The sequence below is a fragment of the Nitrospira sp. genome, assembly GCA_037045225.1.
Lineage (GTDB): Bacteria > Nitrospirota > Nitrospiria > Nitrospirales > Nitrospiraceae > Nitrospira_A.
Genome location: JBAOHZ010000009.1, coordinates 3957454 through 3998333, shown reverse-complemented (window position 1 = coordinate 3998333; position 40880 = coordinate 3957454). Strand labels below are relative to the sequence as shown.

At 56.6% G+C, this 40880-nt stretch carries 35 protein-coding genes and 1 pseudogene; 12 read left to right on the top strand and 24 right to left on the bottom strand.

Annotation, left to right across the window (positions count from 1 at the left end; translation table 11 throughout):
• Positions 1-26: 26 nt before the first annotated feature.
• The gene (locus V9G17_19670) at positions 27-716 is read right to left on the bottom strand and encodes a response regulator transcription factor (protein MEI2754818.1); all 690 of its coding nucleotides are present in this window, start codon (positions 714-716) and stop codon (positions 27-29) included.
• Between the two features lie 261 nt (positions 717-977).
• Between V9G17_19670 and V9G17_19665 the strand changes: the two genes are divergently transcribed.
• Positions 978-2489, top strand: coding sequence for a porin (locus V9G17_19665; GenBank protein ID MEI2754817.1), 1512 nt, complete (start codon positions 978-980; stop codon positions 2487-2489).
• Positions 2490-2887: 398 nt separating this feature from the next.
• Here the strand turns inward: V9G17_19665 and V9G17_19660 are convergent, their stop codons facing one another.
• The 3 genes from V9G17_19660 to V9G17_19650 form a co-directional block, all read right to left on the bottom strand.
• Positions 2888-3583: a hypothetical protein gene (locus V9G17_19660; GenBank protein MEI2754816.1), complete on the bottom strand. Its 696-nt coding sequence runs from the start codon at positions 3581-3583 to the stop codon at positions 2888-2890.
• A 178-nt stretch (positions 3584-3761) separates the two neighbouring features.
• Positions 3762-4931 carry a PstS family phosphate ABC transporter substrate-binding protein gene (locus V9G17_19655; GenBank protein MEI2754815.1) on the bottom strand — a complete coding sequence of 390 codons (1170 nt, stop codon included), beginning with the start codon at positions 4929-4931 and terminating at the stop codon, positions 3762-3764.
• 126 nt (positions 4932-5057) lie between these two features.
• The gene (locus tag V9G17_19650) at positions 5058-5252 is read right to left on the bottom strand and encodes a hypothetical protein (protein MEI2754814.1); all 195 of its coding nucleotides are present in this window, start codon (positions 5250-5252) and stop codon (positions 5058-5060) included.
• 197 nt (positions 5253-5449) lie between these two features.
• Between V9G17_19650 and V9G17_19645 the strand changes: the two genes are divergently transcribed.
• Positions 5450-5959: a phosphate-starvation-inducible PsiE family protein gene (locus V9G17_19645; GenBank protein ID MEI2754813.1), complete on the top strand. Its 510-nt coding sequence runs from the start codon at positions 5450-5452 to the stop codon at positions 5957-5959.
• Positions 5960-6119: 160 nt separating this feature from the next.
• A complete protein-coding gene (locus tag V9G17_19640) occupies positions 6120-6359 on the top strand; it encodes a hypothetical protein (protein MEI2754812.1) in 240 nt (79 codons plus the stop codon).
• A 109-nt stretch (positions 6360-6468) separates the two neighbouring features.
• Here V9G17_19640 and V9G17_19635 read toward each other — a convergent pair whose 3' ends face one another.
• Positions 6469-7173 carry a response regulator transcription factor gene (locus V9G17_19635; protein MEI2754811.1) on the bottom strand — a complete coding sequence of 235 codons (705 nt, stop codon included), beginning with the start codon at positions 7171-7173 and terminating at the stop codon, positions 6469-6471.
• Positions 7174-7447: 274 nt separating this feature from the next.
• Between V9G17_19635 and V9G17_19630 the strand changes: the two genes are divergently transcribed.
• Positions 7448-8485, top strand: a complete 1038-nt coding sequence (locus V9G17_19630; protein ID MEI2754810.1) for a substrate-binding domain-containing protein — start codon at positions 7448-7450, stop codon at positions 8483-8485.
• Between the two features lie 30 nt (positions 8486-8515).
• Here V9G17_19630 and V9G17_19625 read toward each other — a convergent pair whose 3' ends face one another.
• The 4 genes from V9G17_19625 to V9G17_19610 form a co-directional block, all read right to left on the bottom strand.
• Positions 8516-9463, bottom strand: coding sequence for a hypothetical protein (locus V9G17_19625; GenBank protein MEI2754809.1), 948 nt, complete (start codon positions 9461-9463; stop codon positions 8516-8518).
• A complete protein-coding gene (locus V9G17_19620; GenBank protein MEI2754808.1) occupies positions 9454-9774 on the bottom strand; it encodes a hypothetical protein in 321 nt (106 codons plus the stop codon). Before V9G17_19620 ends, V9G17_19625 begins: the two co-directional genes overlap by 10 nt.
• Before the next feature lie 24 nt (positions 9775-9798).
• A complete protein-coding gene (locus V9G17_19615) occupies positions 9799-10332 on the bottom strand; it encodes a Slp family lipoprotein (GenBank protein MEI2754807.1) in 534 nt (177 codons plus the stop codon).
• A 75-nt stretch (positions 10333-10407) separates the two neighbouring features.
• Positions 10408-11937: a hypothetical protein gene (locus V9G17_19610; protein ID MEI2754806.1), complete on the bottom strand. Its 1530-nt coding sequence runs from the start codon at positions 11935-11937 to the stop codon at positions 10408-10410.
• Between the two features lie 350 nt (positions 11938-12287).
• Here V9G17_19610 and V9G17_19605 point away from each other — a divergent pair, with 350 nt between their 5' ends.
• From V9G17_19605 to V9G17_19580, 6 genes are read left to right on the top strand one after another with little or no spacing between them, the layout of a single operon-like run.
• Entirely contained in the window at positions 12288-13277 is a 990-nt protein-coding gene (locus tag V9G17_19605) for a phosphate ABC transporter substrate-binding protein (protein MEI2754805.1), read from the top strand.
• Entirely contained in the window at positions 13277-15505 is a 2229-nt protein-coding gene (locus V9G17_19600; GenBank protein ID MEI2754804.1) for an ABC transporter permease subunit, read from the top strand. The genes V9G17_19605 and V9G17_19600 overlap by 1 nt, the downstream gene beginning before the upstream one ends.
• On the top strand, positions 15498-17147 hold the full coding sequence (pstA, locus tag V9G17_19595; GenBank protein MEI2754803.1) for a phosphate ABC transporter permease PstA: 1650 nt from the start codon (positions 15498-15500) through the stop codon (positions 17145-17147). The genes V9G17_19600 and pstA overlap by 8 nt, the downstream gene beginning before the upstream one ends.
• 17 nt (positions 17148-17164) lie before the next feature.
• On the top strand, positions 17165-18028 hold the full coding sequence (gene pstB, locus V9G17_19590) for a phosphate ABC transporter ATP-binding protein PstB (GenBank protein MEI2754802.1): 864 nt from the start codon (positions 17165-17167) through the stop codon (positions 18026-18028).
• 14 nt (positions 18029-18042) lie between these two features.
• Entirely contained in the window at positions 18043-18714 is a 672-nt protein-coding gene (phoU, locus tag V9G17_19585; protein MEI2754801.1) for a phosphate signaling complex protein PhoU, read from the top strand.
• The gene (locus tag V9G17_19580) at positions 18715-20268 is read left to right on the top strand and encodes a Ppx/GppA phosphatase family protein (protein ID MEI2754800.1); all 1554 of its coding nucleotides are present in this window, start codon (positions 18715-18717) and stop codon (positions 20266-20268) included. It begins immediately after the preceding gene.
• A gap of 91 nt (positions 20269-20359) precedes the next feature.
• Here V9G17_19580 and V9G17_19575 read toward each other — a convergent pair whose 3' ends face one another.
• A complete protein-coding gene (locus tag V9G17_19575; protein MEI2754799.1) occupies positions 20360-20857 on the bottom strand; it encodes a phosphoglycerate mutase family protein in 498 nt (165 codons plus the stop codon).
• A 230-nt stretch (positions 20858-21087) separates the two neighbouring features.
• On the opposite strand from V9G17_19575, the gene V9G17_19570 reads away from it, so the two are divergent.
• The gene (locus V9G17_19570; GenBank protein ID MEI2754798.1) at positions 21088-21831 is read left to right on the top strand and encodes a CHAD domain-containing protein; all 744 of its coding nucleotides are present in this window, start codon (positions 21088-21090) and stop codon (positions 21829-21831) included.
• Here V9G17_19570 and V9G17_19565 read toward each other — a convergent pair.
• The 11 genes from V9G17_19565 to V9G17_19515 all read right to left on the bottom strand — a co-directional run bounded on the left by V9G17_19565 (position 21808) and on the right by V9G17_19515 (position 35420).
• Positions 21808-22530: a response regulator transcription factor gene (locus tag V9G17_19565; GenBank protein ID MEI2754797.1), complete on the bottom strand. Its 723-nt coding sequence runs from the start codon at positions 22528-22530 to the stop codon at positions 21808-21810. The genes V9G17_19570 and V9G17_19565 overlap by 24 nt on opposite strands.
• Positions 22531-22619: 89 nt before the next feature.
• The gene (locus V9G17_19560) at positions 22620-24047 is read right to left on the bottom strand and encodes an AAA family ATPase (GenBank protein MEI2754796.1); all 1428 of its coding nucleotides are present in this window, start codon (positions 24045-24047) and stop codon (positions 22620-22622) included.
• Positions 24048-24094: 47 nt separating this feature from the next.
• Complete coding sequence (locus V9G17_19555) at positions 24095-24274, bottom strand: hypothetical protein (protein ID MEI2754795.1); 180 nt, start codon at positions 24272-24274, stop codon at positions 24095-24097.
• A gap of 110 nt (positions 24275-24384) precedes the next feature.
• Complete coding sequence (locus V9G17_19550; protein MEI2754794.1) at positions 24385-25209, bottom strand: CpsD/CapB family tyrosine-protein kinase; 825 nt, start codon at positions 25207-25209, stop codon at positions 24385-24387.
• A gap of 72 nt (positions 25210-25281) precedes the next feature.
• Positions 25282-26964: a hypothetical protein gene (locus V9G17_19545; protein MEI2754793.1), complete on the bottom strand. Its 1683-nt coding sequence runs from the start codon at positions 26962-26964 to the stop codon at positions 25282-25284.
• Positions 26965-27079: 115 nt separating this feature from the next.
• Positions 27080-28237, bottom strand: coding sequence for a hypothetical protein (locus V9G17_19540; GenBank protein ID MEI2754792.1), 1158 nt, complete (start codon positions 28235-28237; stop codon positions 27080-27082).
• Between the two features lie 81 nt (positions 28238-28318).
• Positions 28319-28930: a polysaccharide biosynthesis/export family protein gene (locus V9G17_19535; GenBank protein MEI2754791.1), complete on the bottom strand. Its 612-nt coding sequence runs from the start codon at positions 28928-28930 to the stop codon at positions 28319-28321.
• A 12-nt stretch (positions 28931-28942) separates the two neighbouring features.
• The gene (locus V9G17_19530; GenBank protein MEI2754790.1) at positions 28943-31393 is read right to left on the bottom strand and encodes a tetratricopeptide repeat protein; all 2451 of its coding nucleotides are present in this window, start codon (positions 31391-31393) and stop codon (positions 28943-28945) included.
• On the bottom strand, positions 31384-33012 hold the full coding sequence (locus V9G17_19525; GenBank protein MEI2754789.1) for an MraY family glycosyltransferase: 1629 nt from the start codon (positions 33010-33012) through the stop codon (positions 31384-31386). The genes V9G17_19530 and V9G17_19525 overlap by 10 nt, the downstream gene beginning before the upstream one ends.
• 2 nt (positions 33013-33014) lie before the next feature.
• On the bottom strand, positions 33015-34559 hold the full coding sequence (gene xrtD / locus V9G17_19520; protein ID MEI2754788.1) for a VPLPA-CTERM-specific exosortase XrtD: 1545 nt from the start codon (positions 34557-34559) through the stop codon (positions 33015-33017).
• Positions 34560-34730: 171 nt separating this feature from the next.
• The gene (locus tag V9G17_19515; protein ID MEI2754787.1) at positions 34731-35420 is read right to left on the bottom strand and encodes a VPLPA-CTERM sorting domain-containing protein; all 690 of its coding nucleotides are present in this window, start codon (positions 35418-35420) and stop codon (positions 34731-34733) included.
• Positions 35421-35882: 462 nt separating this feature from the next.
• Here V9G17_19515 and V9G17_19510 point away from each other — a divergent pair.
• A pseudogene (locus tag V9G17_19510) lies at positions 35883-36779 on the top strand (integrase core domain-containing protein).
• Positions 36780-36848: 69 nt separating this feature from the next.
• Here V9G17_19510 and V9G17_19505 read toward each other — a convergent pair.
• The 3 genes from V9G17_19505 to V9G17_19495 all read right to left on the bottom strand — a co-directional run bounded on the left by V9G17_19505 (position 36849) and on the right by V9G17_19495 (position 40499).
• Positions 36849-37748: a hypothetical protein gene (locus V9G17_19505; protein MEI2754786.1), complete on the bottom strand. Its 900-nt coding sequence runs from the start codon at positions 37746-37748 to the stop codon at positions 36849-36851.
• A 575-nt stretch (positions 37749-38323) separates the two neighbouring features.
• Positions 38324-39235 (bottom strand): hypothetical protein, encoded by a 912-nt coding sequence (locus tag V9G17_19500; GenBank protein MEI2754785.1) that lies wholly within the window; start codon positions 39233-39235, stop codon positions 38324-38326.
• A gap of 37 nt (positions 39236-39272) precedes the next feature.
• Positions 39273-40499 (bottom strand): glycosyltransferase family 4 protein, encoded by a 1227-nt coding sequence (locus V9G17_19495; protein MEI2754784.1) that lies wholly within the window; start codon positions 40497-40499, stop codon positions 39273-39275.
• Between the last annotated feature and the right edge of the window lie 381 nt (positions 40500-40880).

Here is a 40880-nt window from a genome sequence, read left to right as displayed (position 1 = left end):
GGAAAGAGAGAGCCGAAAGAAAACGGTCAGCAGCTCTGGAGTTTGTATCCTACCCCTCGAATCGTGACGATGAACATCGGCTTGGAAGGATCGGCCTCGATCTTTTGACGCAACGAATGGATGTGTACATCCAGCGCATGTTCTTCGAGCGCGTACTCTTCGCCCCACACCCGATTGAGCAGCCCCTGCCGCGACAACACCACCCCGGGAGACAGGAGAAACTGATGGAGGATTCGAAACTCTTTCGGTGTCAGTTCGACGTGCCTTCCTCCGACCGTGACTTCATGCCGGGCAATATCCATTGCAAGATTATCCGCACGCAATACGGACGGAGGCGCAGATGTCATGTGTTGTCGACGAAGCATGGCTCGGATATGCGCGAGCAGTTCACGATAGTGAGGAGAACAGAACACCATGTCGAATCCGGCATCCAACTCGGCGAGACATTCATCCTGGTCACATGACTTGTCGAACGGCTGAATGACAATGATTGGAATAGCAGGAGGGAACTGGTCTCGGCATGCGGCTTCTTTAAGAATGATCTGTCGATCGAGAAGAATCAGCGCCGGCGGTAGCCGACGGATCGCGCTCAGCGCCGATTCCTGTGTCGCCGCGACGCTGAGGTTGTAGCCGTTCGCCTCAAACAGTTTCGCCAGAGCGCCGGCCGCAACCTTGTCGGCGCTCACGAGAAGAAGAGCCTTCGCTATGTCGGCCATGTTTGTGACCCCCTCATGGATTGATGTCGCAACATAGCGTTGTCTGGTTGTTGACGGGTAATCGGCATGTTACATGCCTGTAAATTCTCTTGCTATTGCTCATCCTCGGATTGTGTTTACAGCGTCTTAATCTATCGGTGACAGCTGTGTCACGAAGCAGATGGATACTCGCCGCGTGCAGATCGTCTGTGTTTAGCATTCGTGCTGCGGGCAAACATTACAGGCTGACGGGTACACGTATCACACAATGAGGAGGGATGAATGAAGTACGGCGGAATGTGTGTTTTGAAATGGTTCGTGGTGACGCTCTGCATCGGTGGGACTCTCTCGATGTTGCCGCTGGAGGTGTCAGCCGGTTCGGAAGAACCTATGCCAAAGCTATTCGCTCAAGCGCCCGTTCAATCGAGCCAGGCACTATCCGCCATGGAGACCGGGCCTCAAGTCATACCCGCCGCGAATAATATCGACCGGGAAACATCTGGTCAGCGCCTCTCGATCGAGAGTACATCGCTCGAGAGCCTCTTGCTGGAGAAGGGTGTGATCACTCAGGAAGACTGGATACGCCTCAAGGCTGAAGAAGAACGCCGCATTTTTGAACAGTCGGCAGAATTGCAGATGGCCGGCAATCCCCGTTGGTACGAGCGGATTCGCGTCACCGGGTACATGCAATTCAAATACAATATGGGCGCGACCGATAGGCGGTTCGATATACCCCTAAACGATAGTTTCGGTGATCAACAGGGCAACGAATTTTACGCCAGACGGCTCCGTCTCGTCTTTCAGGGGCAGGTGTCGGAACGCGTGGCGTTTTTCATGCAGTTCGCATTGGAAGGCGGCCAGCAAGAATTATCGAACAGAGAAATCATCGACGCCTATTCAGACTTCTACCTCACGAAAGATAAAGTGCATCGGATTCGATGGGGTCTCCATCGGGTTCCCAACGCCTTCGATACGTACCGATCGAGCACCAACCGGCAGGAAATGGATCGGCACGAATCGGTCCAGAGTGGAGCGCCGGGAGAACGAGATCTGGGTATCGCCTATTACTGGAGTCCAAAGACTGCGCAGGAGCGGTTTGCGCAACTCGCGGCCTACCATAACGGGCCTGGCGATTACGGTGTCTTCGGCGTCATGGTTTATAATGGACAAACTCGGAATCGATTGGAACTCAATCACGATAAGCATATCGGAGCCAAACTGGCCTATCCGTTTCAGTTTCCGAACGGGCGACTACTGGAAGCCGGCGTCCTCGGTTTTCACGGAGTGTTTGCCGTGCAGGGAGCGAGCCAACCGAATGTCGCGAGTTCGGCGAGATGTATTAGTCCCCTGACGTCAGAAGGAGGCTGCGATATTAAAGATCAACGTGTCACCGCCTACGTCTGGACCCCTCCCCAGCCCTGGGGGCTTTTGGCGGAGTTTACCGTCGGACGCGGCCCTAAGCGAAACGGCCAAACCAACTTTATCGAGGAGAGCAGCATAGTGGGTGGGTACGTCCAAGGTTATTATACGTGGCGCTATTCGGATGTGGGTATGTTGACCCCTTATGTTCGTTACGGTGAGTACTATGGCGGGTTCAAAACATTGAACGGAGCTCCGGACGGCCAGTCCAGGACCTGGAACCTCGGCCTGGTATGGGAGCCTGACACACATTTCCGCATGACGGCAGACTGGGTGTTTAAAGACGGTCTGAACAGCACCTTGGTAGCCAACCGTGCACAGAGCGACTTTGACGCCTCACAATTGCGATTCCAAGCGCAATGGTTCTGGAACTAGACGCCTCGTACCGTGAGGTTGAGGGAGTCCGGAGGCTGACACACTCCGGGCTCCCCCCGTCTCTCACCTGCTTCTTGCCACCACCTTCTTTCTGCTTCCCCTCTCTCTTGGTCGGTTAAACAAGGCTCTTCTCGTCTCTGACGCGCTGGCATACTCAGTGACGGCGACGCTGACCAAGAGGACCGTCGGCAGGCTCACACGCAAGCAACAGAGGCAGGCGATTTGCCCTAGGCCTACCGTTGCTCACGAACCATTCGGTGTGCGCCACAAATTGGGAGGAGGCTACCGTCCAAGCGAGGATCCAGCCAGGCTCCGCGCGAGTGAGGAGGAGACCGGAGTTTCCGGAAGGAGCAGTGTCGTTCAAGACCGAAATCCAGGCCGGTAGAACGAATTGAGGGTCAGGGTTTAGCGGCCGGCGGCGCCGACTTCAGATCGCGGTTCAGTTGCTGCAGGTCGATGGCCAGTATGCGGCCTTGGTCGATATACGGCCAAGACTGGCGCTCATCCCGCGGCACGATGGCTGTCGGCGGGGTAAATTCGACACGAAAACTTGTGCGGGAAATGGGAATCAGTGGACTTTCAATCGGATCAAAATCGGTCACCATGTTCTGGTTCATTCCCTCGGTCGGCAAATTCCGGTTGTTCGCCAGCACCACATACAGAACGTTGTCTTGGAGAAACATGCCTCCGGAGGTGATGGCCAAGCCCACGCTTGCATCGGAGACGCGACGATAGAAGGTGACGACTTCCTGGGGAGTGGCTTCGGCCAATGCCGCGCTGAGGCGCGGCGCCAGCATCTGGATTTCACTGGATGAGAAGGCGGGGTTTGCCTGCGGTTGTCCGGTGACCAATGAGCTGATATATCCTGAGCGCGGCACGACACGGAGGCCGCCGAGCACGCGAGCCATCTGATCGGGGCGGACCTGGCCAGGATGGCTGTGTCCAGTGTCGGCACGTTCATCGATGTAGAGACGTATGGAGGTAATGGGGTCTTGATAGGACGTTCGAGGCGGCGGCAGACTACTGCATCCGAACTGAACGGTCAAGATGATCACAGTAGAACAGAGCAGAGTCCGAACAAGGGTGCGTTTCATCGATTCATCTCCGCTGAATGCCTCATGCTATGAGGAGCGAGAATACGTTGTGACGACGGCGTTCCTCCCGAACGGAGGAACGACATGTTAGCAGACCTGAACTGAAAATGAGGAGCGGCCTTTTATCCAAAGGCCGCTCCTCGGTAGGTCGTGCCAGCGAAGGGCTGTGCAATGATCTTTAGCGTGCCATCTGTTCTGCGACTTGCATCTCCAGCTTTGTTGCGGGCGTGCCGACCATCGCCCCTTTCAAGAGACCCAAATCCTGTAGGTTTTTTGCCACTTGAGTGCGGGTCAGCGGATAGAAACTCGCCCGCGCTACGGTCTCTTGTCCCTGTCGGCTGTTCACGAAGGAAAGGAATTCCGCCACGAAGGGGTCCAGCTTGTCGTTGGGATTCTTTTTCACATAGAGATACAAGGATCGTCCCAAGGGGTAGGTGCCGGAAGTGACGGTGTCCACCGACGGCAAGAGAGCCGTTTGATCAGGTTGTGAAGCGATCGGCACTTGGCGTACGTCAGAAATGTTGAATCCGGCCCCTGCATATCCGATAGCCAGAGGGTCTTGTGCAATGGCAATGATTTCGGAAGCGGAGCCCGGTTGTTCCATCACCGCGTCGATTAGGTCTCCGTCCTTGAGGGCGACATGCTTGAAGAATTCCCTGGTGCCGGACCGCTTGTCACGGCCGTATAGGTGGATGGGCTGTTGCGACACTGATGCCTCCGGGAGTCCGACTTGGCTCCAGTTGGTGATGGCGGCTCCTCCTCGCTTGTGGTCTTTGCCGAAGATGCCATCGATTTGTGCCAGCGTCAAATGTTGAATCGGGTTGGTCTTGTGTACATAGATCGCAACGGCATCCATCGCAATCGGCACTTCAAGCGCGCGATAACCATAGTTGAACTCAAACCCCTTCTGCTCTTCTTCCGTCAACTGACGGGACGAAGCGAGCAATTCAACAGCGTTGGATCCTGCCGTCCCTCGGCTTTGGACTTTATCCCCGCGGCGTTGGTACGAGAGGCCTAACAAGAACTCTCGGATGGCCGCACTCGATCCCGTTCCTTCCACCGCAATCTGCGCCCCGGGGTGGAGGCTCAAGAATTGCGCGGACAACTTCGAAATCAACGGTCTCATCGTGTCCGATCCTGCAATGCTGAGCTTGCCATGTAACCCATTATGGTTGGTATAGGGCTCGATCGCAGGATCGACCGTCGGCACTCCAGCAGCGTTGAGGCCAGCATGTTCTGCCCCGGCATAGCCTCCGGATACAGCCAGCATCGCGACGGCGGCCAGCGCAGTGAACAGCGAACGAGCGCTACGGGGGTGGTTGAAACCTGTCTGCTGCAGTCTTGTCATCTGATGCCTCCGAATGAAGTGATGGATGCTGCTCATTGGATTGTTCGCTTGAGTCGAAACGGCCACATGTTCTCTTTAATCGATGCCAGGATACCCGTGCTGAATTGCCGGTCAATTAGCGAGATGTTAACTCAGTGTTAACTCTTGGGCATGCGTGATCGGGTTTGCACACAGTCGCCCGCTGAGGTTGGGTACGCGACGGTATCCACAGAGACTCCCGAGCCACTTCTTCAGAAGTAACAACGCTGTAACCAAGCAATGACCTTCCTGGAACAGCGCCTCGTTATAGTCGATCAGGTACGACACCTTGATGAGTGACATTCTTCTCTCTAAGCAGGAGGGCTCTTGATGCAGGCTGCCGACCTCATGACATCACAATTCTCAACTGACACCTTCCACCTTGCCATGATCTTGCTGGTCGGCCTCTTTCTAGGGTTGTGGTCCATCATGATCAAGCATGAGTAGTCGAACCGTGCCGTTGAGAGGAAACGTGCCCTCCCAATCAAGGAGTGTGAAACATGATGTTTATGAATTTTGAGCCTCGTGCTCACCGGTTCTCCGATCTGATCGGGCGGGCCATCGACACCGACCTCACCGAACTCTGGATGAAAGGGATCAAGGCGGTCCTCAGTCTGCTCATTCTGACGATCCTCATCGCCCTGACCGGCGGGGTGATCAAGACCTTCCTGGACATCCGGCTGTTGTTTGATCTGCCGGTTGAAATCGGTCTGCGCCAGATTATCGTGGATACATTGATCCTTCTCGCGGTGGTGGAAGTCTTCAAGACCACGTTGACCTATTTCTCCGAAGGCCGCGTCAAAGTTACCTTTATCGTCGATACGATCTTGGTGGTCATGCTGACGGAAATCATTTCTCTCTGGTTCAAGGAGGCCGATCAGGCCAAGCTGCTTTCGCTCGGGGCCATTCTCCTGGCACTCGGAGCTATTCGAGTGGTGGCGGTGCGTTGCTCGCCCGCGCAGGGCGACGGAAGCAGCAAGGAATTCACGGCGAGCCGAGAAGGCTTTTAGCGGCATAGACGTGCGGCATAAATTTACCCAAACTTTATCCGGCGCTGATGCCAAAGACACAGGCAAGGAGGACTGTGGAGGTTATGGAAGCCTGTGTACCCGACCTTCGCGTGAGTGTGCAGTGGCGAAAGACCAGAACTTTCACCCAGGAGGATTTGCTATGGTCTCCCCGTCTACTTCTCAATGCAGCGACGGACTCATTCTCGACTTGTTACACGATCGAAGATCGCTAACGCTGGAGCAGGTCGTGACCCTGCTGCCGGAGCTCAGCTGGAACCAGGTCTTTAAGACCGTCGACGAGCTGAGCCGGCGCGGAGAGATCATCCTGCTTCGAAGAGGCTTCGAGTATGAGATCGAACGGATCAGGTCGAAGGCGCGGGTCTTAGCCTGCGCCGGTTGATCCACGTGTGACGGGTCTCAACTGACATCTTGGGAGAGCCTGGCCCTGCCGAATGGTCGTGGTTGAGTACCGCAGCGTTCCGAATGAGGCGGTAGTCCTGCCGGAAGTCTCAGGTCGGCCTCGGATGGGCCAGGAAGCGATAACGAGACCCCGGTAAAATCTCAATCGATCCCGTCCCGCTGTTTTCCAGTTTTCGTCGGAGAAAACGCACACGGTGATCCAGTTCCTCTCTGCTCGTGTTCCCGAACTCCTCGCCTGGAAGCGTCAACAATTCATCGTCGCGCACTAATTCCCCATCTCGAGTCACCAGGTACTGAAGCAGCTTCAGTTCCGTGCTCGAGACGGTGATTTGCCGTTGCTGCAAGGTTAGGACGAAGTAAGGCCCTTCCATTGTGATGGAGGTATCGGAAAACAGAACAGGGTCCTCACGACGTGTCTCATTAACCCTGCGCAGCACAGCCTGAACGCGGGACACGACCTCCCTCGGGCTGAACGGCTTCACCACGTAGTCGTCTGCTCCCATCTCAAGGCCGGCAATGCGGTCTGCTTCTGACCCGACGGCCGTCAGCATGATGATGGGGATATGGCGCGTCGTAGGCGTACGTCGGACCAACCGGCAGACTTCATGGCCGCTCAGCCCCGGCAACATGAGGTCGAGGAGAATCAACGAGGGCTGCAGTCGTTGCGCATCCCTCCAACCGCTCTCGCCATCCTTCGCAAGCGTCGTGGCGAAGTGAGCCTGACGCAAGGCGCGGTCCAACAGGTCGGCGTGGAGCGGCTCGTCTTCAATGATTTGGACGATCGACGTGGTCATTGGTCGCAATGGTAGGGCGGAGATGTTTCCGTTCTTTCTCGCGAGTTTTACCGTGCTGTTAACTTGTGTAACTTGAGACCAGGGAGGGAAAGTTAACAATTCCCTAACATGACCGTGTTCCTGCGGCAATCTGATGGGTTTACCGTTTGGGCGACATATAAATTGTTTCGATGGCTCGATTGATAGGAGGCAGGAAATGGTCTCTTCCGACAACAGACTGCAGACTCCGTTTTCGAGGCGGACGATGTCCGGGATCCGGATAGTGTGCGCTGCAATGTTGCTGGTGCTGGGCGGGTTCCATCCGACTCAGGCAGAGCAAAGCGGACCGTTCGCGGGGGTCATGGTTGATCCCGGCCTCGAGCGATATAGCCCGAAATCTCAAGTGGTGGGTGGGTTTCGCGTCCAAGGATCCGACACCATGCATGCGCTGATGCGCCGGCTTGTCAGTGACTTTCAATCTCGGCAACCCAAGATCACCATCGACCTGAAGGCGGGCGGATCTGCCAAGGCGATTGCGGAGTTTATCGAACCTCCTCAGCCTGGCCGGATCGTCGTGAAAGAGGAGCGGGCGAAACAAATCCTGTTGGTGAGCAGTTCCCGGGAGTTGTTGGATGCGGAGAAACAGAAATTCTCCTCGGCGCGAGGCTACGAGCCTCTGGCCGTTCCAATTGCAATCGATGCCGTCGCCTTATACGTGCACAAAGACAATCCACTGACCGGGTTGACGCTGGACCAGGCAGATGCCATTTTTTCGACGGCTCGCCAACGCGGGTATAAACACGATATCAGGGTGTGGGGCGACTTAGGCCTCGACCATGGTTGGGAGACGGCTCCGATCCAATCCTATGGACGAGATCGCAAGTCTGGCACCAGAGCGTTTTTTCAGGAACATGTGTTAGCCGGCGGAGAGTTCAAGCCGACCCTGCATGAGGAGCCGGGAGCGGCGTCGGTGATTCTGGCGCTGAGTCGGGATCAGTTGGGCATCGGGTATAGCGGGATCGGGCTCCAGGCCTCCAGCGTGCGGATCCTGCCGTTGGCTGAAAGCGAGGGCATGCCGTTGATTACTCCGTCGGCCGCCACCGTCGCCGATCAGAGCTACCCTCTTCGCCGCCTCCTCTACTTGTATCTCAATAAGGAACCTGGCACGCCATTATCGCCGGCGGTGCAGGAATTCCTGGAGTTCGTCAAGAGCCGGGAAGGACAGGAGTCTGTGGCGCGAGCCGGTTTCTATCCCCTACCGCTCGATCAGGTGGAAAAGTTGTCGGTTGCCCTGGGATTTACCCCGCATCCCCCTGCAGCAGGAAAAGAATAGGTCGGCTGAGCGGATCTACTTCCGCAAGGTTCATGGCGTGGCTGGTTTTCTGGATGGAGACCGTTTCGATTTGGCGCCCTCCGACTCTCGACGCATCTTGGTCAGTTCCTCCTTCAATTCTTGCAGCTGTTCGGTTTGCTGATTGAGTCGATCGCGGAGATCGAGATTCGACTGGGTCAATTCGCGGATCTGCAGTCGGAGCTCCTGTGAAGCCGTGGTTGGCTCGCTTGCCAGGGCAGGCTGAGACTTCATCTGCACCTGAGCCTGTTCGGGGATTGCTCCCGCGCCAGTCACGCTTCGGTTCGCTTGAGCCAGCATCTCCTTCACTTGCATCGAGAGATGCACTCGTTCAAATGGCGCCCAGTCCGGTTCGTCTGCATCGCGAAGCACCGCGGCTTGATAAGGACGCGGGAGACTCAAGATCATCCCTTTCGTGTCCCGAAGGTCCTTTTCATCTCCCCCTGCGGTGTCCGCTCGAGGGAAGGCTTTATGATCGGTGACAACCAGGTGCAGAAGTGCATGCCGGAGGAACAGCGCTCCGGTGGTTGCATCGCCATACGCGGATTGTGGATTCGAAAGAGAAAATACGATGCGTTCGGTAGGTGAGGCTTGTTGCACGGCGTCGGAGATCGGCCTGGCAATGGCCTGAAGATCTGCCTCATCAAAGAGTGGAATAGGCCTGGGTTGGTCGAACCAGCCGACGACGGTGCCGCTCCATCCGCTGACACGAACGGCTCCCAGCAAGGCCTGAATCTCTTCAGGGGTCAGGTGTCCCGGATGCTCGTTCAACGTGGGCGGGGACGCACGGTGCACGGATGGATCGTTCTCAATGCCGATTCTCACACCACGTTCATCGAAGAGGAGTCGTTGGTTGTCGAACAATTGACAACCCGCGAGCAGAAGAACACCGCCTCCTATGGCAATGGCGAGACTCCACGTAATCCGGATGCGACTGCGTCGGCCCTCGATTACCCGCATACGAATTCAATTCCCCACAGGCGGTCCATCCCCATCTGGCCCCGCCACGCTCGATCGGCAGCCTTACTCACTTTGGGAAGTTCTCCCTCCCGCACGATGCGCGAGCCCTTCGGACATTTCTCGGCCATCCGTTGGATCGCGTCGCGGCGGCCTGAGGAGGCGAGGACTTCGGCATCGCTTTGGAACGGATAGGAGACGAGGCCGCCCTGATCTGTCTCCCGGACGAAGGTGGCTTCGTGGGTGCAGCCGATGGTTCCGGCCAGCAGAATCGGGAGCAGACAATATCCGAGGCGTCGTCTCGACATCTTCATAGGCAGCGCCCACTCTTCGTGGGCTCAGGGGGCACAGTGAGTTTCTTCCCCCAATGGCTCATAACCGCCGCCGGTATTGTAGGGAAAGTCGGAGATCTCCCGTCCTGCAGTTCTCCACACGTGCACACATTCGGCGATCAGAGAAGGCAAACTGCGCTGCACGTCGTCCACCATGACCGCCTTGGCTTGCGCGGTTGTGCCGATGACAACCAGCCGATGTCCCGGTGCCAGCCATTTAGGATCGAGGGCGCCTGGGTACACAACGGCAAACTCACCGGAACGCTTGCGATTATCCTTCGGCCCATAGGCCGGCTGTTCGACAATCGGCAACTGGGTGACGATGATCACGAGTCCGTCCTTCTCCCTATTGGTTTGCACAATGCGTCCACCGAGTTGAACCTTCCGGTCGGTTTGGGCATTCGGCACGTTACGCCAAGCGGTGAAATCGAAGTTTGTTTCCACGCCGTCCATGAGGGCGCGTGGAAAAATCTGAGGCGGTCCACAGGCCGCCAGCGCAAGCCCGATGACCAGGAGCACGCTTCCACCGTAACGAGTCATGACTCTCCTCCTTACTCCTTGCCCTGCCGAGTTGCAACCGCAGGGAACTGATCGTGGATTCGGCCAGTCCGCACACTACATGAATCGGATCTGGAATTGGACGAGGAATGCATTCTGCGCGAAGGCATCGAAGGTCGTATCGTACGCCACGCCCGGCCCGTTTCCCTGGTGGTGCCTGAATTCATAATTGAACTGAATCTTAGATTGAACTTTCGGAGGAAAATTTTCAAAGTAATACGTGAGGCCAAGAATGGTTCTCGTGTACAGGTCGTTGGACATGCTGGTGCTGGGGTCGAATTGTTCGTACATGACGGTCGGTTCCCAGTTTTGCAAGGGACCGTCGGAAATCAAATATTTTGCCAGTACGTACCAGGTACGTCGTTGGGCGCCGGGTGCGCCGGATCCTCCGCAGAGCGATTGATCGAGGCAGGCTCCGTTGGCCGGCCGGCCGACCGTCGTCTGGTTGGACCCATCATGTCCTTGCCACCATTCGCCCTGCACCAGGAAGCCAGGAATGATTTTCGAGGTATAGCGAAAATCGAGCCCGTACCGATCGAAGGCTCCCTTGCCTCGCCCGTTGATATTGGTGTTGGCGTTGTTCGATTCCCCCTGAATGGTGGTAAAGCTGATCCAGGACACGTCCGTACCGAAGAGGCGAACACGGGTGTAGAAGCTCTTCGGGGCGTTGGCTCCCGTCGCATTCGCATGGAAGTTGTTGTTGTTCATGATGCCGGCCACGTACTCAAGCCGATTGAAGAGTTTTCCGCGGACATCGACGAAGAAATCCCGTTCCTGCAGGAAATCGATGCTGCCTGCCGATCCGGTCCGGTTGCCGTTGCCGCTACCCACCGAGGTGAGGTACGGGGAACTGATGATGTCGCGGAGACCGCCGGACGTCTCCGTGAATATGCCAAAGGGCATCCGGAAAATGCCCATACGAATGAAGTTCATATAGGGCGCCCAGGATTGGAAGGGACGAAAGTCGATATATGATTCCCGAAAAAAGGTGGCGGCAATCGGCTGCCCTGTCGCGGCGCCGCTGCCTCCCGCAGGGGTTTCACGTCCGAAGTTAATGCTCTGAAACTCCATGAGAGCATGCCAACGAGGTAAGGTATCGCTGATCCTCCCCCAGAATAACAGCTCGGATCGCCGAATCGAGAAATTGTCCTGGCTCTTGCCTTCCGGGACATGTGCGTCCTGGTGGCTGTAGAGAAACTGCAGCGCGTTCAGCCCGAAGTTCACCTTATCCCGCAACATCGGCAAGAGCTCAGTTCTGGTTTTCCAGTCTTCAATCGCATCGATTCGTCTCGCACTCTCCGCTCCGCTGTATTCCTGTTCCGCGCGGATCTGAATCCACTCATCCATCGTAATGCTGCCCTTTTGAAGCAAAAGATCTTCGATGGAGGTGCCGCCCGGGGGCAAGACCGTCGCCCCCGGGGATACGGGAGGCGCAGAGGGCGCAGCCTCCGCTGATGCAACGGTTGAGACAGGCTCTGGAGTTTTCGATAGGACGCTGTTCTCAGCCGCCCAGGCCAGAGCGCCCACACTCCACAGGCAGATTCCGGCCAGACACGCGGTCATGGTTTGTCGCCGACGGAGATTCATACAGCCTCCTCCCTCACCATCTCGAATGATCGCAATCAATGAACGGATCTACTGGCAATGAACGGATCTACTGGCCGAGGTCTATCAGCCATCCATCACGGTCGCGTTTCTGTCGCGTTACAGAATCGTTAACTGCGCCGATCTCACCTGCACCATACGTTCATCTGCCTATGGTCCAGATCGTCGGCCGTTGTGAGGCGGGGGAGGTCAGAAAGAGTTAACACGGCGTTAACACGGTTCTGAACGAGGGGCAACGACATGCCCCTATGCTATCGGTCGCGTTCGTGATAGGCGATGAACCCTTTGTAGGGAGGAGTGCAGAGATGTTTCTATCCCCTGGTCGAGTCTGTATGGGTGTCACACTCACCGTATTGGGTCCATTCATGACGACCAATCTCTGGAGTGCCAGTGCTGCTGAGCCTGTCGCCGCCGTCGAGCAGGGAAAAGTCGATGAGGGACTCAAGTCTTATAGTAAGGTCAGTGGCATTTCCGGCGCCATCAACAGCATCGGTTCAGATACCCTAAACAATTTGATCACGCTGTGGGCCGAAGGATTTCGGAAGCAATATCCCAATGTGAAAATTCAGGTCGAGGGCAAAGGTTCCAGCACAGCCCCACCCGCTCTCATTGAAAATACCGCTCAACTTGGTCCGATGTCGCGGACGATGAAATCGAGCGAGATCGATGCGTTTGAAGCGAAGTTCGGCTACCCGCCGACACCGTATCCCGTCGCGGTCGATGCCCTCGCGCTCTTCATCAACAAAGATAATCCGCTCAAGGGACTGACAGTGCCTGAAGTGGATGCGTTGTTTTCCAAGTCCCGGAGGCAGGGCCATGCCGTCGACCTGAACAAGTGGGGGCAGCTCGGATTGACCGGCGACTGGGGCGCTGCGCCCATCAGCCTCTACGGCCGCAATTCTGCGTCCGGCACGTACGGATTCTTCAAGGAACATGCACTAAAAAACGGCGACTTTAAAGATCAAGTGAAGGAACAACCGGGCTCAGCTTCGGTGGTCCAGGGCATCAATGAAGACCGTTACGGCATCGGGTACAGCGGAATCGGCTATAGCACATCCGGAGTCAGAATGGTTCCGCTGGCGGCGAAGCCGGGCCAACCGTTCATCGAGCCTACTCAGGCGAATACGAAGAACGGCACGTATCCGCTGTGGCGCTACTTGTACATCTATGTGAATCAGGCCCCGGGAAAACCACTCTCGCCCATCGTCAAGGAGTTTCTGGCCTACGTGTATAGCAAAGAAGGGCAATCCGACGTGCTGAGAGATGGCTATTTCCCGGTTGATGCCACCTTGGCTGAGAAGCAGCTGAGCCAGATTCGGTAATGATGATGGATCGATTCCGGTCACTGTTGAAGCCTGTTCATCTGCGAGACCTGATCGACCGGCTCGCGCGAGCCGTGATTACCGTCGGCGGACTGGCGACCATTGTCAGCATTCTCGGGATATTTTTCTTTCTGTTTCGTGAAGTCACCCCGTTGTTCACCGCGCCGAGCGCGAAGCTGACGCAACGCCTGAGTGTCCCTGCCCTGCTTGAGGACGGAGGCCCGGCTCAGGTGGCGGTCGATGAGCATCGTGAGATTGCACAGGTGTTCACCTCGGGAGCCATCCAGTTCTTCGATCTGGCATCCGGCCAACCCATTCCATTGGACATGCCGGCGCAGGTGAAGGACCGCCGGATTACGGCGATGGCGTCGGGTGGCGGCAATACTCCACGGTTGGCGGTGGGCACGGCCGACGGGGAAGTTCTGTTCTTGAAAGTCGGCATCACGACGGATTTTTCTGAGCAAGGCGAGCGACGGAAGCGTCCGCACATTCGCGCCGGACAACCCATCGCCTTGACGAAAGGTCCCATCGTCCAGCTGGCCTATCGGACCAATGATCAAGGCAGCCTCCTGGCCCTCTTGTCCGAGGGAGGTCGGCTCCTCCTTGTGCGCATCGCGGCGGATGATGTGACGGGTAGCCATCCGATCATCACGGAACTTCCGCAACCGGAAGGAAAGATCACGGCTCTCGCCCTGGATGTGTTGCTTGAAAATCTGTACGTGGGAACATCGGAAGGGCAAGTGGTGCATGTCGCCCTATCCGAGGCGGGGTCGCCGGAGATGAGAGGCACCTATGCGGTCGCTGCGCCTTCGACGGGCGTTTCGACGTTGGGGTTTCTGAGCGGAGACCGTAGCCTGGTGGTCACATCTGCCGACGGTGCCGTGTCGACCTGGGGGCTTGTGCGACGCGCCGAGGCTCCGTCCGGTTGGAGACTGACCCAAATCCATAGCTTCCGCTCTCACAATGCCCCGATCACTGCCTTTGCTCCGTCTCAGCGGGTCAAGGGGTTTGTGACCGGAGATACGAAGGGAAACCTCTTTCTCCACCATGCGACCTCTTCTCAAACGTTGTTGCGGCTGGCCAACGGTGAGTTTCCGATCCGCGCCGTGGGGTTCGCGCCGAAAGGCGATGGGTTGATCGCGTTGGATGCAGCCGGACAACTGTCTCTGTACCAGGTGCAAACAGCCTATGCTGAAGTGACGCTCGACACTCTCTTCGGCAAGGTGTGGTACGAGGGATACGATTACCCGGCGTATGTGTGGCAATCCTCTTCCGGGTCGGATGATGTGGAGCCGAAACTCAGCCTGCTTCCGCTGGCATTTGGGACGCTCAAGGGTACGATGTATGCCTTGTTTCTCGCCGTCCCGATCGCCATCCTGGCCGCGATGTGCACCGCGCAGTTCATGCATCAGGACCTGCGCGCAAAAATTAAACCGATCATTGAAGTCATGGCGGCCTTGCCGACGGTGGTGTTAGGCTTCCTCGCCGGGCTCTGGCTGGCTCCCCTCCTGGAACGCATGCTCCCGGCGGTCGCCGCTATGGCGCTGGTGTTGCCCCTGCTCGTCGTCGCCTCCTCGTTCGCCTGGTATCTCTGTCCGCTCGCCGTCAAACGACATTTCTCGCACGGTCAGGAAGCCTTGCTGCTGCTTCCTATCCTGGCCCTTGGGATTGTCGGGTGCCTTTGGGCCAATGCCACTATCGAAGGCTGGTGGTTCGACGGGAACGTCAAGGCCTGGCTCTCGAGTCGGCTCGGCATTCAATACGATCAACGCAACGCCCTGATCGTCGGGATCGTGATGGGGTTCGCCATCGTCCCGGTGATCTACAGTATTGCCGAAGAAGCGCTCTCCAATGTGCCGAAGACCCAAATTGCCGGGTCCCTCGCGCTCGGGGCGACCCGTTGGCAAACGGTGCTGCATCTGGTGTTGTTGTCTGCCAGCCCGGGAATATTCTCTGCCGTGATGATCGGGTTTGGGCGCGCGATCGGGGAAACGATGATCGTCCTGATGGCCACGGGCAACACGCCCATTCTGGATTGGAACTGGGCGAACGGTTTCCGGACACTGTCAGCCAATATCGCCGTGGAAATTCCGGAGGCTCCGCATGGCGGTAGTCTCTATCGGGTATTGTTCCTGGCCGCGTTGCTCCTGTTCATCGTCACGTTTATTATCAATTCGTTGGCGGAACTGATTCGTCAGCGGCTCCGGGATAAGTACAGCCATGGTTGAACGATCGACACGCATGAAGGACTTCTGGCGAGGCGGGGAACTGTTCGTCTGGATGACGGCCTCCGGTGTGGCGCTCAGCCTCTTGATGGTGGCCGGGATGCTGACACTGATTATGATCAACGGGTTGGGCCAGTTCTGGCCAGGGGCATTGCAGGAGACCAGGCTGAGGACGCAAGAGACCGTGATCGGTCAGGTCGTGGGAGAAGAAGTCATCCCCAATTCGGTCTCGCCGGACTCGCCGGCCGGACAGCGTCGGTTTCGGTATCGGGTCGGCAACCGAGATGTGTTCGGAGCCGAATATCGCTGGATTAATGAAGCGGATATTGTGTCGAGCACGCGACCCGATGATTTAGTCGTTGTTCAGCGGCGTGAGTGGGGACCTGCCTTTGGTCGCGTCACTGTCGGCGTGGAAGGAAACGCGGCAGACGGTGAACACGGGAGCACCTGGTCGACGGTGGTGACGTTGGTGGAGCAGGCTAATCACTTGCGTCGGCGGATCGAACATCTGGAGCGAGAGGAAATCGGATCCATCAACTATCGGATTGAGAAGGCCAGACTCGCCCGGCAGGCGTTGACGCTGAATGGTCCGCTTGCCCCCGGCGATGCCGACAAAGACCGGCGTCTTCTCGATCAGGTGACCGAGTTGGAACGGGACTATCTTGTCAAGACTGAGGCACTTGAGCGGCTGCACAAGGAGGCCGGGCAGGAAGTCTTGTTCTTGACGCTCTCCACCGGCCGGTCGGTGCGGCTTTCTCTCGATCAGGTGTTGGACGTCAGTCGGCCGAACGCGATGCATTGGTTTGAAAAGCTCCTGGCCTATGTCCATAATCTGTGGCTGTTTGTGTCCAGCGAACCACGTGAAGCCAATACGGAAGGTGGTATCTTTCCGGCGATCTTCGGCACCGTCTTGATGGTGTTTCTCATGACCATGGCGGTCATGCCGTTTGGGGTGATGGCCGCCGTCTATTTGCGGGAATATGCGAAGCAGGGGCCGTTGGTGAGGCTGGTCCGGATTGCGGTGAACAACCTGGCCGGTGTGCCATCCATCGTCTTCGGCGTGTTCGGCCTCGCCTTTTTCGTCTATGCGCTGGGGGGCACAATCGATCAATGGTTGTTTCCCGAGGCATTGCCCAATCCCACCTTCGGCACGGGTGGCATTCTCTGGGCCTCGCTGACGTTATCGCTGCTCACGGTTCCGGTCGTGATCGTGGCGACGGAGGAAGGCTTGTCTGCGGTCCCACGTGATTTTCGGGAAGGGTCGCTCGGACTAGGCGCCACCAAATTTGAAACACTCCGGCATGTGATTCTCCCCTGCGCGTTGCCGGGAATTTTGACGGGACTGATTCTCGCGATGGCCAGAGCTGCCGGGGAAGTGGCGCCGTTGATGCTGACCGGAGTGGTGAAATTGGCCCCTGCCCTTCCGCTGGACGAGTACCTGCCGTTTCTACATCTCGACCGGAAGTTTATGCACTTGGGCTTTCATATTTACGATGTGGGGTTTCAATCCCCGAACGTCGAGGCGGCGAAGCCGATGGTCTATATGACCACGCTGATTCTCATCCTCGTGGTCGTCTTGCTGAATTGGGCGGCCGTGCGGCTACGTAATCGATTACGGCGACAATTTACCGCATCGGCAGTATGATCACAGAAAGGGCCTGTATGGATAACCCGACTCGTAGTCTGTCGCAGACGGCGCCGACTTATTCAGTGCGTCCGACCGTTCCCAAACCAAGGTTCACCCGTTCGCACGAACCGCATGGAGCCTCAGTCGATGCAAAAGTGTTGATTCGCAATCTTGACTTCTATTATGGCCAACGGCAGGCCCTCTTTCATGTCTCGTTGACGGTACGGGCCCATTCTGTCACCTCTTTCATCGGTCCATCGGGGTGCGGAAAATCCACACTCCTGCGCTGCCTGAATCGCATGAACGACTTGGTAGAAGGGGCGCGCGCGACAGGGCGCGTTGAGCTGGACGGGGTGAACATCTACGATCCTGCTATCGACGTCACCGATCTCAGGAAGCGTGTGGGCATGGTGTTTCAGAAATCGAATCCGTTTCCCAAATCGATCTACGACAATGTCGCCTATGGACCGCGTCTGCATGGCACCAAGGATAAGCGGTCGCTGGACGAACTCGTGCAGCATAGTTTGCACGGGGCGGGGCTCTGGGATGAGGTCAAAGACCGGCTCACGCAGAGCGCGTTGGGACTGTCCGGCGGCCAGCAGCAGCGGTTGTGTATCGCGCGTGCGTTGGCTGTCCAGCCCGACGTGATCCTAATGGATGAACCCTGTTCGGCCCTCGATCCCATCGCGACAGGGAAAATCGAAGAGTTAATCTATACCTTGAAGGATACCTACACCGTGGTGATCGTGACGCACAACATGCAGCAGGCGGCGCGTGTCTCCGATCAATGCGGATTTTTTCTGATGGGCGAGCTGGTGGAGTTCGGCGATACAAAGACCATCTTCACGACCCCGCACGATAAGCGGACGGAAGACTACATCACCGGTCGATTCGGATAGACGGAAGGAACTCGATGAAGCAACGACATTTCGATCAAGATCTCGCGCATCTCAAGCAGACATTGCTCCGTATGGGCGGGCTCGTCGAGTCGCAGATCCAGCAGGCCCTGGAGGCACTGGTGGAGCGGGATTCCGATCTGGCGGTCGACGTCATCAAGCAGGACCACGATGTGAATGCGTTGGATGTCGAGATCGACGAGCTCTGCATCCAATTGCTGGCCCTTCAACAGCCGACGGCCCGCGATCTTCGCTTTGTGACGACGGGGATGAAAATTTCGTCCGAATTGGAACGCATGGGCGACCTGGCCGAGAACATCGCTCAGCGAGCCCTGGAATTGAACGGCGAGCCGCAGCTAAAGCCCTATATCGACATCCCGCGCATGGCCAACTGGACGATGCGCATGGTCAAGGATTGCCTGGATGCCTTCGTGAATTCAGATCCGGTGTTGGCGCGGAAGGTGTGTGTCGACGACGATTTTGTCGATGAGGTGAATGAGCAGTTGTTTCGCGAACTGCTCTCCTTTATGCTGGAAGATACGCGTACCATTACCCGTGCGATCCGGCTCACTTTCGTGGCGAAATCTCTCGAGCGGATTGCCGATCATGCCACTAATATTGCGGAACTTGTCGTCTACATGGTTGAAGGCAAGAACATCCGACACGTAGCCCCCTCTGCGAGCCTGTAGATGCCCAAGCTGGCCGTCCTCGATATCGGCACCAATTCCATTCATATGGTCTTGGCAGAAGTTCAGCCGGACTACACCTACAAAATCCTCGACCGCTTCAAAGACATGACCCGTCTCGGTGACGGGGTGTTCACGTCGCGCCGACTGTCCGATCAGGCGATGATGCGCGGCCTCGAAGTCATCCGGAACCTGGTCACCCTGGCCAGGAACAAGGGCTACGAGCGAATTGAGGGCGTGGCGACCAGCGCAGTACGAGAGGCGCGAAACGGCGGAGAATTTCTGGATCATGTCGCGCAGCAGACTGGCTTGACGGTTCGGGTCATCACGGGCACAGAAGAAGCTCGCTTGATTTTTCTCGGCGTGCAAAACAGCGTGGCTCTCCCTGAGCCACCGACCCTTGTGATCGATATCGGAGGCGGGTCGGTCGAGGTAATCGTCGGAAACCGGGACACGATCTATCAGGCTCGTAGCCTCAAGTTGGGAGCCATTCGCCTGAAAGACCTGTATTTGACCAAGACGCCGCCCTCCAAGGCAATGCTGCACGAGTTGGAAGACGCCGTGACTCGACAACTCAAGCAGGCGCTCGGTACCTATAAGACGAAACGTGTGGAGCAGATCATCGCCACCTCAGGGATGGCGGGCAATCTCGCCGAAGTCATTCACCTGCAGCGCACCGGCCGCCCGCTCCAGCAACTCAATCTCACGAACATTTCCGCGAAAGAAATTGCCGTCGTTGAAAAACGTCTGGCCGGTGCCACGCTCAAAACCAGGCTGGCCATGCCCGGATTGGATCCCAAGCGTGTGGATACCCTGCTTCCTGCGACAATGGTGTTTCGAATTCTGCTCGATGTGTTACGGAAACAGGAGCTGACGATCTGCGATAAGGCGATTCGAGAAGGGATCATTTACGATTTTATCCAGCGACACCACGAGGGCATTCAAGCCGAGCGGGACATTCCCGATGTCCGAAAACGGAACATCCTGGCCCTGGCTCGCCGATGTCATGTGTCCGAGACGCATGCACTCCATGTCGCCGGACTCGCGTTACAGCTGTTCGACCAAACCACGTCTCTGCACGGATTCGGGCAGCGGGAGCGTGAGTGGCTGGAGTTCGCGGCCATCCTGCACGATATCGGATATTTGATCAATTCACGCCAACATCACAAACATGCCTACTACCTGATCAAGAACAGCGATCTCTCCGGATTCACCGCGGAGGAAATCGATCTGGTCGCGAACGTCGCGCGGTACCACCGTCGTTCGGTTCCCACCCGGAAACACAGTGAGTTCACCGTGCTACCGCAAGGGAACCAACGCATCATCAATGTGCTGTCTGCCCTGCTCCGTATCGCCGACGGATTGGATCGAAGCCAGTTTTCCGTGGTACGGAACGTCGAGGTGAAACTCGGGAAGGCCGTCGTCATGACGGTGCAGGTCTCGGGTGATGCCGAGCTGGAAATCTGGGCGGCGCGGGGTCGCAGCGATTTATTCGAGAAGGTGTTCAAGCGACCGGTTCAGTTCATCACGGCAAGCCAGGACGACGAAACCACCTGAACCGTCGTTCTATGCGGCCTGGCGTGTAGGTCGCAGGAACCCCGCCGGCGGACGTTCTCTGCATCCTGCTACTGGTTCGATTGGCAGTGGATCATGCGAGCGCGCGCAGTTGTCCGGCTGTCAGCCACCACTCAAGTCGCCCTGCCGCAGGCTTCACGGACTCCTCGATGTGTATCAGGCAGGCGCCTGCTTTTTTGAGCGACAGCCCGCCGCAGGGCTTGCCGGTCAGGAGGATCCCGGCGGCAAGACTCAAGTGCGGTTCGTGGCCGACACACAACACGACGGCATCCGATGGCAAGGCATCCAACAGGGAAAACAGGGCGTGCGGCGCCGCGGCAGGATCGAGTTCTGTGCAGATCTGGATCTTCGGCTTGGAATGAATCAAAGACTGAAGAATGACCGCGGTTTCGTGTGCCCGTGTCAGGGGACTTGAAAGGATATGCGTTGGCCTCATGCGCAACGCGAGGAGTCCCTTGCCGGATTCCTTGGTCCTGCCGGCGCCTTGGTCGGTCAGCGGGCGGTCCTGTTCCGACCCTCTCCACTTCTCACGCTCGATTGCGATACCATGTCGAAAGAAGAGACAGTCCATCAAGCATCCTCCAGCAGCAAGAACGTGGGTAATGGGGTGACGGTCATGACTTCAATCGCGACTCGATTTTTTTCCGCTGCCCTGTGTCTGTCGCCATCCACGTCCACTCCTGGGTTGCCGTGAGGACGCGACACTCCTCTATTCATACCGCACTGCCCGGTCTCGGGCAAGATGTCGTTCGGACGGCGGCGGCGTACCAATCTACGGTCCTTGGGCTGATACGCCATGCAATGGCGGGTGAAGGCTCCGCTGAGACCATCCACTCGATTCGCACCCATTGCCGGAGACTGCAAGCCGTACTGGAGCTCTGTGATGATCGTGACCGCGCCGCCGTGATGGCTCAGGCCGTGAGTCGCTTGAGTCGGCTGCGGGCCTCACACGTGTTCCGGGAATATCTGATGAAAATTGAGGCTCCCGAGTCGGACATCATGGCCGCCGAGGTCTGGATCGCGGGACGAGAACACAAGCTGGTTCGCGCGCAGGCCTATCACAAGATTGAACAGGTGGTCTGGAAACAGGCGATTCCGCTGATCACTCCCGCGGGTCTTTCCCTGAAGCGCCGCCTGGAAGTGTTGAGGCATGAACATGAGCGTGCGCTCTCGCAGTTGATCGAGAAGGCTTCGGAAAAGCCTCGTCGCAAACGGCTCCATGCGTTACGTCTCAGACTCAAGACGATCCGGTATCAGACGGAATGGTTGCCGGAACGAGCCGCGATCAAACACGATGTGGTGAACCGGATTAAGCAGGTGCAGGCCTTGTTGGGGCGTTATGAGGAATTGGCTGATTTCAGGCGTTGGGGTAAGAGGCTGAACCTCACCGTGCAGGCACGTATCGAACGGGATTGGAAGCGGGCCCGCCGACGAGCGAGACGAGTACCGGGAGAGTTAGCCTGGTTGCCGGATCTCCTGGCATCCGGACGCCTGTGGATGGGAGTGGATCTGAACGAGACGTTACTGAGCCGGAAGGACGTCTGACTTTTCTGATGATGGAAGGAGCAGACGAAATCCGCCGGGCACGATTTTAATGCTTCCGCTCGCCGGCCCCTCCCCGGCCAGTTTGCTATTCAATTGTTCTATGCAACGGTTCATTTCACCGTCGTGCAGTAAGGCATCGTTTCCCCACAACAGGGTACTGAGTTCCTCGCGAGGCACCACGCTTCCGGCGCTGTTGACCAATCGGCGTAAGGTCTTCCATTCTTCCGTGGAGAGGATGAGCTTGCGCCCACGGTAGTCCACCGCATAAAGATTCTCGGTGAGTGCAAGGTCTTCGCCGAGCTCCTCCTCCTGCCCTTGCCCTTGTTGCGTTCGACGGAGGAGGGCGCGTACTCGCGCGACCAGTTCGGCCGCTCCATACGGCTTGACGATGAAATCATCCGCCCCACTATCAAGCGCTTCAACCCGGCTTTCCTCTGAAGAATAGCCGGACAGTACGATGAAGGGAATATGCTTCGTAGAGGGGTCTTGTCGCAGACGCTTGCATATTTCACGTCCGTTCAGGCCGGGCAGATTATCATCGGCCACGATCAACGAAGGCTTGATGCGCCAGACATCCTGCATGGCGGAGGGTCCATCGAATGCGACGTTGGTGCGGAAGGATGCCTGACGAAGGATTTGATCCAGTAGCTTGGCTTGGCTGTGATCGTCTTCGACGATTTGAATGATTTCTAATCCCATGTCGGCACTCCCCTGGCTCCTCATCGGTTGCGACCAGGCAAAACTTGAGTGCTACTCACTTGGGTTGCCGGATCGGACGAAGCGGTGGGCTACTTGGAGGCGCCGAGGATGCGCTGGAGCTGGGCCATCCAGGACGATCCCTCGCTGCCGTGCTCCCGTTCACGAGTCGATGCAGGTCGGCGGCTGTCCAGGCGGTCGAGTCGTTCGGCGACGTCCTTGAAAGCAGGTTCTTCCCGTCTGATCCAGCGGTAATGCTCAAGCGCGTCCTCGATTCGTCCCAAGGACTCGAGTGTGCGCGCGAGCAGATACCGTACCTGGATCGTATCGGCGGACGTGCCTCGTTGCGCCTGTAAGGATTTTTGAAATGCGGTGACGGCTTCCTCGGATTGGCCGAGGGCCTTCAGGCAAATGCCGACTTGCGCCATGGCCCTGAAGGTGAAAGAGGCATCCAGGGCGGCAAGGGAAAACTGCTGCAACGCATCTCTATGCAACCCGACTTTCTTAATCGCCAGGCCGCGTTCGTAGGCCTCCTGCGCATCACGACCGGACGGATGGGCTGTCGTTGCGGTCGCCTGCGCATTGTTGACCGATCGGTCGGCGGTGCCGGGAGCAGAAACGGAGTGTGCCGCAAACGTGGCGAGCTCAGTCTGCTCCGCTAACTCCTGTTCCGGCGTCATGGCCGTCAGCGCATCGGCGCCCGCGAGCGGGAGAATGCCCCCTTTGCTCCGGTCTTTCGCCGCTTCTGCCACGATCTTGCTGGAGAGAAAGGGGGCTCCCTCCGCGTACCCGTAGGTCAGGGACGTATCGCACAGTTGGTTGATCAGGCGTGGAATGCCCCCGCTGAGCCGATGAATCATCCGAGTGGCGTGCTGGGTGAAGATCGGTTCCTCGCGGCCCGCCACCCGCAAACGATGGGCGATGTAGCCCATGCTGTCTTCTTCCTGAAAGGGATCGAGACTGTAATCCACCATGACGCGTTGAGCGAACTGGGTGAGATCTTTGCGTTGTAGAAGCTGTCGCAGGTCCGGTTGCCCGGACAAAATGATCTGGAGAATAGGTGCCTTGTCCTTATTCAGGTTGGAGAGCAGGCGCAGTTCTTCCAGCAGATTCGCTCCGAGATTTTGCGCTTCATCGACGATCAAGAGCACCCGCCGTCTGGCGATGGTCTCTTTCGCGAGGAATTGCTCAAACTCATAGAAGGCCTGCAGTTTGTCTGGGTGTGCTCCGCCCAGACCGAATGCCAGCAGAATCCAAGGGAGCAGAGTATCCATGCCCGGATGGGTATTGGTGATCAACCCGGTCGTGAAATGGCGCTGATGCTCAGCCAGGAGTTGTTGCAGAAGGGTCGTTTTCCCCATTCCTGGCATGCCTGTGAGCACGACAAAGCCTGCTTCGTTGAGGAGGCCGTATTCCAATGTCGCCATCGCAAGCCGATGTGTGTCTCCCCGATAGAGGAAATCAGGATTCGGTGCAAGCGTAAAGGGCCTGAGCTTCAGGTTATAAAAGGCTTCGTACATACTCTCCTACTTACGGGACAACCGTCTGAAGGTCAATAGCATTCGTGCTAGAGCTGATGGGCAGCACCGCTGCTCAGGCTTCGCACTGCCAGAAAACAGGCGCGGGTGCCCGGGCTGATGAGAGACGCCTCGTTGAGCACCAAGAGGCCGTTGCCACGGAGGCAGGGCGGAGGCACCTCCTCTACCGTCACCGCACCGGACCGCTTATGCTGAAGAATTTGTTTCATGGTGTGAAGGGACGTGCGTCGGTATTGTCCCGCAAGTAACGGCTCCCATTCAACAGCTGCCGGACCTGCGTCCAAGCCCATACCGGTTTGTACATCGGCCGTTCGAGCGATCAGACGAGTTTCTTCATCTCAGCCGGGCCGATCCCCGCCCGCCCTGCTTTGTTCAAGACCGTGCCAAGTATCGGGGTTGAGTGCTTCACCAACGACAACGCCCGTTCGACATCCTCGGCTTTCGTATGCCCTTCTTCGATGACTAACAGCAGCGCGTCGATATAGGGTGTAAAGGCCAGCACGTCGGATGTGTTCAGGAGCGGCGGCAGATCAAACATGATAATCCGCGAGTGGTAGCGATGTTTCAGCTCTTCCACCAAGGCAATCATCTTGGGGGAGGTCAAGGCCTCGGCCGAGTGGGGAACAGCACGTCCGCCCGGAAGCAGCACAAATCGGCCGATGCCGGGATGGATCAACAGATCTTCAAGCGGGGTATCGTCGAGGAGATAGTTGGCCAAACCTTCGCTGGCTCCGAGATCGAACACTTCGTGGATCGTGGGACTCTGGAGATTGGCATCCACGAGCAGGACCGATTGGGTGACGTCCATCGCCAGGCTGATGGCAAGGTTCACTGCCGTAAGCGTTTTGCCCTCCCCCAGGCCTGGGCTGGTCACGCCGATGACGTTCCAGCCCTTCTCGCGCATTCGATGAGTGATCTGTGTGCGAAGAATCTTGAAGGCATCGACGAACTGCCCGCCCCCAAAACCAGCAATGATGCGACGCTCCCGCAACACCGCTTCAGGAATGTGGAGCGACCGTGTCCGGGTGTAGACGATTTGAGCAGGAGCTGTTCGAGCGGACGGACCGCGGTTGATCCTGGACGCCGGACGATTCTGGGGCGGTTGCTGTTTGTATCGATCAAGCGCGGCTTGAAACCATTCCATGGCAATCCCCTTTAATTCGTTCTTCGTGAAATGTTCCGACGATCGTGCATCACCTATGACACCTGACCACGATCATTCCACGCCGAACCGCTTCAGCGTTGCGTACCAGAGCACATCCAAGGGAGTCCAGAAGAGATGACTCACGAGCAGGAGCAAGGCCAAGGCCCCTAAGCTTGCGGCACGAATCATTCTTCTGCGTTTCAACGCGCGAGTGAGGTCTTCCCTATTCGGCATGTAGGGAATAACCGCGAGCGGAAAAGCCTGCGTCAATCGAACCACTTGTTCCGGCGTGCGAATCGAGCGGTCGAGGTGCTCCACGACGGCCGCGCTTCCTGCGCCGCCCGCCAACGCCAGGATGAACCCCAACAATACAATGGCCTTCCGGTTCGGTTTTTCAGGTGACTCCGGCAGCCCCGGCGGATCGATGAGCGAAAATCGTTCGCCTTTTCGTTGCACCTCAAGGCCTTCCGATACCTTGGCTTCCAGGAGTCGCGAGCGAATGTCCTGGTACTTTTGAGACGAGGTGTCGCGGTCGCGCGCGAGAACGAGATAGTCCGGTTCCAATTCCGGTGTCCGCTCAATGCGTTTGGCATAATCCTGGAGGCGCCGCTTGATGGTCGTGCGGCTGGTTTTCAGCGCTTCCAGCGAAGAATTCACCGAATTGAGTTGCGCCTGAATGTTGATGTAGGCCGGGTTCTCAGGCCGTTGCATTGGCTTGTTAGCTGGAGTGGTCCCGATCCGGCGGAGCTCCCGCTCGAGCGCCCCGATGGTTCGGGTGGCCTGAAGCACGTCGGGGTGGTCTTTCCCCAGACGGTCGGCGAGTGTGGCCTGCCTGGCTCGCGCATCGATCAATTGCTTGGCGATCTCCTGGGTTTCCGGATTCGCGCCGGTTTCCGTCTCCAGTGCGGAGATTTCCTGCTTCATCTTGATCACGTCCGGATGATCGGGGGAAAGGTTTGCGCTCGCACCGGCATACTCGGCCCGGAGCCCGCGTAATCGCTCCACGCTATCGAGGATACGTTCTCCGGTGACGGACAGGATGGGCGTATTGGGTTTGATCGTCGCCAATTCTCCATCGAGATACGACTTTCGCTCCTCAAGGCTGCGGATCTGCTGATCGAGATCCATCAGTTCACGGTCCGCCTGGTTCATCATTTGGAGATTCAACGGCATTAACTCGGGCAACGCACCGCTTGCCCGCTGTTTGAACTTGGACAGCTTGGCTTCCACTTCCTCGATATGCGCTGCAAGGCTCTCCGCCTCCTGTTTGAGAAAGGTGGTGGTCTCCTGCGCCTGCCGTTCGCGGCTCTTGAGATTCTGACCGAGAAAGAGGCTGGTGAGCTCATTCGCCACGCGTTGGGCCATTTCAGGCGATCCGCTATTATAGGAAACAGTGAACGCGATGGTTGCCTTGGTGGCATGTTGGGTCCGTTTGTCGATGACGTCTGCACTGATCACTTCTACTTCGATATCCTTGATAAAGCGCTTAACGACCTCTTCGGTGGGGTTTTCACGTCTCATGTCGGGATACAGATTGTACTGTTCTACGACTTTCCAGAGACTGGAACGACTCATCACCTGCTGCTTGATCATTTCAATCCGTTGGTCGGCATAACTCGTGATGGTGCTGTGGACCAATTCTACCGGAACCTCCTGTTCTTCGATAAGAATGGTCGCGGTGGACTTAAAGGTCGGAGGCCAGAGAACCGCCGCCGCTAAGCTGAGACACAGGAGCATCCCTGCTGCGAGGAACACAACGGCTCTTCGACGCTTGAATATTGCAAAGTAATCTCCAAGATTGATCGTAGATTCTGGTTCTTGTGATTGCGGTTCACCTGCCATGGAATGTCCTCTTTCCTAATTCCTAAGCCTAATTCGAGATGGCCAGTTTCGGCGGATAATACGTCAACATGATCATGAGGGTATTGGCCATCACCGGCTCATTAAAGGTCTCCGCATCACGCCAGCGATAACTGTAGGAAGCCTCGGCCCTCCACCATTCCGAAAAATGCCATGCCAACTTAGGGGTAAGATAAAAGAGCCGCTGCTCCTGCAGCGTGCCTCCTCGAGCCTGACCGGTCACCCCTGACACGATATAGCCTGAAGCATCTAAGGAAGCCGTCAAGGCGTCGGTCAGGTTATAAGAGGTGAAGGCTCCAATACGATCAGTTTGGAGTAAGAGGCCAAACCCGCTGGGAAAGATATCACGGGTCACGCTCAGTTGCAGGCTCGCTTGCTCGAACTGTTGCGTCAGACTTGCCCCGTACACCCAGATCGTGTCATTTGTCGTCTGACTAAACCCGCCGATCTGGTTCGTGGAACTCACAAATCGTGGTCCACCATAGGCCGTGGCTTTCAAGCCTTCCGTGAAGATGTGAGTGAGGGTCAACATGGCTCCTGGGTAATAGGCTCTAAGTCCAAAAGGAGCATTGGTGGTATGGAAGTTGGTGTAGGTTCCAGCAATTTGCACATCGTCACGTTCCGTCACGTGATAGAGGAACCCGGCTGTACCCCCGAACACCTGATAGTCGACCAGCCCGAGACGGAGGCCGTCTTGATAGCTTGCATCGCTGAACTGGAATGTGCTTTGAATGCCAAACTTTTCAGTGATCATTCTTGTCCAACTCGGATTCAGATTCCACAGGTTTCGTTGGGTGAATCGCAACACGATGCCGGTCGTGAATAATTCCCCCATCAAGGTGTTGTCCCTGGTGAATCCGCCGGTGAATCCCCATTCATCTCGCTCTGTCCGGTACTTCAGCGTCAACGGCAAAAATACATTCGTGAATCGGTTGGGCTCGCCACCATAATAGTCCACGAAGTCAAGCGCGGCTCTCCCACTCACCTCAAGGCGTTCTGTTTTTCCTGCAAACTCCGCCGCAGGAGAGATCCAATAACCATAGGTCGGATCGTGCGGCAACGGAGTCAATAACAGATTGTCATTGTAGGTCGCCTTGGTGCTCATCGAGGGCGTCAGAGACCATTCGGCCGCGAGACAGGGAGTGGCGATGGTCAAGACGAGAGCCACAATCGCACAATAAGACAGGTGCCTTCTGGCCTGCCCATCTCTCAAAGCTCTCTTACAACTGAGCGACGACAGCTTCACGAGTTACGGCACCATCACGACGTCGCCGCGCTGTAAGATAATATTCTGCTCCAGATCGGTTCCTTTTCGCACATCACCGTAGCGAAACGGAAAGGTCTGCTGCTGCCCCATGACCCGGCGCACGACCTTGATGTCGTTTTCTGCCGCAAAGGGTGTCAATCCTCCCGCGAGGCTCAAGGCTTGGAGCACATCGGTATAGTGACCGACGAGGAACTCACCGGGTTTCGCCACTCTCCCGACCACATACACCTTGTAACTCAACGGTTTGATGACGGCCACCGTGATGTTGACCGCAGGAATATATTTGATCAATCGTTTGGCGAGGTCTATGCGCAGCTCCTCCACCGTTCGCCCTTCAGCCGCCACATCTCCAACCAAGGGAAATGAAATCATGCCATCCGGCCGGACGACGACCTCTCTCGTCAAGTGCTCGTCTTTCCAGACGGAAATGAGGAGCACATCTTCGGGGCCGAGTTGATACCCCTGGTCGGCAGTCGGTGCCTCCTGAGATGTGCTGCGCACGTCAGCGTATTGGCAGCTCACAGTGGAGGTCAGGCACAGCCCGATGATCAATCCGAACGCGATTCTCTGAACGATCTGAAAACTGCACGGCATGGTTCACGACTCCTATCCGCTCGTCCTGGCGAGCAACTGTTGCGCTTCACGTCGGCCTTGGAATTGTTCTGTGCTCTTCAGCGCTTTCGCGAGATACACCTTGGCTTCGACATTGCGGCCTGACTGATAGAGTGCCGCGCCGAGGTGATAATTGAGGATCGGGAGATCCGGGGCTTTCACAACTGCTTGCCGCATAATGCGAAGTGCATCTTCGAGATGCCCCATTTTTAGCCGCACCCACGCCAACGTATCGAGAAACAGCGGGTGTGGAGCATCTTTTTCGAATTCACGGCTCAATAAAAACGCACGCTCCAAGTTTGGCGCATCGCTTTTGTGATCTGCTAGCAGCGACGCGAGATTGTTCGCCGAGAAAATATTGCGCGGATTCATGCGCAGCACCGCGTCATAGGCCATGATGGCCTCATCGACCTGCCCTTGGCTTGCCAACACCGAGGCGAGCAACATGTGCAACTCTTCACTGGATGGGTTTGCGGACAAGCCTTCTTTCAACGTTCGAATCGCGCTGTCCGCCTGTCCCTGTGAAAGCGAGAGAGTCGCCGAATCGAGCCAAGGAGTGACCCAGGTTGGATTGATTCTGGTCGCCTCATTAAAGTGGCCCCTGGCCGAATCCTGTCGTCCGATGAGGGACAACACCTCTCCCATCAAGCCGTGGGCGTACGGATGATTGGGATGAGCGGCAATGATGGCCTCCAGGCGGCGTCTCGCACGCTCAGGCTGTTTATTGTGAAGATCAAGTTGGACGACGGCTACCAGGGGCTCCTGCGCATCGGCTGCCATGATCACCGCTCGCTCATAGGCGGCGATGGCACGGGCAAAGTCTTTTTGGCTCTCGTATAACTTGCCCTCCGCCATAAGGAGAGCGGCGCTTTCTCCCTCCAATTGCCGTAGACGGCTCAGAATTGATGCGGCATGATTCCAATCGCCGTCCGCAAGGTCTAAGCCAAACAAGAGCTCCATCGCTTGCCGATGGTCGGGGTGAGAGTGCAGGATGTCCTTCAGGCGTACCCTGGCGCGTCGCGATTGCCCACTCCGATTGTCCATTCTCACTAGCCCCAATCCCGCCTCTACCAGTCCGGGTTGGAGTGCCACGGCCCGTTCGAAACTTTCGCGGGCCAACGCCGAGTCCCCTATCATAAGATACGCTTGGCCGAGGAGGTGATGCACATGGGCAAGTTCCGGCTGATCACGAAGGACGGTTCGAAATGCCTGCACCGCCCCTTTCCCGTTTTGTCCGATCAAAGCCACCTTTCCCTGCAAGATCAATCCTTGGGCCGAACGCGGATTTTGCCGCAATACTTCCGACAGTCGTCCCTCGGCTTCTGTCTGACGCCCGGCGTTGAAGTCGAGTTGCGCGATTTTGACCTGGGCATCCAACCCCGCCGGCTTTTTATCGTAGTCCTTCGCAAGCGTTTCATACACCCGTTTCGCTTCCGCGAGATCATTATGGGACTCATACAGCGCGGCTCGTGCGAACGGTATTTGAGTGGAATAGGGCAGCTGCTTAGCAGCTTGTCGGAGTGCGACCTGCGCTGCGTCCTTTCCCTGACGTATACTCAAAAAGTCAGCCAGGGCCAACCAGGCCTGTTCGTTCTCGGGGAACACCGTTAACGCTTCGCGCAGCACCCCTTCGGCCTGGTCAGTTGCGTGGCGCTGGTCGAAAAAGCGAGCCAGTGTCAGCCGAGGGTCATAGAGCGTGGGTTCTTCCTGAATCATCTGACGCAAAACCTGTTCGGTGCCCTTGTCGTCGTGGGCTTCGTCGAGGATGGTTTTCAGATTGCGCAAGAGATCCAGGTGATGCGGATGCGCCTGAAGCGCACGTTGCAACGTCGCCCTGGCCTCTTGCAAGCGGCGCATCTGGCCATACAACGTGGCCAGGAGAATGGCGACATCCGGCTCGGTCGGGTATTGTTTGCTCAACGCCTCCGCTCGGACCCTCGCCTGATCCATCTTGTCCTGCTGCGCGAGCAAGGCGATCTTCAATGCCTGAGCCTGCGGGTCTTGCGGGTGTTTTTCCAGAACCTTGTCCGCGGCTCGTCCCACCTCATCCACCAGTTTGGCTTCGAGATAATACTTGGCCAAGACAATGAGGGCCTCTTTGTGGTCCGGTACGATCTCGATGACTTGCTGGTAGTTGGCGACCGCATTGCGCCAGTTTTTTTCCTTTTCCTCGACCTGCGCCACAAGGAAGTAGGCGTCCGCATCCTTAGGATCGATCTTCAGCACGTTGCGGAGGGCGACTCGTGCCTTCGGGAAGTTGCCGGCCTGGATATAGTCCTGCGCCTTGCTTCGATATTGCGCCTTCCGCTCCTGAGGCCCTCCACAGGCCGATAACGTGAGTAGCAAGGCCAGCGTGACCATGGCCGCGCAAGGCTTGAAGGAGGAAGGCCATAGGCCGGTCATCGGGATCATACGATGCACTGGTTGTCGTGAATCTATAGCCATGCTCTCACTCCCAGTCCAAATAGGATCCATAAAGACAGGAATCCGAATTGTTTCACTCGATCGACGAACGTATGAAGCAAGAGCTCGAACGAGAAGTATAAGACGATCAACTTGGCGGCGAGGATGCTCAGCGTCGGCATATCTGCGCGCATTTCCGGCAGCAAGGGGACGATCAAGGCGAAAAACACCATGAGGTAGTCCAATGGGGTGGTCTGAAATCGATTGCCGCGACTGAAGCGCATGCTTATTAAGACGAGAAGCGCAATAAGGGCCAAGAGCGAATTTTTCGTGACATAGACCGGCCAGATGTCAGGTATGTCGGATTGCTCCCCCATGTACATGAGAAAGGCACTGCCGACATACAACCCTCCCCGCACGAAGTGGGAGCGATATTGTGGCATGAACCACATTCCGGCAATGACAATCCCAAAGAGACTCAGTGCGGCGTATCCGACATCCATCGGTACCTGACCCGGCAAGAAAACATTAAAGACAAGAAAGAGGGGGACGACGACGGCCAGAAATCGAGGAGCCATGTCGCTGAGCCACAATGCTGCCCTGGCCAGTTTGGTGTCGGAGAGGACCCGGCCGTTCGATGCCATTGACCACGGAGCACGGCGACGCTCAGTCGCGATAAACAGAGCGAACATGGCGAAGGCAAATGCGCCATACATGGTGAGAATCAGTGCATCAGATTGCCAACGGAGAAGATACGCCAGACCTACCATCACCGCCTGGATCGCGTAGATCACGATGACGGCTTCGTAATGCGACAATCCAAGGCCCAGCAGCTTGTGGTGTACATGGTTTCGGTCGCCGATGAAGGGTGATCGGCCCTTCACAAGCCGCTGTCCCATGACCGCAAGTGTGTCGAGGAACGGCAACCCCAGCACCAGCAACCCGACGGCCCCAGGGAAGGGAGCACGCGCTGGGTCGTTCAAGAGGAGAACGAGCACTCCCATCGAGAACCCCAACAACTGACTTCCCGCGTCACCCATAAAAATGTGGGCCGGATAGGTGTTGTATCGCAAAAATCCCAATAATCCGCCTAAGAAACCGGAGGCCAGTACCAGCACCGTCAGATCATGCGACAGGTATGCCAGGTAGGCGATACCCGCAAAACTGAGGAATGCCAGCCCCCCGGCTAACCCATCAAGGCCGTCGGAGAGGTTGACGGCGTTTGCAGCCCCGACCAGAAATACCACCGTCAGGGGTACCGTCAGCCAAAGCGGTGCTTCTTGTTCATAGAAAAACGGGATCTGCTCGAACCGGATATGACCAAAGGCGACCACCACGAAGATGGCCAACAATTGCCCGACGAGTTTGATTCTGTAGTTCAAGTTGGCACGGTCGTCCCAAATGCCGAATCCCAGAATGATCGAGGCACTCACCAATACCGGCGCAATGATCGGATCTTGCGGTACCCAGAAGAAAATTGAGAGGAGTGCCGCAAAGCCAAATGCGATGCCGCCGATCCGCGGAATCGGATTCGCATGGACCTTTCGCTCGCCCGGAAGGTCCATGAAGCTCCAACGCCCCGCGTTCAACTGCAGTGGCGGGATCAAGGCCATGCAGATGAACAGGGAGGTAATGAAGCTGAAAAAGACGGCGCTGGTCATGGTTAGTCCGGAATATACCGATTGAGTTGAGGTTGAATACTTTTGGCAAATTGCAATAATCGCTGTTCGACCTCTCGCTCATCTTCACCTGGATCGACGGCGGCGGACAGTCGAATCAGGGCTCCGTCACTGCGTTGTCTGGTCATAGCGTCCCAGAATAAATACAGTTTCACCAGATATTCGTTCGAGAGAATGCGCTCGCGCTGCTTAAACCAATAGACCACCAGCTGTTTCTGTCGATCCTTTTGGATCAGCACACGATTGACTGGTTCGGTGAGTCCATCCATCGGCAGATCCACCGTTCCTTTAGCTGTGATCTCCCACCCGCCACCGGGAATGCAGCTTTGCGGAGAATGGGCGGATTGGCCCTTTCGCTGAGATTGGTAGTAGGCTATGTACAGCGTCAGCGGCCCACCACCCGGTGCTGCATAGTCAGCCAGCAAATAATCATCAAACCGCAGGGCTGAAATGAGTTGAGGTTCCACCGGCTGTGGACTGCCCTGCCACTCCCCGATGCGCATGGAAAAATCCATAAACGCCGAACGATCGGGAATGATCTCCGTCCGTTCCCCGAACGACGGAGCCAATACCGCAACGGGAAGAATCAGGGCTAAACTCCCGACATAGGCGGGCACCCTGGGCTGCATTCCGGGTACAATGCCTGGCGTGATCGTGGCCACTCCTGTCGATTCCGGAATGATTTCCCATGAGAACCGTTCCAATAGTCCTTTTGACCCAGGCAGCGCTTGGACTTTCGATAAGACCCACATTTCGAGGACGAGGAGGCCCAGGGTGGCGAGGAACAAGACCCAGCCTTCGAAGAGATGCAAAAATCCCTCGGCCGCCTGCGGACCATAAAATTCCACGAGCACCCCAACGATCCCGATGCGAAGGCCATTGATGAAGATCGAAACCGGAAGGGCCGATACCACGAGCACGACGCGTTTCCACAGGCGATCGCGGTAGAGATAGGCGCACAGAAGAGCCAGGGAGGTGAGCGGAAAGAGATAGCGGATACCGCTGCACGCCTCGGCAACTTGCAATTGGACGGGACCAAGATCGATCACGTTGCCTTCTCGAAATGCCGTGACTCCGATCGCCTGCAGAAAACCGACCCCCAAAGCCGAGGACCACAATTGCAACTGGTTTGAGAGTGTATTGTAGAGGAACACCGGGAGAGGGATGGTCGTTAACAAATAGCTCAACGGGAAGGCCAGCACTCGCATCGCGGGACGGCCGATGAAGGACAGGACGACGCCAATGATCACAATCCATAAGGAGAGATGGAGTACGACGTAGAGCGTGGCATAGTCGCCCAGGATAAAGAGCAGCATTCCGATGGCAACAAGCAGCGGCCCCCACCAGGATGGGGAGATTCCGACCCTCGACACCTGTGGCCATCGTTGCCAAATAAGAACCGCACTGATGATCGGGATAAATGGCCCATGGCTATAGTCGTCTCGTCCCCATTGGACGAATAGAAACACTAAGCTGTCGGCGTAGATGTAGCCCAAAACGGCTACAGTCAGTAATCCGATGACAGCCACTGAGCACCTGGATGTAATACTAATCCTCTCCCCCAGCCGGGGGAGAGGAAAGAAGATGGTGAGTGATGAAAGTCCTGATCGTTTCGCCGGAAGTGAGGTGACCGCTAGGCACCACGAAGAGCGAAACAATGCGGGCGAAAGAAACGCAAGCCCGCGGCTTCGGAACCAAGTCTACGACTCTTTTCTTGCGACCAACCCACGCGACCCCAACCCAACCAGCGCGATCAACCCTGCGCCGAACAACCACACCGCCGCAGGCAAAGGCACGAGTGATGTTAAGGCACCCTGCACTCTCGTGCCGACTCCGCCAAAAAGCAAACGGAACTCAGAGCGTGCGAACGAAGACAGGCTCGGTGGCGCTTGAAGCTTATCACTGGAGAATACCGTGCCGCTCGGGTCGGTCAACTCGAGCAAGAATTGGCTTGGCGAATATCCGTTAACTTGGTCTCCAAACAAGCCATTCACGGTCAGTTTGTAGACGTCGTTGCCGGCGCCAGGAGCACGGTTGGTTATAGTAATGGAGCTAGAGCCCGGTGCAAAGGCGGCAAAATAGGTACCAACACTGACAGAGAAGTCTTGTATCGGGTTGTTATACAGTCCAAGGTTTGAAGCTGGCCTGGTGTCCGTTGACAGCGTGTTGAAGCTAGCGCCTCCCGATACTGGAAGAGCCGTGGTAAAGCCGTCATGACCGAAACCTTGCGGGGTGAACACTCCGCCGTGTACGTCTCCAACGGACCCGCTGAAATTAAATGAGATTGACGCTGCCTGACTGCGATCAGGGGCCATGAGCAGCGCACACAACAGACCAGCTCCGAGGCCAACCATTGTCATCACAGGCTTTCGAATCGTCTTCGTCATCATCTCCTCCTCAACAGAAATAGAAAGCAGGCTACTAGACTACGTAGACCATCAAACCGCACAGATTGCGTATGAACACAACCCTCACCTGGACAGTACTGAAAAGTTCAAAACATCGCAAGTGTTTTTTTGAAAAAAAATGAAAGCTTTTCTACGTATGCGTCAAAGTTGTAGGGAATGGACTACGATATGAGGTTTAAATCGACGATTGCTGTGTAAATATGCGTCAGGATGAGACGAGTCACTGTTTTGACGCTGGTGTGACTCCATTCGGTCAGGGTCAAAAGGACCTATTGCCCCTCGACATGAGGTTGTGGCGACGGATGTGCGAGCTTCTTGAGGTTGATTTGGTCAGGGGGAAGGATTTCTACTCAGCTCCCTCCCACAGAAGGGGCTCCGGAAATTTGGACAATGTGGTAAGTGGTAGCCTGGCTTCACCCGAGCCACCAACAGATGGCGAAGCAGATGAGCGAGGCAATGAAGCGAACGAGACGGAATCACGGGCCCACGTGTAAGGCGCAAGTGGCTGTCGCTGCCATCAAAGGTGACAAGGCGCTGGCCGAGTTGGCCGAGCAATTCAGTGTCCGTCCCACGCAGATCACCGAATGGAAGCCGCAATTGCTGGAGCGGCTCGCTGACGTGTTTGGCGGCACCAAACCAGCGACCGACACGCCGGATTTCAAGGTCCTCCACGCGAAGATCGGGCAACTGGCGCTGGAGAATGATTTTTTAGAAGGGGCGCTCATCAAGACGGGATTGTTGAGCGCAACACGATGATCGACTGAACCCATACCCTGCACGTCGTGCGGCAATGTCAGCTCCTTGGGCTGTCACACTCGACGGCCTACTATCGGCCCACGCCGGTGTCGGCCGCGGATCTCGAGCTGATGCGACGCATGGGCCTGGAGGGCCTGCATCGCAAGCCGCGCACGAGCCACCAGCATCTGGCCCACACCATTTACCTCTCTCTTCTCAGGGATCTGACGATCAGGTGCTCTAACCACGCCTGGGCGGCCGATATCACCTACATTCCGATGGCGCGGGGCTCTTCGTCTATCTGTTCGCGGGGCTCGACTGGGCCAGTCGTCGGGTGTTGGCGTGGCGGCTGTCCAACATGGCATCCAGATCAGTATGGACGGAACAGGGTGTTGGCGAGACAACGTGTTTGTGGAACGGCTCTGGAGGAGCATCAACTATGAGGAGGAGAATTTCCACGCCTATGACGCCGTCAGCGTAGCCCAGCAGGGTTTAGAGCGCTACCTGACGTTCTATGACTAGACCAGGCTGCATCGGGCGCTTGACGGTCAGACGCCCGACCAGGTGTATGATGACCATCTGACGACACGGCTGACGGCCGCGTAGTCAACAATCCGCCAGGCACCACTTAAGGAACGCGCAAGACTGTCCAACCAACCGGAGCCACCTCTGACATCAGGGTTGTGGCGGTGCAACTGTTTTCATAAAGTCCGTTGTCACTTTCCACCAGGCTGCATTGTCGTCCCAGGTCATTCGCCCTTTAGGACTCCACCCCCCCCAAATCACAACTCCGTCGGCATAGCGTTTGGCCATTTGCAATTGGAGTCTCCAGAAATCAGCCGGCAGAAACGCTCCCTTGAGAGACGGATTGGAGTCGTGATATTGAGGCCATATAAATACGTATACAGGCTTCCCGTTTGAAGTGCGCCGAGCTTCGGCTATTTGGGCATATGCGTACCGTATCCATCCACCCCGGTCGGTATAGAAGGTGTAGAGCGAAGGAAAAATGATGTCTACCGCTCCTGCCAAAGGTCGGAGCTGATCATTCTCCTTTGCAAACGATGCCCACTCCTTGCTCCTGGGGGAATTGAGCGACTTCCAGTAATCACGCAACGGAGGCGCTCCATAATAACCCACCGCCAATCCGGGGGCCGCGTCCTTGAACCATTGAAGCACGGTCATATACTTGGATAAACTGGCGCGCACTTTGGTGGGATCACCTGATAACGGCCAATGTTCAATATCAATGACGACTGGAGCATTTCTTGCCTGGGCCTCTCGAGCGATTTTCTGAACTACGCTCATGTCAGGCAAGGTGTCGGAATTTTTGAACCAATGCAAGCCGAATGCGCCTGTATACGCGATCGAGACGGGACGGATGCCATGTACGGACAAGTCCGGTTTGCCGGCATATAACGTCCCGTCAAAGACCACGAAGGGCTTCTTGTTCGGCAATGTCTGTGCATGCACGACCGGTTCAGCTAGTTTGCCGGCCAGTAAGAGCACTGAAAATATCCCGAGTCCGGCCGCTATGACAGACGCGAAAATGATGGGCCTTCTCGTTGTCGATTTCATTATGTGCACTCCCTATGAAAGCCTACAAGTGTGTCACTTACAGCCAGCTGTTTCCGCGATCACTATCTGTCCAGTGCTCCATGTAGAGGGATGATCGAATGGTCGGCGGAAAAGCATTACTGCACTACCTACAGGTTCATCGGTTTCATGTCACGACAACTTGATCGGATTCGCGAAACTTCTTTCTTTTTTGTCTCTGTGCGCTGAGTCGCGTTGTCCATGTTGGATCACCTTGCGACATGACCTAGGGGTCTGTCCTCAAGGTGATCAACTAAGGTTGAGGGTGATAACTGAAATGCACAACACAAGAAGGAACTGTGGAGAGCCACAGTAACGGAGGTGCGGAAACTAATCGTGCAACAGCTGTTAGCGGTCGATTACCAGAAACGGTTCACATTTGTGCGGCTAACAGGATTCACTGCCCTACTCTCTATTTTTCGATATGCATCAGTTCCTTCCTTGAGTCATAGCCGCACCTGGTGCAAATAGAGCATCGTCTGCGAGCACTGGATCATTGACTCGCTGATCACTAGCGGCATATCGCGGTGCTCAGATCGTGTCACGAGGGTGCGAGGTTATTTGACGTCTCTCTCGGCTGGCCGAGGAGGCGCGCCGATCGTCTTCATAAAATCCTTCGTCACCTTCCACCAGGCGGCATCGTCATCCCATTTTATGGGACGATTATTGGTCCCCCACCCGCCCCAAAGAATAATCCCGTCTGCGTATTGTTTCGCTGTTTCCAATTCTAGCCTCCAGTAATCAGCCGGCAGATAGGTTCCTGCGAGCTTGCGGTTGGAGTCGTGGTATTGAGGCCATAAAAATACAAAGACCGGCTTGCCGTTTCCATAGCGTCGAGCCTCTGCGATTTGCGCATGGGCAAATCGCACCCATCCACCTTGATCGGTATAGAAGGTGTAGAGCGAAGGAAAGAGGATGTCTACCGCTCGTGCAAGGGGTTGAAGGCGATCATTGTCCCCTGAGTAGGATTGCCAGTCCTTGCTGGACGATGGGCTGATTGCTCTCCAGTAGTCGCGCAAGGGCGGCGCTCCATAGTAGCCCACGGCTAGTCCGGGAGCCGCCTCCTTGAACCGCTGGAGGACCGTCATGTACTTCGATAGGCTGCTCTGAACCTGGCTGGAGTCTCCCTTCAGGGGCCAATGTTCAATATCGATCACCACGGGACCGGGTTTTCCTTGCGCCTCGCGGGCAACTCGTTGCACGGCTTCCCCATCAGGCAGACGGTCAGACTGTTTGAGCCAATCCTGCCCGAATTTTCCAGCGTAAACTATCGTGATGGGCTGAATCCCAGAAACCGATAAGTCCGGCTTCTCTGTGTACAAAGTTCCGTCAAATACTACAAAGGGCTTGGGATCCGGCAAGGTCTGCGCCTGTGCGGTGGACGTATTGAAGGTGGTATCAAAAATTGATTGTGCCGCCATGCAACACAACCCGACTGCGACGAGGGTCAACCTTGCACTTTTGTTCATGATCATCGTTCTCCTCCACATGGCGCTCAGCGATCAATCACCACGTGTCTCTCTTCGTTATGGCTTCCGTCATTACGTTTTCCCATGCTTTCTCCGCAAAACTCCTCTCGAATCGTTGGTCGAAGAGCCTGCGTGCCCGATGGCCTAGCGAGCTGCAAGCATCCTCGTCGTGAGCCACCTCGCGGATGACCGAGGCTGCCTGTTGTGCCTGGTTAATCTCCACAGAAAAACCGCATTGCGCACTTCGTAGTATTCTTGGGATCTCTCCATCTCCAGCGCCGATATAGAGCATCGGTCTACCGGCTGCAGCAATGCCGTAAAACTTGCTTGGGACGATGAGCCCTTCCAACGCAGGCTGCAAGGAAATCAGATGGATGTCCGGGACGCTGAGACTGACAGCAAGCCGATCTCGCGGCTGATAGGGTTTGAAGAAGACATTTTTCAGATTCCTCTTTTCCACTTCCTGCTTCATCCACTCCAGTTGAGCCCCGGCTCCGATGAAAAGGAATGCGATATGGTGTTCCACGCGCAGCAATCCTGCCGCCGACAGGATCGTCTCGAACTCGTGAGCCCTTCCGAAGTTGCCGGAGTAGCCGACCACGAATTTGTTTTGCAGTCCCCACGCGATCCTCAGGTCATTCTTCTCCCGCTCGACTGGTCGAATCGCCAGGCCATCGGCCCAATTGTGAATGACGCGTATGGCGTTCGGTGGAAGACCCTCATCCCGCAGTTTATTCGCCATGCCTTCGCCGATCACGACATTACACCGGGCTGCTCGCAGAGATCGATTTCTCAGGTTGCGGAGTGGTTGTTCCAACCATCCGGCTCCCTGCACCGCTAGGGCGGACGCGACTTCGGGAAAGAGATCTTGAATCCAGTTGATCAAGACTGCGCCTCTGACTTTGCTCACAACGGCGGCGAGGACCGAAATGAGGGGCGGGTCGGTTTTGGCGATGATGACATCACCCGGGCGGACATGTTTCAGAAGGCACCAGAGTGCGCTCAGGTAAAACGTGCCATAGTCGATCGCTCGCCCCCAGAGTCGACCTCGCCCGAAACGGCTGGTCCAGACACGTAGGATCTCGACCCCTTGGATGGTTGACCTTGCAGGGAGTGCCACAGTCGGATCGTCATAGACTTGCCTCCCCGTGACGACGAACACAGCTCTTCCGGATTTGGCTAAGTGCAGGGCCAAGTCGGTCAATAGCTGGCTTGTGGCGGAATGGTCCGGATAGAAGAAGCGATTGACGAAGACTAGTTTCATGTATTCCGCGCGCATGAAGGGATGGCGTTACTTCTACGGCGCTATGACGTTCATGACGTCGAGTGTTTCCTGGACTGATCGCTGTGAGCGTCTAATGTTCTGGACTTGATCACCCGGGCAGAATTGCCAGCCACCACCATCCAAGGTGCCACGTTCTTAAAGACGCTTGACCTTGCCCCAACGACGGCGCCTTCACCGATTGTCACTCCCGGTCCGATGAATACGTCAGCTGCAACCCAGGCACTCTGCGCAATCGTAATCGGAGCGGTAATGAGCGGCATGGTGGGATCAGCATAATTGTGACTGGCAGAGCAAAGATAACTGTATTGACTGACAGTAGCGTGGGCGCCCAGACGGATCTTGTCGACGGAATAGCAGTCG

What these genes read in the sequence shown, in the direction of transcription:
- V9G17_19670 (MEI2754818.1), bottom strand. Translation starts at nt 716, where the DNA reads ATGGCCGACATAGCGAAGGCTCTTCTTCTCGTGAGCGCCGACAAGGTT.
- V9G17_19665 (MEI2754817.1), top strand. Translation starts at nt 978, where the DNA reads ATGAAGTACGGCGGAATGTGTGTTTTGAAATGGTTCGTGGTGACGCTC.
- V9G17_19660 (MEI2754816.1), bottom strand. Translation starts at nt 3,583, where the DNA reads ATGAAACGCACCCTTGTTCGGACTCTGCTCTGTTCTACTGTGATCATC.
- V9G17_19655 (MEI2754815.1), bottom strand. Translation starts at nt 4,931, where the DNA reads ATGACAAGACTGCAGCAGACAGGTTTCAACCACCCCCGTAGCGCTCGT.
- V9G17_19650 (MEI2754814.1), bottom strand. Translation starts at nt 5,252, where the DNA reads ATGTCACTCATCAAGGTGTCGTACCTGATCGACTATAACGAGGCGCTG.
- V9G17_19645 (MEI2754813.1), top strand. Translation starts at nt 5,450, where the DNA reads ATGATGTTTATGAATTTTGAGCCTCGTGCTCACCGGTTCTCCGATCTG.
- V9G17_19640 (MEI2754812.1), top strand. Translation starts at nt 6,120, where the DNA reads ATGGTCTCCCCGTCTACTTCTCAATGCAGCGACGGACTCATTCTCGAC.
- V9G17_19635 (MEI2754811.1), bottom strand. Translation starts at nt 7,173, where the DNA reads ATGACCACGTCGATCGTCCAAATCATTGAAGACGAGCCGCTCCACGCC.
- V9G17_19630 (MEI2754810.1), top strand. Translation starts at nt 7,448, where the DNA reads ATGTTGCTGGTGCTGGGCGGGTTCCATCCGACTCAGGCAGAGCAAAGC.
- V9G17_19625 (MEI2754809.1), bottom strand. Translation starts at nt 9,463, where the DNA reads ATGCGGGTAATCGAGGGCCGACGCAGTCGCATCCGGATTACGTGGAGT.
- V9G17_19620 (MEI2754808.1), bottom strand. Translation starts at nt 9,774, where the DNA reads ATGAAGATGTCGAGACGACGCCTCGGATATTGTCTGCTCCCGATTCTG.
- V9G17_19615 (MEI2754807.1), bottom strand. Translation starts at nt 10,332, where the DNA reads ATGACTCGTTACGGTGGAAGCGTGCTCCTGGTCATCGGGCTTGCGCTG.
- V9G17_19610 (MEI2754806.1), bottom strand. Translation starts at nt 11,937, where the DNA reads ATGAATCTCCGTCGGCGACAAACCATGACCGCGTGTCTGGCCGGAATC.
- V9G17_19605 (MEI2754805.1), top strand. Translation starts at nt 12,288, where the DNA reads ATGGGTGTCACACTCACCGTATTGGGTCCATTCATGACGACCAATCTC.
- V9G17_19600 (MEI2754804.1), top strand. Translation starts at nt 13,277, where the DNA reads ATGATGATGGATCGATTCCGGTCACTGTTGAAGCCTGTTCATCTGCGA.
- pstA (MEI2754803.1), top strand. Translation starts at nt 15,498, where the DNA reads ATGGTTGAACGATCGACACGCATGAAGGACTTCTGGCGAGGCGGGGAA.
- pstB (MEI2754802.1), top strand. Translation starts at nt 17,165, where the DNA reads ATGGATAACCCGACTCGTAGTCTGTCGCAGACGGCGCCGACTTATTCA.
- phoU (MEI2754801.1), top strand. Translation starts at nt 18,043, where the DNA reads ATGAAGCAACGACATTTCGATCAAGATCTCGCGCATCTCAAGCAGACA.
- V9G17_19580 (MEI2754800.1), top strand. Translation starts at nt 18,715, where the DNA reads ATGCCCAAGCTGGCCGTCCTCGATATCGGCACCAATTCCATTCATATG.
- V9G17_19575 (MEI2754799.1), bottom strand. Translation starts at nt 20,857, where the DNA reads ATGGACTGTCTCTTCTTTCGACATGGTATCGCAATCGAGCGTGAGAAG.
- V9G17_19570 (MEI2754798.1), top strand. Translation starts at nt 21,088, where the DNA reads ATGGCGGGTGAAGGCTCCGCTGAGACCATCCACTCGATTCGCACCCAT.
- V9G17_19565 (MEI2754797.1), bottom strand. Translation starts at nt 22,530, where the DNA reads ATGGGATTAGAAATCATTCAAATCGTCGAAGACGATCACAGCCAAGCC.
- V9G17_19560 (MEI2754796.1), bottom strand. Translation starts at nt 24,047, where the DNA reads ATGTACGAAGCCTTTTATAACCTGAAGCTCAGGCCCTTTACGCTTGCA.
- V9G17_19555 (MEI2754795.1), bottom strand. Translation starts at nt 24,274, where the DNA reads ATGAAACAAATTCTTCAGCATAAGCGGTCCGGTGCGGTGACGGTAGAG.
- V9G17_19550 (MEI2754794.1), bottom strand. Translation starts at nt 25,209, where the DNA reads ATGGAATGGTTTCAAGCCGCGCTTGATCGATACAAACAGCAACCGCCC.
- V9G17_19535 (MEI2754791.1), bottom strand. Translation starts at nt 28,930, where the DNA reads ATGCCGTGCAGTTTTCAGATCGTTCAGAGAATCGCGTTCGGATTGATC.
- V9G17_19530 (MEI2754790.1), bottom strand. Translation starts at nt 31,393, where the DNA reads ATGGCTATAGATTCACGACAACCAGTGCATCGTATGATCCCGATGACC.
- V9G17_19525 (MEI2754789.1), bottom strand. Translation starts at nt 33,012, where the DNA reads ATGACCAGCGCCGTCTTTTTCAGCTTCATTACCTCCCTGTTCATCTGC.
- V9G17_19515 (MEI2754787.1), bottom strand. Translation starts at nt 35,420, where the DNA reads ATGATGACGAAGACGATTCGAAAGCCTGTGATGACAATGGTTGGCCTC.
- V9G17_19505 (MEI2754786.1), bottom strand. Translation starts at nt 37,748, where the DNA reads ATGAAATCGACAACGAGAAGGCCCATCATTTTCGCGTCTGTCATAGCG.
- V9G17_19500 (MEI2754785.1), bottom strand. Translation starts at nt 39,235, where the DNA reads ATGAACAAAAGTGCAAGGTTGACCCTCGTCGCAGTCGGGTTGTGTTGC.
- V9G17_19495 (MEI2754784.1), bottom strand. Translation starts at nt 40,499, where the DNA reads ATGAAACTAGTCTTCGTCAATCGCTTCTTCTATCCGGACCATTCCGCC.